The sequence below is a fragment of the Rhodococcus sp. KBW08 genome, from assembly GCF_003852455.1.
Classification (GTDB): Bacteria; Actinomycetota; Actinomycetes; order Mycobacteriales; family Mycobacteriaceae; genus Rhodococcus_F; species Rhodococcus_F baikonurensis.
The window spans coordinates 1-57671 of sequence record NZ_QAJJ01000005.1; the positions used below are offsets into that span (position 1 = coordinate 1).

General features: G+C 61.7%; 56 protein-coding genes, 1 tRNA gene and 1 pseudogene (1 of these 58 running past the window's edge). 32 read left to right on the forward strand and 26 right to left on the reverse strand.

Going from position 1 to position 57671, the window contains the following annotated elements; genetic code table 11:
* Positions 1-1247: 1247 nt before the first annotated feature.
* A complete protein-coding gene (locus DBV08_RS05590) occupies positions 1248-1679 on the reverse strand; it encodes a very short patch repair endonuclease (protein WP_124566786.1) in 432 nt (143 codons plus the stop codon).
* Between the two features lie 351 nt (positions 1680-2030).
* Between DBV08_RS05590 and DBV08_RS05595 the strand changes: the two genes are divergently transcribed.
* The 3 genes from DBV08_RS05595 to DBV08_RS05605 all read left to right on the forward strand — a co-directional run bounded on the left by DBV08_RS05595 (position 2031) and on the right by DBV08_RS05605 (position 4945).
* The gene (locus tag DBV08_RS05595) at positions 2031-3179 is read left to right on the forward strand and encodes a DNA cytosine methyltransferase (protein ID WP_124566787.1); all 1149 of its coding nucleotides are present in this window, start codon (positions 2031-2033) and stop codon (positions 3177-3179) included.
* Positions 3180-3240: 61 nt separating this feature from the next.
* The gene (locus DBV08_RS05600) at positions 3241-3966 is read left to right on the forward strand and encodes a GIY-YIG nuclease family protein (protein ID WP_124566788.1); all 726 of its coding nucleotides are present in this window, start codon (positions 3241-3243) and stop codon (positions 3964-3966) included.
* Complete coding sequence (locus DBV08_RS05605; protein WP_185564466.1) at positions 3956-4945, forward strand: DUF4928 family protein; 990 nt, start codon at positions 3956-3958, stop codon at positions 4943-4945. Before DBV08_RS05600 ends, DBV08_RS05605 begins: the two co-directional genes overlap by 11 nt.
* A gap of 341 nt (positions 4946-5286) precedes the next feature.
* Here the strand turns inward: DBV08_RS05605 and DBV08_RS05610 are convergent, their stop codons facing one another.
* The 3 genes from DBV08_RS05610 to DBV08_RS05620 form a co-directional block, all read right to left on the reverse strand.
* Positions 5287-5859, reverse strand: coding sequence for a hypothetical protein (locus tag DBV08_RS05610; RefSeq protein WP_124566790.1), 573 nt, complete (start codon positions 5857-5859; stop codon positions 5287-5289).
* A gap of 143 nt (positions 5860-6002) precedes the next feature.
* A complete protein-coding gene (locus DBV08_RS05615; protein ID WP_124566791.1) occupies positions 6003-6806 on the reverse strand; it encodes a hypothetical protein in 804 nt (267 codons plus the stop codon).
* Positions 6803-7570, reverse strand: a complete 768-nt coding sequence (locus DBV08_RS05620; RefSeq protein WP_124566792.1) for a TIGR04255 family protein — start codon at positions 7568-7570, stop codon at positions 6803-6805. The genes DBV08_RS05615 and DBV08_RS05620 overlap by 4 nt, the downstream gene beginning before the upstream one ends.
* Positions 7571-8187: 617 nt before the next feature.
* Between DBV08_RS05620 and DBV08_RS05625 the strand changes: the two genes are divergently transcribed.
* Together DBV08_RS05625 and DBV08_RS05630 are read left to right on the forward strand one after the other, a co-directional pair.
* Positions 8188-8877, forward strand: a complete 690-nt coding sequence (locus DBV08_RS05625; RefSeq protein WP_124566793.1) for a hypothetical protein — start codon at positions 8188-8190, stop codon at positions 8875-8877.
* 476 nt (positions 8878-9353) lie between these two features.
* A complete protein-coding gene (locus DBV08_RS05630) occupies positions 9354-10007 on the forward strand; it encodes a recombinase family protein (protein WP_124566794.1) in 654 nt (217 codons plus the stop codon).
* A 670-nt stretch (positions 10008-10677) separates the two neighbouring features.
* Here the strand turns inward: DBV08_RS05630 and DBV08_RS05635 are convergent.
* Positions 10678-11346, reverse strand: a complete 669-nt coding sequence (locus tag DBV08_RS05635) for a TetR/AcrR family transcriptional regulator (protein WP_124566795.1) — start codon at positions 11344-11346, stop codon at positions 10678-10680.
* Positions 11347-11642: 296 nt separating this feature from the next.
* On the opposite strand from DBV08_RS05635, the gene DBV08_RS05640 reads away from it, so the two are divergent.
* The 6 genes and pseudogenes from DBV08_RS05640 (at position 11643) to DBV08_RS05670 (ending at position 19645) form a co-directional block, all read left to right on the forward strand.
* The gene (locus DBV08_RS05640; RefSeq protein WP_185564468.1) at positions 11643-12821 is read left to right on the forward strand and encodes an NAD(P)/FAD-dependent oxidoreductase; all 1179 of its coding nucleotides are present in this window, start codon (positions 11643-11645) and stop codon (positions 12819-12821) included.
* Between the two features lie 29 nt (positions 12822-12850).
* Positions 12851-13312, forward strand: coding sequence for a PaaI family thioesterase (locus tag DBV08_RS05645; RefSeq protein WP_124566797.1), 462 nt, complete (start codon positions 12851-12853; stop codon positions 13310-13312).
* A gap of 52 nt (positions 13313-13364) precedes the next feature.
* Positions 13365-14603, forward strand: a complete 1239-nt coding sequence (locus DBV08_RS05650; RefSeq protein WP_185564470.1) for an MFS transporter — start codon at positions 13365-13367, stop codon at positions 14601-14603.
* 3 nt (positions 14604-14606) lie between these two features.
* Complete coding sequence (locus DBV08_RS05655) at positions 14607-16760, forward strand: malate synthase G (protein ID WP_124566799.1); 2154 nt, start codon at positions 14607-14609, stop codon at positions 16758-16760.
* Between the two features lie 56 nt (positions 16761-16816).
* Positions 16817-17974, forward strand: coding sequence for an acyl-CoA dehydrogenase family protein (locus tag DBV08_RS05660; protein WP_124567027.1), 1158 nt, complete (start codon positions 16817-16819; stop codon positions 17972-17974).
* 474 nt (positions 17975-18448) lie between these two features.
* A pseudogene (locus tag DBV08_RS05670) lies at positions 18449-19645 on the forward strand (IS30 family transposase).
* Positions 19646-20031: 386 nt separating this feature from the next.
* Here DBV08_RS05670 and DBV08_RS05675 read toward each other — a convergent pair.
* Entirely contained in the window at positions 20032-20241 is a 210-nt protein-coding gene (locus DBV08_RS05675) for a PLD nuclease N-terminal domain-containing protein (protein WP_124566800.1), read from the reverse strand.
* A 387-nt stretch (positions 20242-20628) separates the two neighbouring features.
* On the opposite strand from DBV08_RS05675, the gene DBV08_RS05680 reads away from it, so the two are divergent.
* From DBV08_RS05680 to DBV08_RS05705, 7 genes are all read left to right on the forward strand, one after another.
* Entirely contained in the window at positions 20629-21435 is an 807-nt protein-coding gene (locus DBV08_RS05680; protein ID WP_260395325.1) for a hypothetical protein, read from the forward strand.
* Entirely contained in the window at positions 21432-22049 is a 618-nt protein-coding gene (locus DBV08_RS05685) for an RES family NAD+ phosphorylase (protein ID WP_124566801.1), read from the forward strand. The genes DBV08_RS05680 and DBV08_RS05685 overlap by 4 nt, the downstream gene beginning before the upstream one ends.
* Positions 22050-22088: 39 nt before the next feature.
* Positions 22089-22736, forward strand: a complete 648-nt coding sequence (locus DBV08_RS05690) for a Fic family protein (RefSeq protein WP_124566802.1) — start codon at positions 22089-22091, stop codon at positions 22734-22736.
* A gap of 416 nt (positions 22737-23152) precedes the next feature.
* Positions 23153-23485, forward strand: a complete 333-nt coding sequence (locus tag DBV08_RS05695) for a DUF4288 domain-containing protein (RefSeq protein ID WP_124566803.1) — start codon at positions 23153-23155, stop codon at positions 23483-23485.
* Positions 23486-23588: 103 nt separating this feature from the next.
* A complete protein-coding gene (locus tag DBV08_RS05700) occupies positions 23589-24275 on the forward strand; it encodes a haloacid dehalogenase type II (RefSeq protein WP_124566804.1) in 687 nt (228 codons plus the stop codon).
* A 99-nt stretch (positions 24276-24374) separates the two neighbouring features.
* A complete protein-coding gene (locus DBV08_RS32230; protein ID WP_185564472.1) occupies positions 24375-24548 on the forward strand; it encodes a hypothetical protein in 174 nt (57 codons plus the stop codon).
* 115 nt (positions 24549-24663) lie between these two features.
* Positions 24664-24975 carry a hypothetical protein gene (locus DBV08_RS05705; RefSeq protein ID WP_124566805.1) on the forward strand — a complete coding sequence of 104 codons (312 nt, stop codon included), beginning with the start codon at positions 24664-24666 and terminating at the stop codon, positions 24973-24975.
* Between the two features lie 187 nt (positions 24976-25162).
* Here DBV08_RS05705 and DBV08_RS05710 read toward each other — a convergent pair whose 3' ends face one another.
* Both DBV08_RS05710 and DBV08_RS05715 read right to left on the reverse strand, forming a co-directional pair.
* The gene (locus DBV08_RS05710) at positions 25163-25954 is read right to left on the reverse strand and encodes a DUF6924 domain-containing protein (RefSeq protein ID WP_124566806.1); all 792 of its coding nucleotides are present in this window, start codon (positions 25952-25954) and stop codon (positions 25163-25165) included.
* Between the two features lie 95 nt (positions 25955-26049).
* Positions 26050-26415: a helix-turn-helix domain-containing protein gene (locus DBV08_RS05715; RefSeq protein ID WP_124566807.1), complete on the reverse strand. Its 366-nt coding sequence runs from the start codon at positions 26413-26415 to the stop codon at positions 26050-26052.
* 1289 nt (positions 26416-27704) lie between these two features.
* Between DBV08_RS05715 and DBV08_RS05720 the strand changes: the two genes are divergently transcribed.
* The 5 genes from DBV08_RS05720 to DBV08_RS05735 all read left to right on the forward strand — a co-directional run bounded on the left by DBV08_RS05720 (position 27705) and on the right by DBV08_RS05735 (position 31131).
* Entirely contained in the window at positions 27705-28241 is a 537-nt protein-coding gene (locus DBV08_RS05720) for a hypothetical protein (protein ID WP_124566808.1), read from the forward strand.
* A gap of 14 nt (positions 28242-28255) precedes the next feature.
* Positions 28256-29983, forward strand: coding sequence for a hypothetical protein (locus tag DBV08_RS05725; protein ID WP_124566809.1), 1728 nt, complete (start codon positions 28256-28258; stop codon positions 29981-29983).
* The gene (locus DBV08_RS05730) at positions 29967-30377 is read left to right on the forward strand and encodes a hypothetical protein (protein WP_124566810.1); all 411 of its coding nucleotides are present in this window, start codon (positions 29967-29969) and stop codon (positions 30375-30377) included. The genes DBV08_RS05725 and DBV08_RS05730 overlap by 17 nt, the downstream gene beginning before the upstream one ends.
* 70 nt (positions 30378-30447) lie before the next feature.
* Entirely contained in the window at positions 30448-30597 is a 150-nt protein-coding gene (locus DBV08_RS32235) for a hypothetical protein (protein WP_185564474.1), read from the forward strand.
* Between the two features lie 27 nt (positions 30598-30624).
* A complete protein-coding gene (locus tag DBV08_RS05735) occupies positions 30625-31131 on the forward strand; it encodes a hypothetical protein (protein ID WP_124566811.1) in 507 nt (168 codons plus the stop codon).
* Positions 31132-31195: 64 nt separating this feature from the next.
* Here DBV08_RS05735 and DBV08_RS05740 read toward each other — a convergent pair whose 3' ends face one another.
* The 12 genes from DBV08_RS05740 to DBV08_RS05795 all read right to left on the reverse strand — a co-directional run bounded on the left by DBV08_RS05740 (position 31196) and on the right by DBV08_RS05795 (position 42102).
* Positions 31196-32557, reverse strand: coding sequence for a TraM recognition domain-containing protein (locus tag DBV08_RS05740; protein ID WP_124566812.1), 1362 nt, complete (start codon positions 32555-32557; stop codon positions 31196-31198).
* Between the two features lie 28 nt (positions 32558-32585).
* Complete coding sequence (locus tag DBV08_RS05745; RefSeq protein ID WP_124566813.1) at positions 32586-32960, reverse strand: hypothetical protein; 375 nt, start codon at positions 32958-32960, stop codon at positions 32586-32588.
* A 59-nt stretch (positions 32961-33019) separates the two neighbouring features.
* Positions 33020-33850, reverse strand: a complete 831-nt coding sequence (locus DBV08_RS05750) for a hypothetical protein (RefSeq protein WP_124566814.1) — start codon at positions 33848-33850, stop codon at positions 33020-33022.
* Positions 33843-34514: a hypothetical protein gene (locus DBV08_RS05755; protein WP_260395326.1), complete on the reverse strand. Its 672-nt coding sequence runs from the start codon at positions 34512-34514 to the stop codon at positions 33843-33845. Before DBV08_RS05755 ends, DBV08_RS05750 begins: the two co-directional genes overlap by 8 nt.
* Complete coding sequence (locus DBV08_RS05760; protein ID WP_124566815.1) at positions 34511-35221, reverse strand: hypothetical protein; 711 nt, start codon at positions 35219-35221, stop codon at positions 34511-34513. The genes DBV08_RS05755 and DBV08_RS05760 overlap by 4 nt, the downstream gene beginning before the upstream one ends.
* Positions 35221-35400, reverse strand: a complete 180-nt coding sequence (locus tag DBV08_RS05765; RefSeq protein ID WP_124566816.1) for a hypothetical protein — start codon at positions 35398-35400, stop codon at positions 35221-35223. Before DBV08_RS05765 ends, DBV08_RS05760 begins: the two co-directional genes overlap by 1 nt.
* Positions 35397-35606 (reverse strand): hypothetical protein, encoded by a 210-nt coding sequence (locus DBV08_RS05770; protein ID WP_124566817.1) that lies wholly within the window; start codon positions 35604-35606, stop codon positions 35397-35399. Before DBV08_RS05770 ends, DBV08_RS05765 begins: the two co-directional genes overlap by 4 nt.
* Positions 35607-36387: 781 nt before the next feature.
* Positions 36388-38268, reverse strand: coding sequence for a hypothetical protein (locus tag DBV08_RS05775; RefSeq protein WP_124566818.1), 1881 nt, complete (start codon positions 38266-38268; stop codon positions 36388-36390).
* Positions 38269-38848: 580 nt separating this feature from the next.
* Complete coding sequence (locus DBV08_RS05780) at positions 38849-40069, reverse strand: site-specific integrase (RefSeq protein ID WP_124566819.1); 1221 nt, start codon at positions 40067-40069, stop codon at positions 38849-38851.
* Positions 40070-40169: 100 nt separating this feature from the next.
* Positions 40170-40259, reverse strand: a tRNA-Ser gene (locus DBV08_RS05785).
* A 50-nt stretch (positions 40260-40309) separates the two neighbouring features.
* Entirely contained in the window at positions 40310-40735 is a 426-nt protein-coding gene (locus DBV08_RS05790) for a MarR family winged helix-turn-helix transcriptional regulator (RefSeq protein ID WP_020968140.1), read from the reverse strand.
* A gap of 128 nt (positions 40736-40863) precedes the next feature.
* Entirely contained in the window at positions 40864-42102 is a 1239-nt protein-coding gene (locus tag DBV08_RS05795) for an alpha-hydroxy-acid oxidizing protein (protein WP_124566820.1), read from the reverse strand.
* On the opposite strand from DBV08_RS05795, the gene DBV08_RS05800 reads away from it, so the two are divergent.
* Positions 42101-43090 carry an NAD(P)H-quinone oxidoreductase gene (locus DBV08_RS05800; protein ID WP_124566821.1) on the forward strand — a complete coding sequence of 330 codons (990 nt, stop codon included), beginning with the start codon at positions 42101-42103 and terminating at the stop codon, positions 43088-43090. The two genes, DBV08_RS05795 and DBV08_RS05800, sit on opposite strands and share 2 nt — an antisense overlap.
* A gap of 15 nt (positions 43091-43105) precedes the next feature.
* Here DBV08_RS05800 and DBV08_RS05805 read toward each other — a convergent pair whose 3' ends face one another.
* A complete protein-coding gene (locus DBV08_RS05805; protein WP_124566822.1) occupies positions 43106-44308 on the reverse strand; it encodes a cysteine desulfurase-like protein in 1203 nt (400 codons plus the stop codon).
* 132 nt (positions 44309-44440) lie between these two features.
* Here DBV08_RS05805 and DBV08_RS05810 point away from each other — a divergent pair, with 132 nt between their 5' ends.
* The 4 genes from DBV08_RS05810 (at position 44441) to DBV08_RS05825 (ending at position 47775) form a co-directional block, all read left to right on the forward strand.
* On the forward strand, positions 44441-45010 hold the full coding sequence (locus tag DBV08_RS05810) for a bacterial proteasome activator family protein (protein ID WP_124566823.1): 570 nt from the start codon (positions 44441-44443) through the stop codon (positions 45008-45010).
* 157 nt (positions 45011-45167) lie between these two features.
* Positions 45168-46010 (forward strand): ABC transporter ATP-binding protein, encoded by an 843-nt coding sequence (locus tag DBV08_RS05815; RefSeq protein WP_095969513.1) that lies wholly within the window; start codon positions 45168-45170, stop codon positions 46008-46010.
* On the forward strand, positions 46003-46890 hold the full coding sequence (locus DBV08_RS05820) for a glycosyltransferase family 2 protein (RefSeq protein WP_095969512.1): 888 nt from the start codon (positions 46003-46005) through the stop codon (positions 46888-46890). Before DBV08_RS05815 ends, DBV08_RS05820 begins: the two co-directional genes overlap by 8 nt.
* Before the next feature lie 36 nt (positions 46891-46926).
* A complete protein-coding gene (locus DBV08_RS05825; protein WP_095969511.1) occupies positions 46927-47775 on the forward strand; it encodes an ABC transporter permease in 849 nt (282 codons plus the stop codon).
* Here the strand turns inward: DBV08_RS05825 and DBV08_RS05830 are convergent, their stop codons facing one another.
* The 3 genes from DBV08_RS05830 to rfbB all read right to left on the reverse strand — a co-directional run bounded on the left by DBV08_RS05830 (position 47776) and on the right by rfbB (position 52335).
* A complete protein-coding gene (locus DBV08_RS05830) occupies positions 47776-49305 on the reverse strand; it encodes a glycosyltransferase family 39 protein (RefSeq protein WP_240952572.1) in 1530 nt (509 codons plus the stop codon).
* Positions 49306-49347: 42 nt separating this feature from the next.
* A complete protein-coding gene (locus tag DBV08_RS05835) occupies positions 49348-51249 on the reverse strand; it encodes a glycosyltransferase (protein ID WP_095969510.1) in 1902 nt (633 codons plus the stop codon).
* A gap of 81 nt (positions 51250-51330) precedes the next feature.
* Entirely contained in the window at positions 51331-52335 is a 1005-nt protein-coding gene (gene rfbB, locus DBV08_RS05840; RefSeq protein WP_124566824.1) for a dTDP-glucose 4,6-dehydratase, read from the reverse strand.
* A 98-nt stretch (positions 52336-52433) separates the two neighbouring features.
* Between rfbB and rfbA the strand changes: the two genes are divergently transcribed.
* The 4 genes from rfbA to DBV08_RS05860 are packed head-to-tail and all read left to right on the forward strand — an operon-like array spanning position 52434 to position 55954.
* Positions 52434-53309 (forward strand): glucose-1-phosphate thymidylyltransferase RfbA, encoded by an 876-nt coding sequence (gene rfbA, locus DBV08_RS05845; protein WP_031331137.1) that lies wholly within the window; start codon positions 52434-52436, stop codon positions 53307-53309.
* A 1-nt stretch (position 53310) separates the two neighbouring features.
* On the forward strand, positions 53311-53916 hold the full coding sequence (locus DBV08_RS05850) for a dTDP-4-dehydrorhamnose 3,5-epimerase family protein (protein WP_124566825.1): 606 nt from the start codon (positions 53311-53313) through the stop codon (positions 53914-53916).
* A gap of 51 nt (positions 53917-53967) precedes the next feature.
* The gene (locus DBV08_RS05855) at positions 53968-55059 is read left to right on the forward strand and encodes a S1C family serine protease (RefSeq protein WP_124567030.1); all 1092 of its coding nucleotides are present in this window, start codon (positions 53968-53970) and stop codon (positions 55057-55059) included.
* 34 nt (positions 55060-55093) lie between these two features.
* A complete protein-coding gene (locus DBV08_RS05860) occupies positions 55094-55954 on the forward strand; it encodes a RimK family alpha-L-glutamate ligase (protein ID WP_124566826.1) in 861 nt (286 codons plus the stop codon).
* Here the strand turns inward: DBV08_RS05860 and DBV08_RS05865 are convergent.
* Complete coding sequence (locus DBV08_RS05865) at positions 55943-57490, reverse strand: AMP-binding protein (RefSeq protein WP_124566827.1); 1548 nt, start codon at positions 57488-57490, stop codon at positions 55943-55945. The genes DBV08_RS05860 and DBV08_RS05865 overlap by 12 nt on opposite strands.
* Positions 57487-57671 carry the final stretch of a thiolase family protein gene (locus DBV08_RS05870; protein WP_124566828.1) on the reverse strand. The gene runs 1054 nt beyond the window's last position, so 185 of the gene's 1239 nt are visible here — the last part of the coding sequence; the start codon falls outside the window, past its right edge; the stop codon is at positions 57487-57489. Before DBV08_RS05870 ends, DBV08_RS05865 begins: the two co-directional genes overlap by 4 nt.

Here is a 57671-nt window from a genome sequence, read left to right on the forward strand (position 1 = left end):
GGCAACCGCACACGCCGCGATCCCTACCGCGGCCCTCGATCGACGATGGGATACGCCGTTTTGCGATTCGATCGAAATGAACTGCTCCTCCACGTGACACAGCAACCAGAGCGGTAGCCGACAACTAACTGAATTAGTTACCGGACGGTACCAATCGTCCTGTTTGCCCGCCAGCGCGCCATCTCCCCCATCCTGGATTTAGGGTGAACTTCCGGTAACAGATACATATCGACATGGCTCAGAGCAGGGAATGGGACTTAGGTCCCAATGTGGCGAACGACACCAAACTTGGACCATCCGCCCATTGGTGACAGTCGAGCAAATGTGCAAACAAGGCACGATCCGGAGCATTTCAGCAGATTGAATGCACCGCGGTCTCTGGCGATATGGCCACGCAAACTTATTGAACGGTCAACAGTTAATTGGTGGCGCGCAGCTCATTCGGACACCAAGCGCAAGGAGGCCGCGTAAACCACGAGCCCATCTAGCCAAGGAGGGAATCGAATTGACCACCAGCCGCACGATGCGATCACCTGGAACTCTCGTCGCCGAGCGCCGCAATGGCTGATCGTTCACCACAGCACAACGAGAACCGGCAGATTGCCGCAACATCGGACGTAGCACCGAAGTGGCGAAGCCATTGCTTCACCCGGCGACCCCAGGGCGGCAAAGATTGCTACACATCCGACTCCTCGACGCTCCTGCGCTTCGTAGGGCACGAAAAAACCCAGCCCACGCTTTCGCGCGGGCTGGGTTTGAACAACGAACATTTGGCGGAAGCGGAGGGATTTGAACCCCCGGTGGGTTTAACGCCACGCTCGCTTTCAAGAAGTGAGCGGATATAAACACAAAATCCAGCCAGAATTTCTCCTGGTCAGCCAGTTTGCCTTCGATTGGTCGGCCCGCCCCTACTCACGACTCCCCCGCGATGTGTCATATCTGTGTCATATCGGGCCTTTCCTTTGACCCGTTGTAATACTCGGCAGCGGGTCGGTCAACCACCGCGAGGGCCTCGGCACCAACAAGCTCAACTGAAGACCCCAGCCTGATTTGACCTACCCCTAACTCACCGGTGGATCCCGGCGCCGAGACCTCTCTCGATACCGCCCCGAGAGCCACAGCCTGAGACCAAGCTCGCAGTCCAACAGCAAGTCGAGGCCGCACGGACCCCGGCGACGAATCGGGCAGTGATCAGTCACGTTCGCTTCGCAGCCACCAGCCGCTCGCCCCGTCCACAGCGCGCTGGATCACACAGCTCGGGAGATCACTACCCGTGCGATCTCGTCGACCACCTCGGTGGGGGGCTGGTGCTCCCAGAATCTCAGCACCGCCCAACCACCCTCGCGCAACATCTCGCTCACACGCCGATCGCGCTCGATGTTCCCCTCGATCTTGGATGACCAGTAGTCACTGTTCGCCGCGGGTGCCCGGTGATGCGCCGCGCACCCGTGCCAATAGCACCCATCTATAAACACTGCCACCCTGGCGCGCGTGAATACGATGTCCGCCCGATTACGCAGATGACTGCGCTCCGGCGCGTAGTCCACGCGGTACCGGAGGCCCCGCGCGTGCAGCAGCTTCCTGATGGCGATCTCGGGAGCCGTGTCGCGCCGCCGGTTCGATCGCATCGACTTGCGGACCGCCGGCGTCGACGCCCAGCTCTTGATTTCCCCGCTCATTCCGCCGCGCGCCGGCTTCGCTTGTAGTCCCGCGACCTCTTGTTATGCGATTCTCTACACAGGTCACAGCGACACCCGGTGTCGTAGGAGAGTCCTGATCCGTGTGTTCCAAGAACCCGGCCGGTTGAGCGGTTTCTCGCGATGTATTCCTGATGGTGCTCGCGATTGGCTACGCGGCACCGATCACACCTGCACCGATAGTTGCTGTACCCGTTGATCGTCCCGTGCCGGGGGTCCGCGGGGTCGGTGAGCGCCACGTCATGATGGTATCTGCTGGCCGCACCGTGATGAATGCAACGCGTCAGCCGGATGTGGGTGTGCTCATGCAACGCGGCCGTCTAGTGTAATCCCATGTCTGTGATTCAGCTCCGGTCGCGCCCGCAGGTCCTCGAGTTCTTCGCAGGCGTCGGACTCGCCCGGATGGGCCTTGACCTCGCCGGGTTTGAGACAGCCTGGGCCAACGATATCTCCCCGGATAAGGCGGCGATGTACCGCGAGCAGTTCGGCGACGATGTGATGGTCGTAGGCGATGTAAACGACGTCGACGCCGCAGATCTCCCGGCAGGCACCGACCTCGCGTGGGCGTCGTCCCCCTGCACAGACCTCTCGCTGGCGGGCAACCGAACCGGGCTCGCAGGCACGGAATCCTCGGCGTTCTATGCATTCACCGGCATCCTGCGTGCGCTAGCGGAGGACGACCGACCCAAGGCTCTGGTGCTGGAGAACGTCATCGGCCTGTCCACCTCGCACGGCGGAGACGACCTCACCGCGGCGATCAAGGAGTTCAACGAACTCGGCTACTCGGTGGACATCCTCGCCATCGACGCCCGCCGGTTCGTGCCCCAGTCACGCCCCCGGATGTTTCTGGTCGGCTCCCGCGAGGCCGTTGAGACGACTGAGATGGAGCACCCCCTGCGGCCAGCATGGACCGAGCCGTTCTTCGGCGACCCCACCCTCATTACGCACCGCGCGCCCCTGCCAACTCCACCCGCACACGTCACTGATGGACTCGGCGATACGCTCGAACGCTTGGACAACGATGACCCGCGCTGGTGGGACGAGGACCGGGTGGCTGCTTTCATCGATTCGATGTCGGAGGTGCAGAGGAGCCGGCTGGACCAATTGCGTAAGCAGCAGCGGCGCTATCAGTGGCGCACCGCGTATCGGCGCACCCGCGGCGGAGTCCCGGTCTGGGAGATGCGCCCCGACGCCGTCTCCGGCTGCCTGAGGACCCCACGCGGTGGATCGTCCAAGCAGGCCGTCGTCCGGATGGGTTACGGCAAGCTCAGCATTCGGTGGATGACCGGTGCTGAGTACGCCTCGCTCATGGGAGCCGCTGAATACAAGATCGACGGGTTCCGCGACAGTCAGGTGCAGTTTGCCTTCGGCGACGCAGTGGCCGTGCCCGCGGTCGGATGGCTCGCGGAGAACTACTTGCTCCCGTTGGTCAACGGCAAGCTCGCACCAATCGCCGCCGACACCATCCCAGAGGTGGGGTGACATGTCGAGTCAAAGCCGAGCCTCGACCAGTCGTGTTGACGCGCGACCCGCGAGAGGCGAGATGCCCGCGCCCATCGTTCAGGAGTTCCGACGCCTGCTCAAGCAGGCCTTAGACAAAACCGACGATCAGGGTCGAGCTTGGTCCAATGCAAAGTGGGGCGTCTATGCGTTCTACGACTATGACGGCGAGCCGATCTATGTCGGTCAGACGAACGAACGGTTGAGGACCCGCGTGCGGCGTCACCTCACCAATCAGCGCACCGATGCCGTGGCCATGCGCATCCTCGACGTCTTCGAGGTGGCAGAGATGGAGCTCTGGCCCTTGTGGGACATGGAGCAAGCCGGGGCCGGCGATATCTCCGCTAAGGCGCGCCTCAACGCGACTGAGTACAGCGCCTATCTCCAGGCGATTGAGCGCAGCAAGTTCAAGGCGATACTCAATGAGAAGATCCCGCCGCTGTCCCAGCCGATCGACCTGCCGCCGTCGAGACGATTCCAGCTCGTCTCCGACGAGACGCGCGCTGAGCGTGGTCACCCCGATGTGCGGATAGCCCGGCGCGCAGAGACCATCTCGCGGCTCGCCGCCGTCGCCCACGAACGAGGAGAGGTCTCAGACGGTCTGCGCCGCGTGCTCGTGATCCAAGCCGTGCGACTCGCCTTCATCTCTGCGATGCGGCTGGCATCTGTCGAAGGACGCCCTGAGCCCGACCCGGCGGCAATCTCCGTCGAGGGTCTTGTCGGCAGCGTCCTGTATGAGCACTCCGACAGTGATGACAATGACGACTAGCGCCGCCTCGGAACAGGTGTGGCAAAAAATTGAGCCCGCGGTCAACGACTGGTACGAGTCGAAGCGAAGCTCGATCGGCGTTGTGAACAAGAATGTGATGAACGCAGGGCTGATAATCGCGGACCACATGGTTCACGGGGTTCCGATGAACCCGGCGAACTACCTGGGCCTATCGCAGGTCAAAGGACTGAGCGGAACGCGAATCCGCAAAATCCTGGCCCTCCATGGCGAGATGCGGGAATTCACGAAAGAAGGCGGGCGGACCTCTCGCGCCACCAAGGAATTGGCTGGCGAGCTGGCCGACGTGATCTCCGAGTCAGCCCCGTCTGCGGGCTATGGCTCGTTGTCGTTCGACGAGCAGACTGAGGTTCGGATGGCGCTGCAGGTGTGGTTCGTTGGAAAAGTTCAGAGCGACCATTTCGCGAAAGAGCGGCTGAGTGCAGTGATTAACCCCGAGTTTCCTGTTCGGGCGGCAATTGCAGCTCTACTTAATGCGGCGCGTGCCCAAGGCGGTAACTCCGCCGGCGCGGTCGCCCAACATCTGGTGGGGGCCAAGCTGAAGCTCCGTTTTCCAAAAGAGAAGATCAGTAACCACAGCTACACCACTGCCGACGACCAGACTGCCCGGCCCGGCGACTTCTCAGTGGGGGACACAGCGATCCACGTGACCATGGCACCGTCGGAGGCGCTCTTTCAGAAGTGCCAGAAGAATCTTCACGACGGATTCAGGCCGCTTGTCCTAGTTCCAGAGAATCGCGTCGACGCTGGCCGCCAGATCGCTGAGACGACTGGCGTTGGGGAGCGTGTATCGGTCCAGGCCATCGAGGACTACGTCGGAAACAACATCGAAGAGGTCGGTGGACTCAGCGCCCAGGGCATCCGCGCCGGATTAAAAGCGTTGTTGGAGACCTACAACGACCGCGTCTGCGCTGTCGAGTCCGATCCCGCCCTACAGATCAGCATTCCCAGCAACCTCTGATCATTCCCAGCAACCTCTGATTCAGAGTGCAGTGGGCCGCCCCAGATGCCAGCGCGCTCCGTAACCAATGCAGTGCCCGCCGGTTGGAACGAGAATTTTCGGCCGAATATGCACTGCCATTGTTGTCTACACAAGATGGCATTCTTCAAGCATGACAGGCGCTTCACGATCAACGGATTCGAGCGCGAGCAGATCTGGACCGCCATACGCTACGGCCACGATTGGAACGGATGAACCTTCCTGTCGGCACTCGCGAGGTACTGGAATCGGTGATCGCCGCAGTCGAGGCGGAGACCCTTCACTTCATCGAGACCGATCAAGTGGTATTGGCCGCGTGCGAGTCACGTGTGCCTGCGCCGAATCTCCCCATGAGTCTCGGCCACGACTGCGTTCGTAGTGTCGTCGTCCGCCAAGCGTGACCGGCGATCCTCCGAGCTCAGGTACTCGTCGAATTCCAATTCAGCTTTCGCTACGACCTCGGCGGTCTCTCCCCCGGAATCGCACGCCGCCTCGCACCAATCGGTCAGTAGCTCGGACTCCCGCTCGACTACCCGCGTGCGCACCCTGAGATCGTGCAGCGGCGGTGCGTGCCGGGTGAAGTGATGAACCGCGCGCTGCTGCAGGAGTAATCGCCCGTCCTTAGCCAGTGACATAACACGTTCCGCCCGGTTCAACATCGTGCCCGGAACCGTCCCGATAATCTGGAACTCACCGACATGCACACCAGACCCCTCTCCGAACAACTCAGGGAGCGGAATCTCGGAAAAGGTGTCGGCGAACCGCTCGTATGGCCGCTGCTTTTTAGTCTTCAGCGATACCCGGAATACAGTTACCTGGTCCGCCAACACGGCTCCCTTGCGCATCACACATGGATGCATGAAGATCATCGCCAGGGCACCATCGGCCTCGGGCACCTCGACTCCCGGAACCGCCACGCCCCGGAATACGTCACCCTGCTGAACGGGCACGAAGATCGGAGGCGCGTCCTCTGAACCGGGCTCGCCACGGTACGCGTAGAACTTTTCCATCCCCGGGAACGGGTCGAGAGGGTCCACGCTCACCGCGTCATCTGGCGAGGGCGCATAGAGAGCTCGCCATCAGCAGCCTCGAAGACCTCGTACTCGCTCCTCCACCTGTCGCGCCACCCTTCAGCGACGATGTCGAGTACGTCCTCAGCGGTCGTCCCGACATTTCCGGCTGCGAGGTCGAGAAGACGCTCGGCGTTGTCAGGCGAGTACACATCGGCCGGCGTCACGTTGTAGCCGTCGACCAACGCCATCGACATCCACCGAGCCGGCGAACCGACCTGTTCTGCCAACAGCGCGTAGAACGCGGTCAGCTGGGCTAGCTTGCGATGGTTCTCCGGGGTGGTGCCGCTGGTACTCTTCCTCCACTTCCGCAGCGCTGGGACGCTGATGGCGAGAGCGGATGCGATGTCAGACCAGGTGACGCCGTGAACTTCTGACAGTTCGGTGAGCATATCGGCCACAGCTCTCGTCAAATTGCGATCTGCGAGCTCTGACAACCGCTGAGCGTAAAGCGCACGGTGATCCCTTGCGTGCTTGCGCGCGGCTCCTGTCGAATGCTGCCGCCGCTCGCGCCAACTCGCCTCGATCAGCTCGGGGCTCGTCTGCGTCTCACGCCACTGCTCCGGGCTTTCACTTGCCAGTTCGCTTAGCATCGCCCACCGGTGCCCGGCGACTGTCAGCGATGTTTCGATGCTCGACATCGACATCGATATCGAGGCGCGCAGAACGGCGATCGATTGCTCGTAGGAGGCGAGCGAAGCCCGGAACGACTCCACCGAAGTCTGGACGGCGGCCGCGAGCTCTTGGGTCGGAACTGCTTTCGTCTCAGTCACTTTGAATCACCTCTGAACATTGAACGTGCTTTGCTGGTGAGTGATGCCTGGAAGACCTCGCTGACCGGCGCGTGTAATTCCTTGAAGCGCCAGACCATCTCCGTCGGGGCTGTCGCAGACGGAGTCTCCGGCACCCAGAAAGCGTCTGCGTCCAGGACGAAGAACCTGCCGGGTTCGGGGGGCTTGCGAACCTTGGACGGTGCAACCACCGAGTGCCCGATTACCTCGCCCCATTGAAAAGTCATGATTGTACGTTCGGCGACCTCGTAGACAGTCACTCCGCGCAGCGTCTCCGGCGATCTGCCGGGCAGCAGTGCGGCTGCAGACACAAGCGGCGGTGCGATCCAGGCTTCCCAGTCTCGGGTGGAGGTTATGTCAGTCGGCCGGACCTCGTCTACATACCGGAGGCCAGCGCGCTCCACATAGACGCGACCGATGGCTTTCTCGACCGCCCCGAAACAAACTTTCAGTAACTCCGAGAACGCCCAGAAGTGCTCATACTCGGTGGCATCGACGGTAACCGCCTGTGAATTAACGACCACAGTGATTGACCGTCGCTCGTTGGTTGCTCGAAGTTGACGCGTAACCTCCCCGTTCTCCTGCGTGATCGATTCGACGTCTAGCACGGGGAAGGAGCTTCGGAGCTCTTCCGCGACGACGTCCCGAATCTCAGGGATGTTGAGCCTCGGTTCATGCGCGTAGCCGAGCTGGGCGGTGACGAGGACCAAAGGCGCCTTCGCGTAGACCTCGTTCTCAGGGGGCATCCGCAACTCCTCTCCTAAATCCAGACTACGTGGGGTGTAACCAAAACTGTAACCGTGGATACCGACAATCTAGCCATCGAAGAGAAACTGCGTGGCCGCATGCTGGTCGCGGCTGCGTCCCGAAGGTTTCCCTGTTCGAAGTGACTGGTTCGCAATGAGCCTGAACCGATGGCGTGTCCCGACGTCCGACTGCGTGATTCCATGCGTTCACTCGGCAGGACGACTGGAATCGAGCTAGCACTTGCCCGGCACCTTCGGACGAGCAAATCCCACCGTTCAAACCGCGAAAGGTTGAGGGTGCGGGCATTTGTCGAGCGCTATTCTCAAGTCCACGGCGGCGAGGAACTCACGCATCAGTGCACCACGATCGCGAAGCTCGAACTACGAGTCTCGGCCTTCGGGCCGACAACGTAAATACCGGGATTGATTTCTCCCCCTGACGCTGAGGTAATAGGCCAAACGGCCACCGCCAATGCACCCAATGGCGTCACACCAGGGTCACGCTACGGCCGATCAGACTGGCGAGGGCTGTGGGGGATACTCCAGGCATCGCAACCACCACACCATAATTCGATGTAAGGGGAGACTCGCCGGTGACACACAGGCATCTACGGCAAGTGATCGACGTGGCAGAGACAGCTGCGGCCCGGCTTGAGATCCCGACGACAATGGTCACGCTGCATCGCGACCTACAGCACGCAAAGATGCCCGACGGCAGGTCTCTCCGTGGGCCACGACAGCACTCGCTGAGGTGGGGCGCCTTCTTACTCGTTTACGGACAAATCGAGGGCTTCTTCGGCGAGGTTCTCGGATACCGTGACGAGAAAAACCGGACATTGCCCCTTAACCCAGACAAGATCCGCGACGTCGCAATGAAGGAGCACGCTGTGGATCTGTTCAGTCAAAACTGGGGGCTGCGCACACGGACACTTCGGGGGAAGAGAGGTAACAGGTCGGACTGGGAGACCTACATCGGCACGCGACGGATAGGTGACTACCTCAGCGACATGAAGTCACTCAGAAACCTGCTTACCCACGGGGGTGACCCCAGCATGGCGACGAACGGCTCCGGCGCATTCTGGCTGCTGCAGAAGAAGCGGAACGCACAGGAAGGCGACGACGACGAAAATAGGCGGGTCTCAATGAGACTGATGGGCGTGGAGGGGTTTATCCAGGCTTCCACCGATCTGATGGCTCAGACGATACTTGCCTACGGTGGTTCCCTCGAAGATGTGCCCGATTGGCCAGAGCCCGAGCGGTCGAAGCCGTCAACCGAGGAGAAACCAAACCTTCCACTGATCCCGTAGATGCAAGTCAGCCATCCAGTGAACGCCGCCGCGAGATCGACTCAAAAACTGTTGCCACACTTGCAGTCGAGCCGGTGGCGGCGATTTCGTTGGCGAACTGCAATGTGGAGTAAGTTTCAGATCCGCGTATCCCAAACTGGACCTGTCAGGCCTACTGGCTTAGGCACCGCACATCGACGTGGCGCACTCACTGTCATCCTGGGTACGCCGCGCAGTGACAGATCGAAGCTGCCATCCACCGCGTCATGTCAGGCATCTCACGCCAACTGGACGTTCCCACTGATGACTTGGACCTGAACCGTCGCCCGGATCCTGGCGAACGCCTCCGCCCCGCTGTTCAACAAACGGTCGTTGGCTGAACAGGTGAAACATTGCTCAAATCGAGCCCGAATTCCCTTAACTGATGTTCATAAACTCGTTCAAATATTCATATCATGGGCCCCAAAGATGAACACCTTTTCTGAACGGAGGCACCCGTGGCGCTCGTCGGACTGGTGCGTGTGAGCACCGACAAACAGGAGACGCAGCGCCAGCGCGACGCACTCGACCCAATATGCGTCAAAGTGTTTGAGGAGAAAGTCTCGGGCACACTCAGCCTCGATCAACGCCCAGGGTTGCAGGCCGCCCTCCACTACTTACGTCCCGACGATCTGCTCACCGTCCAGGAGGTCGACCGTCTCGGTCGCAATCTCTTTGAAGGGCTGCTGGTCTTGACCGACCTGTTCGGGCGGGGAGTCGGCGTCAAGGTGCTCGAGGGCATCGCAGTAGGCGAGCACACTGAGCGGTCACTGATCCTCGACCTCGCGCTCGCTTTGGCCGAGGACCGGCGCCGCGACATCGCGCGCAAGACCCGCAACGGTCTCGCTGCCGCCCGCAAGCGCGGCAGCGTCGGCGGTCGTCCCACTGTCATCGACGACGACAAACGCGCGGCGATTCTGGCTCGCCGCGATCGCGACGAGTCGATTCGCACCATCGCAGCCGGCGTGCGGGTCTCGGTCGGTACGGTCCATCGGGTTCTTTCCGTCAATCCCACTGATGTCAACGGAGCGCCCCCAGGGAGTGACACTGATTACGCAGAGGAGAATCGCTCTGACGAACTCGACACCACGCGGATCGTCACGCGCGACTGAGGTGCGAATCAACGCCGCTCGAACGAAGAAGTTGATCATCGACAAGAAGTCGAGGAGAACATCTAGCCCGAGATCGAGAAACCCGCAGCACTCTGGACCACCAGTGCACGACGGCCAACCGCCAGCTGACTCTTCCTGCAGCTCCAGGACCTTCAGCCTCAATCCGCCAACGCGCCGGTCTTCGAGGCACAGAACACTAAAGGCCCAACGGATTTAGGCATCATGCACAGAGAGAACCCTGCATCTGATCAGTGCATGGCTCTTTTCCGGTTCGATGCAGTGTCGGACGACAGAAGGTGAGAAGTCGCTGACGGATCAGTCGCTGCGTTGGTGTGCGGTCAGCCGTAGTCGTATCGCTGATCGAAGGCCGGCGATGTTGGCGGCGGATCCCCGGAGGATCATCGGCGCGAGCGTGACCCACGGAGACGGTCGTACAGGCTCCTCTCAAGCAAACTCACGAATTGCTTGCGGCCCCAACATAGGTCGCGCGACGAGATCGTCATGAACCGGCGGCCTCGATCGCCTGTTCTTGGTCCCCGATTTGTGGCCGAGAGCTGTTCCTCTGCTTGTTGGTCGAGCAGCGACACCAACGGGTCCAACCGGCCGGCACCTCGGCCGAGGAAGCAGGACTGATAGAACTCGATCCCGACCTCGCGCAAGAGGACACCCCTCACCTAATGTCGTTCTTTACGAGGCCTTCTCGTGAAACCTGCCAGTGGGGCGGATCGGCAATACCCTCCAAAAGAACATGAAGCACCTCACGAAGCTCCGCTGCTAGTTCGCCCGTGCTGCTGGGGCGGGTCACCCACCGGAACAGTGCACCCAAGTAGAGGTCACGAAGCATGGCGCCGACAAGTTTCGTATTCGTTGCCGGAATGAACTCGCCGCGATCGACTCCTCGCTGAAGGGTCTCGGTGAAGACTTCGGCTGTATAGGGAAGATCATTGAGCGGGCTTCCGGTTTTGACCCATGCGGGCAGCATGAATTCGGTTACCTTGCGCTGGGATTCGGTCTGTTCGGCGATGCTGGCCATATATAGCTGGAGCAAGGTGCGTGCGGAGGCGTCCTCAAGCCCCTGAGACTGTCGCATCCGTTCAAGGACACGGGTGCGCCAGTCATGCACCCAAGCTGCGATCAGGTCTTCTTTGCGCTGGAAATAGTTGAAGAACGTACCGCGCGACACATCAGCATGGTTGGCGATGTCGTCGACGCTCGTGGCTTCGTATCCTCCGGCGGCGAACAGCTCAATCGCAGAGTCGTAAATGCGTTCCCGGACACGTTGCTTGTTTCGCTCGCGTCGTCCATTTCCAGAGCTGGCTGGTGTCCTGGTGTTGTCCACCGCTGCTCCCTTCTAAATCACGTCGACGCGTTGCACGTGACTGACGGTCGTTCCCACCTTGCATTGGTTTCGCTGCGGCAGGGCGGCAACTCTACCGTAGCGAAGAAGTTGTACTTGCGATCATTTTTACACTGCCATACATTAATGAAGTACAGTACAAATTGGAGCTTTCGAACGACCTTTCACGCAAGTGGCAATCCGAAGCCTTGCGCTTCTCGGCAGAGGCATGCATGCCCTGCCGGTATCGAACGCGTGATCGGCGGCACAGTCGAACGCCAAATCAGGTGGGGGAAATCTTGCGCATCGTCATCGTTGGAGCCGGTATCGCCGGCCTTGTCACAGCTGCCGCATTACGGGGCAGAGGCCACTCGATCACCATCTGCGAGCGGGCCCGAAAACTTGCACCAGTGGGAGCTGGCTTCACGCTCCAGCCGAACGGCATTCGCCGACTTGCGCACTTGGGATTGTCCGATTCGATCCGCGAGGTCGGCAGTCCAGTCGATCGTTCATTCGTGTGCGACTGGCAGGGCAATGAGATTCCGGTCGACATCATGAACAAACTCAGCGGGTCAGAAGCGTCGTACTCGATCCATCGCGCCGACTTCCAGAAGATCTTGCTCGGCGCCATAGACGACAGTGTCACCATCCATACCGGCCGCGAATTCGAGTCCTTCACCGAGGACGTGGGCATCACGGTGAGGTTTACCGACGGCTCGATCGAAGAGGCAGATCTACTCGTCGGGGCGGACGGGGTACGGAGTGCTGTGCAAACGGCGCTGGGCAACGATGTCAAGCCCGTCAGTGAAAGTATCATGGCCGTGCGATCGCTCATCCCGATCGGCGAAATCAGCTGGGCTGCAACTGAACCCCGCATGGGAGTATGGTTCGGGGAAGGTAAGACCCTTCTGTGTTATCGGGTTGCCTCGGGAACCTTGATGAATATTGCCGCCTACATCCCCACCGACCGCGATTCAGCTGAATCCTGGTCCGCGCCGAGCTCGACTGAGGAGCTGCTCTCGGTATTCGCAGGTTGGGAACCGCGAGTTATCGAGACCGTCACCAAGGCAACGGATTCCTTCAAATGGGGAATCTACGACCGGCCCCCGTTGACCAGATGGTGCACGCGTTCGGCGGTTCTGGTCGGCGACGCCGCGCACGCAATGGTCCCGCACCTTGGACAAGGGGCAAACCAAGCGATTGAAGATGCCTTCGCTCTCGCCGAGGTACTCAAAGATGCACGCCCGGAAACACTGCCTTCAATGCTCGTTGCGTATGAGAGCGTGAGAAAGTCGCGGGCCGAGGCGATTCAACGATTGTCACGAGACGCCGGCCAGCTGTACAGAAACCATGCCAATGACGATGCAAACCAAAAGGCAATCGCGATCATCGACTTCCTGCGGACAAACGGACTCGGGGAGCAAGACTCCGCCGCCCTCGCGCGCGAGCACATAAATCGGTTGCAAACCACCCGCTGAGATATCCGGCTCATCCACCAGGAGACACCATGACAGGCTGTAAGACAGTTTTCGATCTGGACGACAACGAACAGACTCGTGCGTTACAAGCACTGATCGCTCGCACTCAAAGCGAGGGTCTCGATCACGCCCTCGGAATTCGCTATGAATATGTCTCACCCGACTCTGTGCGGCTTTCCGCAGATCTGGACGCCAGCCACCACCAGCCCGCCGGAATCGTCCACGGAGGTATGTACGCGGCGATCGTGGAGGCCGCAGGGTCAGCATCGGGCAGCGCCTGGCTTGCCCATATGGGGGCTGCCCAGACCATCGTCGGGACGGCGAACAGCACAGACTTCCTGAGGCCTGTGCGAAAAGGGCAGGTGGTTGCGACGAGTTCGCCCATTCACCGTGGCCGCACCCAACAACTGTGGGCGGTCGAAATCCGCGATGCTCACACTCAAAAGTTGGTCGCTCGTGGTCAGCTTCGGGGCCAGAACATTCAGATCTGAAGCCCGTCAGGGCCTTATCGCCCCCCAATATCTCAGCAAGTACGGGAGCCGCATGTCTAAGAGCAACCGCCGAACTGGTCAGATCATTTTCTTGCTCGTGTGCGTCGTCGTGGTGATGACGCAGTCGAACATGCCGACACCGCTGTACTCCGAGTTCGGCCGTAAGTTCAGTATCGATACCTTCGACATCACTGTGATTTACGCGATGTACGCGCTTGGTGTTGCCCTCGCCCTTGTCGCAGGCCCTTCACTTGCCGGCCGTATAGGCGAGCGCAATTTGATCATTGCTGCGCTCGTCGGCGTGGTCGGAGCGAACCTCCTGTTCGTTGCGGCTCACGCGATCGGGGAATTGGTCGCAGCTCGTGTTCTCACCGGAATCGCCGCAGGGGTCGTCATGAGCGTCGGGACGGCAACGATCGTCGAACTCGCCGATCCTCGAGCACGGTCGTTCTATGCCTTGCTCGCTACCGCCTGCAATATCCTGGGAATGGGCATCGGTCCAGTCCTGGGTGGACTCGCCGTGACCTTCCTCCCTCACCCCATCGAGTGGGTCTTTTTCACCCACATGGCGCTGACAACAGTGCTTGCATTGTGTGCTGCGGTGCTTCCCCGAGACGTTTCCGAAAAAGAAACGCCCACAGGGAAATTCGTTGCACCGTCTCCGCCCGCCGACCCGCACTTCCGCAGAGGCTTTGCAGGGCTGTGTCTGATCGGAGTTGCAGGTATGGGCGTCTTGGGGTTGCTCGCAGGGTTGACGCCGACCTTTCTTCACTCCATAGATCCATCGACCTCCTATGCCGTCAGTGGCCTGGTGATCGGTAGCGTCTTCGCAGGGTCGGCAGTAGCCCAATTGCTACTCAAACGCGTACCTGACGCTATGGGGCTCTCCCTCGGCACAGCTGGAATCGTCCTCGGTTTAGGACTATTCAGCGCCGCTGTCGCCGTTGGCAACCTCGCGCTGTTCACTGTCGCCGCTACGCTGTGCGGGCTCGGGCAGGGACTGACGATCGGCCGTTCAGTGCAGGTAACCTCCGCGCATACAACGAGTGCGCGCGACCGCATCGGCAGCATCGCGCTCTTCTACCTCGCGCTCTACGCGGGCGCCTCCGTACCTGTCATCGCTGTCGGTGTTCTGCAACGCCATATCGGGTTACTCTCCTCCGCAATAATTTTCACCACATTTGCTGCGCTCGTCAGCGCATTCGGACTTGTCACATTCCTCAAGTGCATCCGCGCGTACGAATCCGCGTCAAATCGACCGGCGCGCACGGCAACAGGACAGAAAGGCTGACCAATGACCCGCACCAACGTCAACGGATTCGCAGTTGATGCTCGACTGCACGAATTCATCGAAGAAGAACTCCTACCCGCCGTCGACGTGGACAGCGGCAGCTTCTGGGCAGGGTTGACCGAGTTGCTCGCCACCTTCACCCCCCGCAACAACGCACTTATGCGCACCCGCGCAGAATTCCAGCAACAACTCGACGACTACCACCGTGCACACCCAGGTCCCGTCGATGTGACGCGCTACGAAAAGTTTCTCGCCGACATCGGCTATCTCCTCCCCGAGCCTTCCTCACGCACGTCCTCGCGCCCGGTGGTCGACCCGGAAATAGGCACCATCGCCGGACCACAATTGGTCGTGCCGGTTACCAACGCCCGGTATGCCGTCAATGCCGTCAATGCCAGATGGGGCTCCCTCTACGATGCCCTGTACGGAAGCAACGTCGTCGACGGTGACGAGCCAAGAGACCGCCGAACGCAGGTTGTCTCTTGGACCAAACAGTTTCTCGACAGAAACCTACCCCTCAGAGCGGGGTCACACGCCGACGTCACCTCTTACCACCTCGACGGAAACCACCTCGTGGCAACGATTTCCGGCGGTATCGCGACCGAACTGGTCGACCCGAGTACTTTCATCGGTTTCACTGGCGACATCGCTGCACCGACTGCCTTTCTGTTACGCCACAACAACCTCCATATCGAATTGAAGATCGACCGCAACCACCCCGTCGGTGCCGCCGACCCCGCGGGGGTTCGCGATGTGATCCTCGAGTCCGCGATCACCGCCATCATCGATTTCGAAGACGCAGTCTCGATCGTCGATGCAGCCGACAAGGTCCACGGATACCGCAACTGGCTCGGCCTCAACACCGGAGACCTCGAGGCGTCGTTCGTCAAGAATGGAGAGAAGCGCACCCGACGCCTCCAGCCGGATCGCCGCTACGACACACCGAGCGGTCAGGTGTACACCGTTGCGGGCCGTGCACTCATGTTTACGAGAAACGTCGGGCTTCACCTACTCAGCGATATGATCCTCGACCGCGAGGGATTGCCCGTACCGGAATCGCTCGTCGACCTCGTCCTCACAGCCGCCGCCGCTCTGCCCGGACTTCGCCGCGACCAACCCAATTCCCGCCACGGAAATATCTACATCGTCCGCCCGAAGATGCACGGCCCCGAAGAAGTGCAGTTCGTTTGCGACGCAGCTAGCCACGTCGAGCAGGTTCTGGGTATCGCATCAGGGTCGATAAAGCTCGGCGTCATGGACGAAGAGAGGCGCGCCTCCCTCAATCTCGCCGCATGCCTCGCTGCGGCCGGATCACGCCTTGCCTTCGTCAACACCGGGTTCCTCGACCGCACCGGAAGCGAGATCCGTTCGAGCTTCCACGCAGGCCCATTCCCCTTCAAGTCCGACATGAAGGCGGCCCCCTGGTATCAAGCCTACGAGGACTTCAACGTCGACATCGCATTGGCACTCGACCTTCCCGGCAACGCACAAATCGGAAAAGGAATGTGGACGTTGACCGACGACCTGCGCACCATGGTCGATGTCAAGAGACAGCAACTTCAGGCGGGAGCCACTACCGGGTGGGTCCCCTCGCCCACAGCAGCGACACTCCATGCCACGCATTACCACGACATCGATGTCGTGGCCGTTCACGAGCAATTGAAGCTGCGCCCACCGAGGCAGCGCCGGGAGATGCTCACCCCTCCCGAATACCTCCACTCCGACACCGACCGCACTCCCATTCTCAAAGAACTCGACAACAACGTTCAATCGATATTGGCGTACGTCGTGCGTTGGATCGATCTCGGCGTCGGATCGTCGAAAGTTCTCGACATGGACGGGGTCGCCCTCATGGAAGACCGCGCGACGCTGAGAATATCGTCTCAGCTGCTGGCGAACTGGTTGGCGCACAACATCATCAGCGAAGGCGACATACGCGCTTCACTGAACAAGATGGCAGTGCTGGTCGATGAGCAGAATCGCGACGAAGCTGACATCCCGAAAATGAGCGACAATCTCGAATCCGATCGCGCCTGGTCAGCTGCCGCCGAATTGATATTCGCCGGTGAACGCCAACCTGGCGGCTACCCGGAATTTGTTCTCCACCGTGCGCGCAGCGAATACAAGCAATCCAGCCCGATCCGTCAAACGCCGTAGGCCCAAGCACACCACCAGGAGAAGCCATGCTCACCACCAACACGGACCGCTTCGCGATAAGTCTCACCCCCAGCGACGAAGAGATCCAGATCAGAGACGCCGTCCGTCGAATCACCGAGTCATTCGGACCCGAGTACATGCGCAAATGCCAAGCAGCAGAGCAGGCTCCCACTGAACTATGGGCCACGCTCGCCGACGCGGGTTTCATCGGCATCAACCTGCCGTCACAATACGGCGGCGGCGACATGGGCCTGACAGGCCTGCAGATCGTTGCCGAGGAAACTGCAGCCGCCGGTGCATTGATGGTCATGCTCGTGATGTCATCCGGTATTGCAGGGCCGATCCTGGCCAAGCACGGAACACCCGAGCAAAAAGAGCTGTGGCTCACGGCTATGGCAGCGGGCACAAAGAAAATGTCCTTCGCGATCACCGAACCCGACGCCGGCAGCAACTCGCACGACCTGCGCTCCGAACTCACCCCCGACGGCGAGGGAGGATACTTCCTACGCGGACAGAAGACCTTCATCTCCGGTGTCGACGACGCCGACGCCGTTCTCGTCGTTGCCCGCCCCCGCACCTCCGACGGCACGCTAGGACGCCCGTGCCTGTGCATCATCGATGTACACAGCGCGGGGTTCACCAAAACCCACATCCCGATGCCAGCATTCAGCCCTGACCGCCAGTGGACCCTGTACTTCGATGACGTACGTGTCCCAGCTGACTGCCTGATAGGGGGAACCGAAGGCGGCTTAGCAGCAGTATTCGACGGGCTCAACCCCGAACGCGTCCTCATCGCCGCCTTCGCCAACGGCATCGGCCGCCGCGCGCTCACTAAAGCGACAACCTACGCCACGGAGCGCCAAGTGTGGAATGCCCCGATTGGATCCCACCAAGCAGTCGCTCACCCCCTCGCCCGCGCAAAGATCGAACTCGAGCTCGCCCGCCTGATGACCCAAAAAGCAGCACGCCTCGTCGATGCCGGGCACACCGACTCCGGAGAAGCGTCGAACATGGCAAAATTCGCCGCCGCCGAGGCTGCGATCCACTGCGTCGACGCCACGATTCAGACACATGGCGGCAACGGTTTTGCACTCGAATATGGAATATCCGACATGTATTGGCCAGCAAGACTTTTCCGCACCGCACCAGTAAGCGCAGAAATGATCCTGAATTACATTGCTCAACACTCATTGGGCCTACCGCGAAGCTATTAGATGGACGAGGGATGACGAGAGGCCCAGGTGCGCGGAGTCCAGGTACTGCTACTCGCGGTACCGACCATCGGCGGTAGAGCCCATGGCATAAGTCGGCACCTGATCCGGGCTGCCGATGAACTCGACAACCTCGATGGCGTGGCGGTGTCGATGCCGCAGTGATCAAAGTCGATCGCCAACCGGCGCCGGCGTCGACAGCCCCGGCCCCTACCCTAACTCCTGCCGGCGCGGTCACCGCTCCGAACTCGTACTCACACTCGCGACGATCCAGCACACCGACGGCTACGCGCCCGAAAGTGTTTTGGTCTGAAGCAATCGAGATCATCCAGTGGGCAATGCTGTCAACGGTTCCTGAAAATTGACCCCCTGAGGGTTGGGCGGTTTCGATTGATCGTTGCAACACTCCTGAAATGCTGGAGGGTGTATTAGAGCGATTGTCACGTCGAAAAAAGTAGGAGCCTGGCACGCCGGCCCATGTCGGCCAAGCGGGCCCGGTTCGTCGAGCTGCGTTCGCGTGGATGGAGTATCGGCGCGGCAGCCGGTGAGGCCGGGGTGTCGCAGTCAATGGGAAAGAACTGGCATCGAGGGTGGAAGCTTTATCGCGATGGTGTCGTTGTCGGATTCACACCGCCGCTCGATCGGCTCGCCGTCCGACCGATCAGTTCCCGGTATCTGTCACAGGAGGACCGGATCTCGATCGGCGACCTGCATCGAACGGGTTGGAGCATACGGAAATAGCGGAGACTCTCGGCCGGGCGCCGTCGACGATCAGCCGTGAACTTCGGCGAAATCAGTTCCCGCAGGGCGGATATCGGCGATTCGATGCGCACCGGCAGGCCGTGCAACGCCGTGCCCGGTGCCACCGCCGACGGGTGCACCGCGACATCGAGCTGCGAGAGGTGATCGGCGATCTGCTTGCAACCCGACGGAGTCCGGGCCAGATCGCTCGACATCTACCTCAGCGTTTCCCCGACAGACCAGATCGGTGGTTGTGTCACGAGAGCATCTACCGGGCCGTCTACGATCCGGGCTCGGCGTTAGTACGCCCACTTGCCGTCCCACCGGTAGCCGCGCCACCGCTACGATCGGGGCGAACCCATCGGCGAGCGCATCGTCGTAGACCCCGCTTCCAACAACCCATGCTCGGTATCGGCGACCGCCCCTTCGAACCCGCCGATCGCAGTGCTGCGGGCGCATGGGAGGGTGATCTCATCATCGGCAAGAATCAGGGATCTGTGATCGGCACGCTGGTCGAACGCACTACACGAACAAGTTCGTCCACTGCACCTGACCAGCCGCGACAGCGACACCCTTCGTGCTGCGATCGCAGCACGAATGAGCGACCTGCCACCGGAGCTGTTTCGTTCGATCACCTGGGATCAGGGAATCGAGATGGCCAGACACCGCTCGATCGCCGCCGACCTCGGTCTCGACGTGTTCTTCTGCGACCCGCACTCACCCTGGCAGCGAGGCAGCAACGAGAACATGAATGGTCTTCTACGCCAGAATTTCCCGAAAGGCACGAATCTTCGGATCCACACACCAGAGCATCTGCGTGCCGTCGAGCACGAACTCAACAACCGACCCCGAATGGTTCTCTACGACCGCACGCCGGCCCGACTTTTCGATGCCTTGATACGGTCGACAAACCATCGGGTGTTGCAACGATGACTAGAACCCGCCGGGGCCTGTGGGGGTTCGTTTTCAGGAACCGTCAACAAATGCCCGCTGGCTTCGGTACGACAACGACGAACAAGCCCCACTGGTCGATGACGTTGTCACGAGGGTTGGCCGCGATCGGCGATCTGGTGGAATCGGAAAGGACCGAAACCTTCCGCTTCGTTGGCACCCCGTACCTGGGGCTGCTCAGAACAGAATCCACGAGCAGCGACATCTATGGGCCGCTATCAACTATCCGACAGCGAGATAACTGGCTCTTTCGGAAGCATAAGGTCGATCCGGCGAGACACAAGATGTAGAGGCACACAGCCATGAGCGCTCGATCGTTCGCGCGATTTGCTGCAGAGGTACGAGGGGATTGCGATCCCGCCCGGGAATCAGGTCAACGGACGCTCGATGTGCCGCCCGTACAGCAGCCACGCCATGGGGCCTACTACTGGAAGTGCGAGGATCCCGATCAGCCACCCGGCGCGATACGTCGAAGTGAGCTGGGTAGCTCCAATGCATGTCACGAGGGCTGTGAGAAATGCGGCCGCATAGAAAGCAAGCAGTGCCGCGAGCCCCCACGCTGCAACTCCGTTCAACATCTTGTCTCCTTAGCTGGTACGTAGATTCGGCAACTTCATGCAGGTAATGGCCCGATATCGGCGCGATCGCGGAAGATCCGCCGCCAATTGAATCAGAGCTTGCGGTCGTTGCTGCCCGCCCAAATCGGGCTATCGGCGACCTTCCGAAACCTCGGCGACCCGCCGATTGAAGAAATTTTGAGCATCAACCAGTTCCAGATTTTCACGGCTGCCTCCTTGTAGTGGTTCACCGTCCACGGTAACCGACCGGAAGGACTCTTCCGGAGGTGCCGCCAGGGTGGTCTCGATACAGCGCTGTTCCGCCAGCAACCGCGTTCGGATAGTTGGCGAAGCCAACCTCGGACGAGATTGACGAAACCGGGCACCCTCGAACATCAGGAGACACCTTTGAGTAGCGCAACTCATTCGACCGCGCAGTTCCAACTCCCGCTCAGAACGACAGGTCGAGCCCTCAGCCAGCTGGCGTCAGAGCTCGTCGCCCTGTTCGAGGGTGCGGTCCCTCTGCACCCGCAACCGGGCCCAGAGGGATCAATCCTCACCCTCTGCCTCGCCATCAAACAATCGCTAGGCCTCGGTGACGACGGTTGCATCGAAGCCGACCGCGCGTTGACGCGGTTGACGCAAAAGCGGACACTGGGGTTGACGCAGTTGACCGCATTGGAGGATCTGATGAACACCCTCGCCGAGCAGGAACGCAAGCTACTCGACCTGCTGACCAACTCCGTCCACCGGACGTTCGCCGACGCACGCGCAGCCGGCGTCCCCGCCGAGGTCTTCGACGACGTCGAATCAATCGCACGTTCGATGGCCGCTGCACTACCCACCACTCACGTCTACGACCTCCTGGTCGGCCCGTTCTACGACACCACAGGCCTGACACAGTGGCGGAATATGAGCCGCCAGGGCATCAACAAGGCAGTCGCCGCCGGCAGCCTGATCGCCTGCCGCCTCGACGGCGGGCCGTGGGTCTATCCCACCTGGCAGTTCACCGACTCGGGCAGCGTCCACCAGCACCTGATCACCCTGTGGACGACCTTGCGCGCTGCCGCCGACCCGTGGACCTGCGCGATCTGGCTTCGCAGCCCACAATCTGAACTCGGCGATCGAAGTGCAGTCGACTGGATCACCGGCGGTCATCCCGTCGATACAGCCCTCGAGCTGGCCCGCGCCGACGCCCAGCGGTGGGCAGCGTGAGCCGTGACGACGTCGCGCTCGGCCCTCCGTCCCGCCCGCTGCACGGGTTCCCCAGCTGCGAACTCACCTCGGCGCAGTCACTGCACCGCGGGCATCGCACCGGAAACGGTCCGTGGTGGTTCTCCTCGAGTGGGGGAGGGCGGTTCGATCTGAACCCGCCGCGTGGAACCTGCTACCTCGGGTTCGACGAGCTCACCGCCATCCGCGAAACCGTCGGCGAAACACTGGCGAAAACCAGTGTGATCAGCGAGGACTTCGCCACCGAACGCCAACTCTCCACCCTGACCGTCCCCGACGATCATCAACTGGCCGACACCTGCACGGACGAGGCCGCGGATTTCGGTCTGACCCGAGAACTCGCGTCCATGACCCCCTACGCGGTGCCTCAGGAGTGGGCAGCAGCGTTCGACGCCCACTTCGCCGGCATTCGCTATCAGACACGGTTCACCACCGGGCCGAACCCCAACGCGGTTGGCTTGTTCGGGGACGCCGGGGAGGCCTCCTGGCCGATCGATCCAAGCCCTGAACCCTTCGTCGCCGCTGCTCGACAATGCGGCTTCATCGTCGCCAGCCCGCCACGGGCAGTGCGCATCGTTCCACCACCCGTGGCCTGAAACGCCCGCGACCATCCACTACAGAAAAGGAGAACTCTGTTGTCCGCGATCAACATCACCGACCTGGCCGGCGCCGTCTACTCCTCGGGAAGGGTGTTCGACGGCCTCGCCACAGGTCGACTCGACACCGAGAACTTCCTGCGATCGGGAAGCCTGGCCGGAGTCTCCTCGCGCTCCGACCTCGCGCTGCTCGAAGACCTCCGGGACGTGGCACAGTTCATCATCGATCACCATGATCGGGCGATCGACGCCACCTACGTCCGCGCCGTCAACGCCCAGATCACGCGCAGCGGTGCACTGCACCCCGGTCAGCTTCGCACCGAGGATCAGCAGATCGGCGTCCACACCCGGCACGGGCGGCACACGCCTCCCGCGTTGACCGAGGACGGGCTACAACAGCTCATAGCCTCGTTGACCTGCGAGGATGTGACCGAACACGCGCTGGATCTGTTCGTCGAGCTCGCGAAAGCTCAACCCTTCGAGGACGGGAACAAGCGCACAGCGTTGTTCGTGGCGAACAGCCTGCTCATCGGTGGCGGCCGGATGCTCGTCGTTCCCGTCGACGAGAACGATCCGCAGCTCTCGGACACCTTCAACGACCTGCTCGCCAAGGCGTACCTCCGCGGCGAGCACGACGCGGTCAAGGATCTGCTGCGCGAGCACGGCCTCATCGACCTGCCGCGCTGAGATCCGCTACGTAGTTCAGGGGAGAAACCCCAGCCTCGCACGAAATCCGGACTCCGAGAGGAACCACCATGCCGAATGATGAGTCGAATACAACCCCGTCGCACGAAAATGACTCCAAGACGCCAAGAAAGGCACCAATCGATCAATGGATTGACGGCGACATTACTTCGACCTCGATTCTTGACCGACTTCTAACATCGATCGGTATTTCTCCGAAGAAATGAAAACGGGACCAGCACCAACTTGTTGCTGCCTACCAGGAGTTGAGGGCAGCAGATGACGCAGTCGGAGGACGGCTCGGATGCACCCGTGGAGCCGATATGACCGACCTGCAGCAGGTCTGCGCTCTCACTCAACTCTTGCGCGGTCTTCCGAGCAAGGATCGCGGGCAGTAGTCGGCGGGGTACCGTCGCCGCATGGAGAGCAGGGCGTACTTCGGAATTGCTGTTTTCGAACTTGGGACGGTGGACGGAACCGGTTCGTTCTACCGAGAGGATTCGTACCTCATTCGCGCCGCCGACGATGTCGTTGCGCGAATCAAATTTGAGGGCATCGCTCGGGAGCAGGAGTACGAGGCGGGGACCGCGGAGGATAAATCGTACGTCCGGCTGGCGCATCTGGTAGACCTTGCGCCTGTCTTGTCTGATTTGAACGACGACGCCAGTGATCTCTATTCACGTCATTTTGCGTCCCTGACGACGTATACCGAGTTCGAGATGAAGCTCGGCGGACGTCCACCATTGTGTTGAACGGATCCGCCAGCAGGGCACCATCACGGCGCCGGTCGGCCGCTGATAGGGATACGTTTATCTCGTTGTAGGAATTGAACGCAACGCTAGTGAGGAGGCAGATGTGGTCAAGGTCTTGGCGTTCGACACGTTCGGTACGGTCACCGATTGGCATTCGGGTGTGAGCTCGGTGCTAGCGGCACAATTCCCCAGTGTTGACGGATCCCAGCTGGCCCGTGACTGGCGCCGAACTTATAGTCCCGCACTCGCTGAGGTCGAATCCGGTGCACGTCCGTGGACGCTGCTGGACGATCTACATCGTGAAGCCCTTGACGGTCTGTTGAAGGATTCGTACGGCATCGTGGCGACACCGACTCAGCTCCACACAGCGGTGCGCGCCTGGCACACGATTCCAGGTTGGCCAGACTCGGCCGAAGGTATTCGCCGCCTCAAAGCTGAGTACGTCGTGTGCGCGTTGAGTAACGGAAACGTGGCGATGCTGACCGAAATGGCCAAGCTCAACGAGTTCGCATGGGACTTCATCGGCGGCACCGATGTGTGGAATCACTACAAGCCTGCTGCTGAGGTGTACCTCGGGATCGCGGAGCTCATGCAGGTTCCACCCCACGAGGTAATGATGGTCGCCACCCACGCGACCGACCTCGCAGCAGCGAGGTCATTCGGCTTGCGCACTGCGTACATCGAGCGACCTCGCGAGTGGGGCTCAGAAACCAAAGACGAGACCCCGAATCCGCTTGACGCGTTTCACGCGACGGGGATCGATGACCTGGCCGACCAGCTCGGCTGCTGAATCAATGATCTGCTGAGCGGGTACGGACTCACCGTCTTACCGCGTTAAACCCGACCAAACCGAGGACACTGACAACCAGAACGAGCAGGAGGACCCACGATGACCACCGCAGAAGCCCGCAAGACCTGGACCCCGAGCGAACGGCGCAATGTCGCTGCCGCAGCAGCCCGCGCCTCGATCGCACTCCGTGAACGCAGCGGCCGCGAGGTACCCCAGTGGATCCGTGACGCCGCTGAAGGTCGCCCCACCACCCCTCCACCCGAAAAGCCCTGACAAGGCCACATCCGCAGACCCCCAAGAACCCGCACCCGACACTCAGGGGGCGGGTTGTTCTTTTTGAACGGTGACGACGCCGTATCAGCGGAGTCGAAATCGATAAGGTTGCAACATGAGCGGTCAAATCGTGGTCACGGTGCGTGGGCACTGGGTCAATGCTTGTTATCTGTGGGTCGCGGCGCGTCCCGTCCTAGTCCTGGACGGCGTCGAGCACCCGACCCGCTGGGGCAAGGCGACGACTCTGTCAGTCGACGCTGGAATGCACACCCTCGCAGCTGGCATCCGCTACCGGGGCACACCTTGGCTTCTCGCCCTTCTCCCGCGCGAGTTCGACGTTGCCGACGATCAAACAATTCACGTCATCGCGCGCAACGGCCCCATGAACTCGGACCCGTTCTCCCTGACAGTGACAGACTCGCCTTAGCTGTTGCGCTGGTGCTGCTGCTGGATTCTCGACCGTCAACGACCGGAGTCGCGCTTACAGAACCGGCATGACCGTCGGCTCAGCCGGGAATCAGTGCCGCCGCTGCACCGCCGGAGTTAGCCTTAATGTTGTCCAGGCGATGGCGCCGTTCCGAAGCGACGCAGCACTTTCCGGCTGGTCATGCGACCTAGCTTGAGTGCTTGATCCACCGCTCGGCGCCGAGCACACGGAGGCTGGACGGGTCGAGAATCGCACTCCAGTGATTATCGCGGTGTCCGGTCATCAGATCGAACCTGAATGCCAGCAGCTGACCGCCTTCGCGAAGCGCGTCGAGGTACTCATCGTGTCCGTACACGTCCCAGTACTTCGAGTACGCCGAAATGGGGCGCTCGGAGCTGATCTCGTACACCCGGCGGGCATCGACGAGGGAAGTGAACACACGAAATCCTGCCCGGGCACGGTAATCCAGCAGGCCGACTCGGAACTCCTCGAGCGCCCCGGGCCACGGGCCGTCGCCCATCGCCTCGATGATGTCGTCGACCTCCGTCATCTGCTCCTCAGGCTCGGTGAGCTGTGGCTGGGTTGCCCTGTACACCCCGTCCGAGTCAGCCGCCGCAGAGTAGTCCTCGAAGTCGAGATTGCTGATCCACAGGTTTGCTACGACGTCCGACAAAGTGTGGGCCGAGACGGGCAATCTCCCGGGAGGGTTGGCGGCGGCGATGACGGTGAACGGGTGGTCCGCATCCACGAGTGTTGAAGCATCGGCGACCACGAAGAACTGATACCCCGGGTCGTCCTCGTTGAGGCGCGCCAGCAGTTCGTCGATATCTATCCCGTTGAATTCGGGGCTTTCTACAATGGTCAGCGGGTCCGTGCGATCGGATGCCGGACCGAGAGCTTCCCGCACGACCTTGTGCCATGTCTGGTCATCGCTGTAATCGAGCCGGAACAGGGGTACCTCGACGTCGGGGAAGGTCACGAGCGTCTCCAATCGCAGTCAATCGAATCGTATGTCGACGGAGAGCTCCCAGCTTGACAGCACCGTCGATATCCAGCGAACCCGGCGCGTACTGGTCATGCCGACGGCGCGAAGCTGTCGAGGTCGAGGGTGATCTCGACACCTTCTTTCTCAGCGACGATCTTCGCGTGGAGCGCGCCCGTCGCAGCCAGATACTGGCGCAGGGTCGAAAGCAGCAGGTCGTCCCGATTCTCGATCCTCGACACCGTGCCCTGATCGGTGTCGAGGATCTTCGCCACTTCGGTCTGGGTCAGCTTGCCAGCCTTAGGGATGTCCGCGAGGCCTTGCGCATAGATCCGGTTCACTTCCGCCCGCTCGGCCGCGTAGCGGGCGACATCGTCGGCGATCAACGGGTCCGCAACCAGTCGGTCGATGCGATCATTTCCGCGAATGAATCGGGTCTTGCCCGGTTGTTCGATCATCAGTGATCTCCTTCTGTCTGGAACTTCCATGCTCGGACCGCTCGGTGTCCGTTGAACTCAATCGCAGACGCGCGTGAAATCAAGTGGTATCACTACGGCGCAGACGCTAATCCAAAGCATTTGAGAAACAACACCATTGACCAGATAGTTCGCCTTGGTTGCCTCAGTGCATCCTCACAACTGGCTCTTCAATGGCCGTAGTGCTGCCAGCGGCGCGCGATAGTACGTCTTACCGTCACCAACGTGGCTCTTAGGTGACAGCAGTGCTGTCAACGGACGTACTGCGACATCTACATGACCACGTAGGTGGCTCTTAGGTGGCTGCAGTGCTACCAACGGGCCAGCCGGTGCATTTATACCGTCATGTAAGAGCCGGTTGAGTGACCGTAGTGCGGTCGGCTAGCGAGTGCGTGCATTTATACCGTCACTTAAGGGCCGAAGCAGCGGCCGCGACCCCAGTAATTCGGGGCGGCAATACCGCAAGCGTCCGCGCCATTCATCTACTAACTACAGAATAACTCATGGCGAGTTCTGACGCCTGTTCGTAGATATTCGATCAGGTGTCCCTCGACCTGACTCTCGCGGCTACGTCCGAGAACCCTCGCTTCGGCCGATCCCACAGATGAGCCATGGCCCACTTCCTCATCGCCCTCGGTTCTGGTTTCACGGCCGGGTTCAGGCCGGTGCAGGCTCCCCTCCGGCCCTTAGCTCCGGACACGAGTCACCCGCAGAAACTCGCGGCCTGCCGACTCTGAGCGCGCGACACGCATCGTCCGACCATCACCGATCACTTTTCATCCGACGTTGACACCGCCCCGGACATCGTTGACACCGCCCCGGACATCCGGGGACGGCCACTCCCTCAACGGCCGGGGCCACGCACCAACCCCGACCGCAGATAGAGGGGCAAGCCTCCCCCGGCCCCAGGGGAGGGCTCCGCCCGGCCACGCGGAAACGCTCGCGCCAGCGAACCGTTTCCGGGCGACCAGGCCGCAACGCGGCCTGGTGCAACGCGCCTCCTCGCCGCAACGCGGGGCGAGGCGACAACCGCCGCCAGGCGGTGCCCTCGGGAGGGTCCAGGGACGGGCGAAGCCCTCCTTGGCGAGCACGGATGAAAACAAGGACGCGAAGCGTTCATGTTTACATCCGGGACACTCGCCGCCTTAGAACCCAGCCATGTACGATCGTCACATGACCATGGACGACGGGAGTGGGAGGCAACGCCGGATCGGAGCCGAAGGCTCTCGATCACGGCGGAGCGGACCGCGCCCGTCGGGAGTGGGGACACGATGACGGGGATGGGCGGTGGTGTCGGATCGGAGCCGAAGGCTCTCGATTCCGGCACCCCGACCGTTCCTGTCATCGTGTCGGATGCGGACCCACAGGGTCCGCATCCGACCCAGCGTGCGGGGCGCAAGCCCCGCATAGGTCGGCCGACAACGAAGGAGGGGCCGATCGCTTTCCGGCCGCGCCCCGGCACTCGCGCGCAGCTCGAAAAGCGCGCCGGAGAACAATCGCTATCAGTGGTGGTCGCCGCCGCCGTCGACGCCTACCTCGGCCGCAAGGCCCGAGAAGTGGACCCGAAACTGCGCGCCGCTCTCGCGGCTGAACTTGCCCCTATCGGCGATCAACTCGCAGCAATCGCCACACAAGAATCGGCCATCGGCAACAACCTCAATCAACAGGCGCGATTCCTGAACACCTACCGCGAACTTCCATACTCCTACGGCGACGAGCTGGCCGCGCTCAACAACCGCCACGAGGAAGTCTTGGCGGAGCTGCGCGCTATTCGCGCCGCTCTCGAATCGCTAGTCACTGACAGATAGCTATGGCTACTACGATGATCAGTCCAGCCGGAAATGCAACCGCGCTGGATCTATATCTCAGTAGCTCCCCCGCCCATGACCTCCACGCCCCGGAGGGCTTCAAACGACGGGTCGAGTTCGAATCAACGCTGGGCGACTGCTCCACGGAAACGTTCATCGCCGACATGCGGCGCACTCGCGAGACCTTCGGCAAACAGTCCCTCAAGGTCGAGACCTATCACGTGATCGTGAGCCAAACACACGAGGAAGCCGACCCCCTCGACATCCAAGCCGGGTTCCGTCAGCACGAAATGGTGCGGGCCTTCATCGCCGAAGCGTTCCCCGGTCACCAAGCGAAACTGACCACGCAACGCGACAACGGCCGGTACGAGGACAACGCAGACGGCGCCGTCTGGGTGCCGGGCAAATGGCACTCTCATTGCCAGATTGCGTCGGTGTCCGAGCGAGAAGCGACCTTGCTCCGGATCGGCGTCGACGGCGCTGAGACCCGACTCCACTACGCGGCCGGTCGCGCAATCGATGGCCACATGAAAGACATCTACCACCTCCGCCGAACGAACAACCGCGTAATCCGCCGCGAACTCGGCTACGACAATGCCGCCTATGTCGAGGCCTGCCGTCGCCACTCGGCAGCGGCCCGCGACGGCCGACCTGTGTCACACCTCGGTGAGAACGTGACACGCAAGGACTACGCCGGGCGCGCCGATCCGGACGGTCCCGGCTATTCCGCTCACGACGCGGTGCGCGCCAAATTGCGTGAAGCCCGCGCCCTCGCGAACGACTGGGATGACTACACCGACCGGCTCCAGGCGAGCGGCGTGCAAACCCGGGTGACCGGCACATCCGGGGTGTCCTACGCCTGGATCGCAGCAGACGGCGCCGAGATGAAATCTCGCGCACGCGGAAAGACGGGCCTCGGCTCCGACTACACGAAAGCGAGCGTCGAGAAGCAATGCGAAATCAATGCAGCCGAACGTGCGAAGGGCATCGAACCTGCGGCTCCCGAGCTGATCATGGCGCCACCGTCGCCGCCCACCACCGATCGACCGGTGCCGATCTACCTGACATCGGACGGCCGGCCACCGTGGGACCTGGAGTTCGAGGCGTACGCCGAGAAAGTTCGGCAGGCGGGCGAAACGTACGAGGAACGAGCACGCCAAGGCCTTCGCAAGACAATTGCGGACCCCTGGGTCACCGACCGGGACCGACTCATCGCCGCATCACTCGACTACGGCATCACTGTCGAGGGCCGGACCGGTGAACCGACCGTGAGCATCGCCGCACTCGACGGGCGCGGGCAGTTCACGATGGACACGGAGCGGTTGGGAGCAGCCTGGACCGGGCGGGCATTGGACGAACAAATTCGTATCGAGAGAAACAGGACCACCGATGACCGCAACCGAGGACCGGAACGCGAGACTGGCGGCGCTGCAGAGCAACGACCCACCGAACCCGGACGAATTAGTAGCGCTGCAATTGAAGATCGCCGAGCTCAAAACGTCCGTCGAGCAGCTGACCAGCGCGCAGAAGAATATCTCGGAAAGCGTGGGCGTCCTGGTGGCGACCCCGCTGCCAACGGACAACAGCAGCCAGATCGAGACGCTGGCCGCAGCAGTCGAGACGCTGACAAACAACCACGAGACACTGACCGCCGCAACCAAGACACTGGCAAACCGTCCACCCCACCACGCCGACCCCGACCTCTCGGTAACCCTGACCGAGGCCGTGACTACGGCCGTTGACACGGCGATGAGCCGAGCGGCAGCCCGGATGCAACCGATCACTACCGCTACCGCAGCCAAAGAAATCGGAATCACAGAAGAGCTGCGTGAGGCGATGGTCACCGCGGACAAGCTCACCAGCTCGCTCAACCGCACCGCGTGGAGTCGGCTGGCCCTGGTGGCTGTCCCGTACACCGTCGTCGCGGTACTGCTCTGGCTGCTGGTGATCCCGATCGCAGAGGTCTTCGGCGTCGGGCCACTGAGCCGCTGGGCCTGGACCAGCTTCGAAACCGCCGACACGGCATGGGGTCGTCTCGGAATCCTCGCCGCGACCCTCGCCGTAGTCGCCGCACTGGGCTACGGGATCTACCGGGGCGGCAAGAAACTCGCAGGAATCTACCTCGACTGGCGCTGACGTGGGAGTTCTCGACGATTTCAGGGCACAAGTGGAGGCCGCGAAACCGAAGTGCAAACGGTGCGGCGCAGTGAGCGCCGCGAAAATCACCTACACCCACAAGGCCGGCCACCGAAGCATCTGGGCAGAGCAGCACACCTGCCTCGACCACGCAGTAACCGCCATCGACCATCTGCACTCGATCGGCAACGTGATCGACGTCAAATGGTTGGACGACTAACCGATCCCCACGACAAGGAGCAACACGATGGACCACGATCGAGAAAAAACAGGAACCTCACCAGCGAAAGCTGACGAACTCGCCACGGCCGCCGACAACGCCAGACGCCAAAAGGAAGCCAAAGACTGGGCACAGGACAACGCGGAGCGAGCGGAAAAGGAATTCGCCGAGGCCACACGGGCGCTGACCGAGACGGAAAACGCCGACCCCAGCAAGGGCCATGCCCTCGACCACGAACGCGTCGCCGAAATCAAAAGCCTCCTTGCCGAGGGCGGCGACAAGGCCGTCACGAAGAAGTTCGGCGAGGCCGCACTCGGCACCCCCGAAGCCGCGAAAGCAAAAACCCAACGAGCCTCGATCCGCCGACACGAACGCGAACTGGCAGAACGCGCCCTCACGGACACAGCGACCGAGAACACCAAGCAGACCGCGCAAGCAGCGCAACAGTCCCGAACCCCGCTGTACGATCAGGCAATCGAACGTCAGCGCCAGCGTCAACAGCGCGACCGAGAGACGCCCTCTCTCGGACGGTAACCACAGCAAAAAGCTGACCCCGAGACCAGAAGGTGCCGGGGTTCTGCTTTTTGCTCGCGTGCGGTCAGACAAAGACAAATTCGATGGGCAGTTTGCTGATGTCCATCAAATCCACTTCCAATCCGGCTTCCCGAACCGCGGGATTGCCCGCGTCCGCAGCCCGTGCACCTCGCAGCAACCGCCCGTGATTGATGTCTTTGGGAAGAAGATCGCTGCCGTGGAAGGTATCCACGATCTCGGAAGACTGCGACTGGTGACCGTTGTGGTCGGTAGTGACCTTGTGGCGCTCACTGCGGCCGTGCGCCCACGCCGCCTTCTCCAAAATCTCTCGCTCCGGAGCGCCCGTCAGAACCAGGATCGACGGAAAAACATCCCGCAACTCATCCATTCCGTCGCGGCCGTAGCGGCGTGCGAACTGCGACGTGGCCTGTACCGCGATCAAGAGCGAAATGCCCATCGCACGCGCCTCCGTGACCACGATAGGAGCCTTCGCCCACGGCAAAGTATTGCAAAACTCGTCACAGACAATCAGCAAGTGCGCCAACGGTTTCGGCCTCGTCTGCCCCGCCCGCCAATGCGCACTGATCGCATCGACGCACGCGACCGCCGCACCAGCGGCGACGCCGGTCGCCGGAGCGACGATGTACAAGGTGCTACGACTCTTTTCCAACATCGCGGGGACGAACGGACGCTCCCCGCGCCCTATGACAGTGCTTCGCCACCAGGGCGCAAGGGCGCTTTTCATCGTCACGCACACACTGTCACGCATCTTGTCGTCCAGCTGCGACGCACTGTCCAAGTCCTCCGCGAGCATCACAGCACCCATCAATTCGAGGCGCCTGATCGCATTTGCCCAACACGGCTGTTCCACGTCGTCGGGATCGCGGGACTCCGCCCTGCCCACAGCCGCCCGCGCCCAAGCAATACCGTCCGCACCTGCGGCACGCAGAATCCCCGCCAAAGGTGCAGTCGCAAGCGTTTCCCAGAAGGCAGAACCTTCATCACCCTTCGCTGCACTGGACGCGCCCGCCGACCCCGCTTTCATCAACACCGACGATAGGTCCAGAGCCTCGTCGTCATTCGTCACGAGCGCGACCGGATCGATGACGATCTTCTCCACACCGTCCGGAAGGACGGAGTCGGGTACCTCGCCCGACAGATCCAGAACGTAAGTGCAACCATGGCCGCCACCCTCGAGGCGCTTCTCGAGGGTCAAGTCGATCAGGTCCGGCTTCGACGAAATCGCCACCACGGGCCCTTGCCACATCACGATTCCAGGAGCCAAAACTCTCCGAGACTTACCGACGCCTGAGGGACCACTGACCAGCAAATGTGGACCCGAGGCGGCGGGGTGACCGTCGATAAATCCACCGAACGGCGTCGGCTTCGGCTTGTATAGTCCGGTTTCCTTGCGATACAAGCTCATTTGGTTTCCTTACGTCGTCGTTTTTGTGTCAGCGCGCGTTGAGCTGACCCAATATCGACTGGCCTTCGGTGCTGATCCAATAGCTGTCTTCGCCGGCTACCTGCGTCAGTACGATCCGCTGTCCTGCGATGGTGGCGATTCCACCATCGGCGGTAGCGGTGATCTGTCCGGTCAGGCCTGCGATGGTGAGGGTGTCACCGTGGACACCGACCTCTGCAGTGAGCTGCGGGCCGACCTCTGCGGTGAGTCCCGGCAGGAACATCAGGGGCGCCAGCGGAAACACCTTCGCGGTGTACGGACCTTCGGAAACCGCGGCTGATGCGATGCCGGCCGATGCGGCGACAATCGCGGATGCTGCGAATGCGGTGAGAGTGATCTTTGTGACGATGTGCTTTGCGTTCATTGTGTGCGCCTTAGGGTTTCGGTGTATCTGGGCGATGCTCGAGTGATGTGTACGATCGTTCATTCATCAGGGTCAGGGGTGTACTCCAAGGTTGTTTCGAGGAGTCGATCGCCTGCGACCGCCCACACCGTGGTCGGTTCGGCGCCATCGCCCTTGAGGGCGCTCACATTGACCAGATCGGCTTGCATTTCCTGCGCTCTGGACGGAATGCCTTCTCCTACAACGCGATATACGCCACCGATCACGGTTTTGCAGGCTGTGGCGGCGTCGATGTCGCCGCCCGGACCTTCAGCCTCGCCGGTCACTGCAAGTTCCGGAACTGTGGCGACCGTGACCTTCCACCAGCGTCCGGCGCCCAATTCCGCGTCTGCATTCTCCTCGTAGACGCCCAGACTGCGGTCGCCGAACTGCAGAATTGTCGTGTCTGCGAGCGGATTGTTCGAGACCCTCGTCCGATCGGCGAACCCGGCCGGAAGCTGGACGGATTTCACCACTGCCAACTGCAGCGACGGTGTGCCCTCTCCTCGCTCCCAACCTGCCTTCTTGAGGGCCGATCCGTCGCATGCGTCCAGTGGAGGGCGCACGCCCTTGGCAACTTCTTGCCGTTTGGTCTCGGCCGACGATTTGACGTCATCGACGGTGTTTTGATTGCCGACCTGCGAGAAGGCAAACGCTGCGCCGCCGCCGACGAGCAGCACCGCGGCCAGGGCGACGACGATGATGCCTTTCGAGCTCTTCGAGACAGTCGCATCGGAAGCGTCGGGGCTAGTCGGCGACGTGTACGGGACTGGCTCGTCGATTACTTCGTAATCGAAACCTTCGAGACCGTCGAGTTCGCTGGGGTCGATGGGGTCGCCGTATTCATCGAAATATTCGAATTGCTCAGGCATGAGCTCCACCTTCGGTGTTCTTCTTACGCACGACGACGCGTTTGACGGTAGGTGTCGGCGCAGGTATGGGAGCTGTGGGCGGCCGCGGTGCAGGCGCGGGTTCGGGGATGGGAGCTGTGGGTGGCTGCGGTGCAGCTAAGGGGGCTGCTCGAACGACGCCCTTGGCCTTGAGAGTGCCGATCACGTTCGGGAGCAGCTTCGGCATGACGACGATCGAGCCGAGGATCGCTGCCGCACCACCAGCAATGATCATATTTTGAAAGATGCTCAGTGCATTGATCATTCCGGCGCGAAGAATCAAGAACGCCACGGCGTACGTGAAGGCGATAGCGACCATGCGGGGCGCGGGTGAATCGCTTTGGTACTTCATGAGAACGCGGTAATTCGCGGCGACGAAGCTTCGGATCGATTTGATGTCGGAGTCTTCGGATTCACTGCTGGAACTTTTGGCCGGCAGGCCGATCAAACCGGATATCCACATCATTTTTATAAGCTGGACAGTCATCACCGTCAGGCCGGTTCCGGCTAACTCTGCGTATCCGTTTTGGGCCACGGCCCACGCCAGTGCGCCTGCGCCGCCGAACATCAAAAGCGTTGCAGCAATGCGAATCACTTCGCCCGCGCCGCTCTGGACATTCACGTGAATCGGGGGCTGGTTCGTCAATGGTCGTCTCCTTCGTTCCGGACGATGATCGGGATCGGTGCGGGGGTTGGTGTTGTGGGCAGGACTTTGCGGCGGATCACGACTCGTTTCGTGGGTTGTGCTGACGGCGTCATGGGCAGTGGCGGTTCGGTGCCGGTCATGATTCGGATCGGAGCGACGCGGGGACCCGATGCAGCGCGTTCGATCGGACTCACGGCCTCCCATCCGTAGGCTCGGCTGAGCCACGAGAGCCGAGTCACCGCGATCATGACCTGTGCCATTGCGTACCAGGCCAGCAGTGGCACACCGCCGTCCATCCAGGCCACCGCGACGACGGCCGCGAGCAGGACGGGGACGGCCACGGCAGCGGCGAACGCGACCGGTTTCCACCGCAGCGGCCCCCAAGCGGCGACCTGGCGCCACCACAGTAAATATGCGCCCCACGCTGCGGCGATGCCCGGACCGGCGGCAAGCGCCCGGCCGACCTCGCGGGCACAGGCCCAGAGCACCCGAGCGATCCGGTGATCGTCAGCGGCGTAGATGCGTCGGTGCAGACGATTCGGTGTCACCACCTCGCCGACAGCGGAATCACCGACGCCGGCCTCATACCGCGTTGCCCGGCGCGCCCTCGAGGCGAGTTGCTCGCCGCGTCTGCGGGCGGCCGGATTTCGGCCGGCATGGGCGAGCACCCACGCCGCCCGTTCCGGCGTCCGGTGCGGATCCGACATCAAGCCACCCGCGCAATCACGACAATCGCGCTCGCTGCTGCGCCGCACTTGTCCTCGGCGTCGTGAGTCAACTTGGCACCCGCGCCCACTGCTACGCCGCTGAGGAAAATCGCCATAACCGCGACGACCAGCCATATCCAGCGCCGGGCGAGGAGCGGCGGCCTGCTCGACTTGCTCATTTCGTCCGTCCTTTCATCTCTCCCGACTCCGTCAGCTCGACCGCCAGATCCGGCCGGCCGACGTAGAGCGCGAGCACATCCGACACGAACTGGCTGAGCGATGTCGCCGCGACCGAGTGGCGTCGACGATCCTCGAGAATCGCGTAAATCTCGGTGGGGATCCGGCTTGTAACCCTGGTTCGCGGGCCTTTACTGGTCATGCCCATCTTCGACCCCCTTTCACATGTTGACGCACCTTCAGGATGGCACACGAAACATGTTTAGGCACAACTGATTACGAACATATCGGATGGTGACGTCACCAAAATCATGATCGGAGCTGCGACTATAGCGAGGTTTGCGTCACGAAAGTAGATAGACGAATAACGCTGTCGCACAGGACATGAAGCTGCAACAGCATGAATTGGAATGAAACATCGAAAAGCATTGCCTCGCAGGCCTATTTGGCGAGACTCTACTTTCGAGCCAGCTGAAAAGCCGCCCAGCTAACTGCAATACAGTCACTCAAGAGACAGCCCAATTGTCGAGCCAGCTGAAAAGCCGCCCAGCCGACTGCAATGCAGTCACTCAAGGGACGGGTCAACTGTCGAACGTGCAGCCTGGGGCCGGCAATACGCGAATCCAGTCCGTAGTACGGCCACCACACTGCCGCATATATCGCCTTTGTATCGCCGTATTGCTGTCACGGCGCGCGCCTCGCCACTCAGGTACGACGTGCCGAATCCATATGGGATGTCACCAAGCTCCCCACACCATGAACTACCTCCGCCCAGACCTCCCCGGACCACAGCCAGTCACGCCGTACGGGGCTGAACCCTCACGCCCGAGTCACGGAGGTAAGCCGGGGACCGGACACGAGCCACGCCAGATTTATTCGTTCTTCTGGCATGCGAGGCGGGGCGTGACGGGACAGCTGCGATTACCTCGACCGATGGCCAGGTCGGCCTCTGTCAGGGCAGTGAACCAGGCTCAGCTGCAAAAAGTGGGTCAGTCATCAGGTGGTCCTGCGGCCATCGTCGCTGCCCACATGAGCTCGGCATCGCGTACGTCGATGTCCGGAGCGCCCCATCCCGTCACCTCGAACCCCCTGGGGCCTGCAAGGTCGGCCTCGGAGGGCGTCGAGAATCGGATCTCGAGCCAGGTCTGCCAGAGCACCCGTTCGGCGCGGTGCCGGGTGATTCTTTCGCTGACGATGGTGTCGATGCCCGCTGAGGCAGCGACGTCGTCGAGCGTGCGTTCACCGACCGCAAGGACACCACGCTCGAGCGTGATCAGACCTGCGGACCGCAGGTCCGCCAGGGCCGCGTATCCGGCTGAGGAACCCAGCTGCGCTGCAGCAAGCGCATCGTGGACGGTGCTGACTTGGCCGTTGAGAACCAGCTCGTAGATTCCGCGTCCTCGCAGGCCGAGCACGCTCCAGCTCGCATGAACTGGTGCGACATGTGCGCGGTCCAGCGCCACTCGATCGGGGCGGCGACCCGCTGCGGGAGTGGTTAGGGCATACCGGTCGGCAAGCTGACCTGCTCCACGAGCCACTCGAAGCACTGGCGAGCCCGGTGTATCGCGAAGCAGCCGCAATGCACTCCACACTGTGGATTCGGACATCAGCCCAGCGGCGTGGGACAGGCTGCGGCCTCCAACAGCCACCACAGGTACACCCTCGACCAATTCTCCGGCCAGAGCAGAGCTGTAAGCGAGGGCTTGCACGGTTGCAAGCAGAACGGGGCGTTGGCGGGATCCCGGAAATTCCTGGTTTATCCAAACCTGTGCGGCGGCAAGCCAGTTCCTACGGATCGGATCGTTCCGAAAGCAACCGTAAGAACCCTCCCCCCCTGTGTGCTTGTTCTTGTGCGTGACATCGCGGAATTGTGGTCCAACACTTGCTGCCCAGGCCAAGGCCTTGTCGACATCTCGTCGGAGGGCTGTCGCGATCGCTGTCGATGATCCGTACCGGGAGTAGGCGTGGCGGAGTCCGGCGAACGACTCGGTGGACAGCGCGGCCTGCAGGTCAGAGGCGCTGGCGCCACGGAGGACGGCGTGCGCGATCGCAGATTGGCGAGCCTCGGACGGCGTAGGCCAGCGGTCTGTGTCGATCTCGCCGGCGCGGGTGAACAACTCGACAGCGGCGGGAACGGGGGAGTTGCGGCGGTAGCTCGGATCGAGTCGCCGGCTGTCTCCGGTGCCGATGATCCTGTCCGCGAAAGACAGAGAAGCAGCAACCGTGGCGACGGCACTACGGCGTCCGCGACGGTGTTCGCTGCTGACGCCGCCGAGGAGAGCGACCATGCGGGCAACGACGCCGCGCTCTGATCGCAACGTGAATGCGTCGACGGCTTCCGAGAGGGTGCCGTCGAGCTGGCGGTAACCACCTTCGCGGCAGCGCGAGCCCGGGACGCTGATGCAGCCGTGCGCGGTCCCGAGCATCGGGGTCTTGTCGAAGGTCGGTAGCCGGGCTTCGAGCAAGGACAGGAGCAGTCGCACGTCGTCGACGCGGAGCGGTGTGTCGGTGGCAAGCGGAACCAGGATGTGGCGGCCGCCGCTGGTGGATGTGTCGGTGACAGCGCGGCCGCCACATTCATTCAGCCAGGCCAGAACTCGCGCGACGTCGGCGTCGACCTGGGCTGAGCCGTGGCGTTTGGCATCGAAGTCGAGGGCAAGCACCACGGTGCGGCCGCGGGCGTTGTACAAGGGAACCGCGGCGGGAAAGGCAGGTAGACGCGTCGTCAGAGCGCGTGAGGTGTCGAATTTTCCGTCGGTGCCGCACAGACGCATCGAGCGACGCGCAGCAAGAAGTGGAGACAGCTGTTTCCACACAGTCTCCGGTGCCGGCTGTCCGACACGCGAGAAAACTGGTTGTTGAATCTTCATCAGGGCACGACGTACCCTGGGCTTGTCCGTCAAGACAATCCCTTCGGGGATAAGATCGAGCTGGTAACTCGATAGACCCCCGGCCTAAACGTGCCGGGGGTTCTTCAATTTGTCGGCTAAATGGCGGCCATGGGGGATACAGCAGTCAGGCGCGGATAGTTCCGAACGCATTGGCATGTACGGGGATTCGCCATTTTGTCCCCGGGCCAACGCGCACCGCGCCCGGAATCAGGCCCCGAACCAGGTGTCGCTGCAGCGTGCGCAGCGGTATGCCAGTCGATCCCGCAAAATCCCGTGCGCTCACGAACCGTGGCAAATCGGATGAATTTCCATGTGCGCCAGCGGTGCCGCTTGTGTCATCCACGCCCATACCGTAACGGCCAGAGCGCCGCGGAGCAAGCTGAATTCCCTTTTGCGAGAACAGGTTTCGTGCGACTAACTCGTTGGACAAACTCGGGATCGCCCATTTTCGCAGGTCATTGCCGTCGTTGAATAACTCGCTCGAATAACACTACTTCTACAGTTGAGTACTTCGCCGGCGATCAGAGAATGATCCAAATTCGGCTGCGGCAGGGAAACCTCAACCGAGCATTTCTGCCAGAGCGTCCACTTCAGACACGTCTGTGTGGGCATATGTCCGCAACACCAATGTCCCGCCGTCTGCGTGGCCAAGCCACGCTGCGACCGCGGATGGCGTTGCCCCCGCAGCAATTAACCGCGACGCAGCGGTATGACGCGCAGCGTGGAGCTTGCGGTGATCCACCCCTGCGTACCGCAGCGCCTCTTTCCACCAGTCATTGAGAGTCCGGGGTGCTACTGCACTGCCGTCCCAGTGTGTGAGCACGTGGAGATCTCGTTCTCCGACCCACGCTTCACCAGCTCGCTTCTCGGCTATTTTCTGCCGTTCCAGCGTGCGCTGCAGAATGGTCAGTACCGATGCGGGCAGCTTCAATGATCGCCGCGCGCGGGCGGTCTTGCCATTCTTCTGATCGATCGTGCGGCCTGTGACACGAACCCGAGTCCGCATGGCCACCGTGATGCGGCCGGCTTCCAAATCGATTGCACTCCATCGCAGTCCGGCGAGTTCGCCGCGTCGCAGTCCGATCAGCGCCAAGTGGACCATGGGCGAATGGGCAACGGCCATATATTGAGGCGACCGCGGGCCGCCGACCAAAGGCAAATGCTCCCTGGAATGCATCGCTACTAGCCGGGCAACCTCGGCCTCACTGAGTCGGCTGGACAAGTCCAGCGCGCCCTCGTAGGTGTCGGTGTCATCCTTCTTTCGTAGCGGCTTGATGAACTGGATGGAATTTTCACTCAGCACGTTGCGCCGCTCGAGGTCCTTCCAGACGGCTTTGGTACGCGCGAGCATCGGATTGATCGAGGTTCTCTTCCACTTCCGCCCGCCCGGCCCGACACCACTAGCCAGGTCTTGTACGAGCTTCTCAACCTCGTTGTCACTGATCGTCCGCACATCGCGATTGCCGAACCGTTCAACCAGCGGGGCGAGCGCTGCTGTGTAGGCCGCGAGCGTTGTCGGGTTGATCCGCTGCGCGGCTAGCCAGCGCTCGACAGCGTCAGTCACCGTGACGACCCCGGCCTCGTCCGCCGCAGCCTGCGCGGCCGATTCTTTGAGTTTGTCTTGCAAGTCGTCGAGGAACTCTCCGGCAGCCTTCGAGGTCTCGAACCTCCTGCGCTGCTGAACTCGCGCGCCGTCTGGAGCAGGCACCCATACCCGGACCTGGTACCGAATGTCCCCGCTGGGCAGTTCGACTTTTTTGACGCCATTTCTCAAGGCCACGGTCGCGATACTAACGACTGCGTGTCATACCTGTGTCACATCAGTGCGGCGTCGGATCTTCCGACGTCAGGGGCGGTTATTTGAAAACCGCCCCTGACCTTGGCGGAAGCGGAGGGATTTGAACCCCCGGTGGGTTTAACGCCACGCTCGCTTTCAAGGCGAGTGCATTCGGCCGCTCTGCCACGCTTCCGTGGGCGATCCTATCGGGTGTTCCCGCGGACCGCGAAAACGGCTCCAGAGTCAGCGCTCGCCGATGGCTTTGTCGACCTTCTCGAAGACGTCTGCCAGCACGTCCAGTTCCTGGGGAGTCAGCAGATCGACCAGATTGTTCCGAACCCCGGCCACGTGAGTAGGTGCCGCCTCGGCGAGGCGACGCCTACCCTCTTCCGTGATCCGCGCGAGCACGCCGCGACCATCTTCGACGCAAGTGTCGCGCACGACGATGCCCTGAGATTCCATCCGCCTGATCTGGTGCGTCAGGCGGCTCCGCGAAGACAGCACGCCGTCTGCCAGGTCACTCATCCGCAACGACCCGTCAGCTGACTCCGAGAGCATGACCAAAATGCGGTAATCGGCCAACGACAGGTCGTGTGAATCCTGCAGTTCGCGGTTGAGAACCTCCATGAGGCGCTGATTACCGTCCATGTAACCGCGCCATGCACGCATCTCGCATGGCGTCAGCCACGGTGTCTCACCGTGCGCCGCCTGCGATGTCTCCTCGGTTGTCGCTTCAGCTGTCACAGGTTCCAAGTTTAGACCTGTGTCCGCCCGTCACAGTAAGACTCACCCTAAAGTCACGAATTGGACATGAGGATCGAGGAATCGATTTCGGCGACCGATGCCAGCCCCGCCAGCCCCATGGTGAGATCCAGGTCGGCCAGGAGACTGCGCAATGCATGACGCACTCCGTCCGCTCCGGCCAATCCCAACCCGTACACCCACGGCCGCCCGTACAGCACTGCGTCGGCACCCAAGGCCAGAGCCTTGATTACGTCTGCGCCACAACGAATTCCGGAGTCCATCAGGATGTCCACCTCATGCCCCACCGCATCAGCGACGGGACCGAGAGCGTCGAGCGCCGAAATCGACCCGTCGACCTGACGCCCACCATGGTTGCTCACGACAATGCCGTTGGCGCCGGCCGCAACGGCCTCACGTGCGTCGTCGGGATGGACAATTCCCTTCACCGCGATCGGAAGTGTCGTCCACTGGCGAAGTTTCGCGATATCCGCGATCCGCACCGCGTGATTGCCGAACAACGACACCCACGTCAGAACCGCGATCTGCAGGGCTTCTGCACTCTCCTCGGGAGGTGTGGCCAGTTTTGCGCGGAACACCGGATCCGACAGATAGTTGGCAATTCCCTTCGCCTGCAGGAACGGAAGGTGACCGAGCTCGAGATCCCTTGGACGCCAACCCATACCGGGAGTGTCGGCAGTCAGGACGATAGCCTTCGCGCCCGCCGTCTCCGCTCGGCGGACAAACGACTCCGCAAGTTCGTCGTCGGCCGGCCAGTACAGCTGGTACCACCAGTTCTCGCCGGAGGCCGCCGCTACGTCTTCGATGGTCGAGGATGCCGCCGTCGAGAGAATCGATCCGATCCCCAACTCGGCAGTGACCGAACCGACCGCAACCTCGGCGTCGTCGTGGACCAAGCCGAGCACGCCCACCGGAGCCGTCAGGATCGGTGCAGCCAACCGCGTCCCCAACACCTCGACGCTCAGATCGCGTGCGTCCGGCGCCGCAGTCCCCCGCAACATCCGCGGCACGATCGCATGCTTGTCGAACGCACGCAGATTCGACACCGCGGTCCGTTCGGTCGACGCGCTACCGGCGATGTACCCGAAAGCCTCTGGTGAGAGTTGCTCGCGCGCGGCATCTTCCAAGCCCGCCGCAGTCATCGGCAAAGCCGGCTTCACGCCGCTCAGTCCCGTCAGATAGATCTCGTTCTGCATGTTCCCGAAGTAAGTCACGTCCGCGACGGTAGCGGCAAAACACGCGTCAGCGGGGAGATTCGCTAGCGTCGTATCCATGTACGCCATAACGATCGATCAGCCCGGCGGTCCCGAGGTCATGAAATGGGCGCAGCAACCCGATCCCGAACTGCTTCGCGGGCACGTACTCGTCGAGGTCGCCGCGACCGCCGTCAACCGCGCCGACCTGCTCCAACGCCAAGGCTTCTACCCGCCGCCGCCCGGCGCGAGTGACATCCTCGGCCTCGAATGCTCGGGCGTGATCGTCGAACTCGGCGAAGACGTCACCGGTTGGTCCGTCGGCGACGAAGTCTGCGCACTGCTGGCCGGCGGCGGTTACGCCGAGAAGGTTGCGGTCCCGGCAACACAACTTTTCCCGGTTCCCGCGGGCGTCGATCTCCGAGTCGCAGCGTCACTGCCGGAAGTTGCGTGCACGGTGTGGTCCAACGTCGTGATGCGCGGCGGCCTACGACGCGGACAGGTCCTCCTCGTCCATGGCGGTGGCGGCGGAATCGGCACCCACGCCATCCAGGTCGGCAAAGCCCTCGGCGCCCGCGTCGCAGTTACCGCGGGTTCGGAGGACAAATTGAACCGCTGCCGCGAATTGGGCGCGGATATTCTCATCAACTATCGCGACAGCGACTTCGTAGCATCACTCGCCGAAGCCACCGACAACCACGGCGCCGACGTGGTTCTGGACAACATGGGAGCGTCGTACCTCGGGCGCAACGTCGACGCACTCGCCATGGACGGCCACGTCGTGATCATCGGAATGCAGGGTGGCCGCAAGGGCGAAGTCGACATCGCCAAGCTGATGGGAAAGCGCGGAAACATCACGTCGACGGGCCTGCGCGGGCGTCCGCTCACCGGACCCGGCGGTAAAGCGGACATCGTCGCCGACGTCCGTGCGAAGTTGTGGCCGTTGATCGCCGACGGATCGGTTCAACCGATCGTGTCGACCGAACTTCCGATCGCCGAGGCACCATTAGCCCATAAATTGCTGGATTCGCCGGAAACCGTAGGCAAGGTCATCCTCACCGTCACGTGAGCCGAGCGGGGTCGATCAGCCCAGGGCGCCGAGTTCGGCGACCAGCTGATTGATCTCGTACCGAGTCGTGTACGGCGCGAGGCCGACGGTGACCGCGCCGCCTTCGTCGTTGACACCGAGTGCGTCGAGCAGCCTGGAACCACCGTGCGTACCGCTGACCGTCGCGATGCGCTTGTCGGCCAGGTGCGCCGCGACCTTGTCTGCCGCCATCCCCTCGAGCGTGAAGCTGAGCGTCGGCACCCGCGTGGGTGCGCCGCCGATCACCATCACGTTGGGCAGGGCTGCGAGAGAACGCATGAGGTGATCGAACAGACCGTCCTGGTAGTCCTGCAGCGAGCTGATCGAGGTTTCGAGGCGCTCACGCCTGGTTCCCGTTGCCGATTCGTCCAAGCCCGCGAGGAAATCGATCGACGACGTGAGACCGGACAGCAGCGCGAACTGATGACCGCCCACCTCGAGTCGCTCGGCGCCACGTGCATACGGATTGAGCGACACGGCCGGAATTCGGTCGAGCAGTCCGGGATCACGGAAGACGAGCGCGCCCACCTGCGGACCGCCCCACGACGGCGCACTGACGGCAACGATGTCCGCTCCGAGATCAGCCATGTTCACATGCGCATATGGCGCTGCGCCGACGGCGTCGACCACCATCAGCCCACCGAATTCGTGCAGACGATCAGCTGCGGCACGGACGTTCGGAGCCGAACCGACGATCGGCGACGCGGCCGTCAGGGCCACCAAGCGAGTAGTCGAGGTGATGAGATCGTTGAACTGCCAACTCGGGAGCTCGCACGTTTCGATTTCGACTTCGGCCCATCGCACCTGAGCGCCGTAACGACTGGCCACACGGAGCCAGGGCGCGACGTTCGCCTCTTCGTCGAGGCGCGAGAGCACCAGACCGGTTCCGAGGCCCAACCGCGAACTCAGCGACTCGGCGAGCCAAGCCAACAACACCGCTCGGTCTGATCCGAGAACGACTCCCGCAGGATCTCCGCCGACCAGATCGGCGACAGCGGTGCGCGCACTCTCGAGAATGGCAGCACTACGACGGTTCGAGACGTGGCGACCGGAAGAAGAAGATGCAGAGGCACGGAACGCGGTGGAGACCGTCCGCGAGACGGCGTCCGGGATCTGCATTCCGGCCTGCGGATCGAGGTGGATCCAGCCGTCACCGAGTGAGGGAATCAACCCCCGTACGCGGGCAACGTCGTAAGCCATGCTCGACACTCTAGGTGCAGACGCCCGCTTAGTCGAAGGCAGTCACCCAATTACCCGCCAGTACAGTTATTCGATAGCTAACTTTTCGGGGGTTAAGCGGCGTTTGTCGCCCACACACGACAAGATGGAAGCATGACGAACCCCGACAAAGAGCAGGTACTCGTTATCGGACCCGACGGTCGACCCGTCGCGATGCCGACTGCCGAGCCAGAAGCCGCCACCTCCGGCACCACCGAAGGCGCGGAAACAGAAGCCGAGTCCGTCGCCGAGATGGTCGAGCAGCCGGCCAAGGTCATGCGAATCGGCACGATGATCAAACAACTCTTGGAAGAAGTGCGCGCCGCGCCGCTCGACGACGCCAGCCGTAAGCGCCTCAAGGACATCCACACGTCGTCCATCCGAGAACTCGAACAGGGCCTGGCACCCGAACTCCGTGAAGAACTCGAGCGACTGAGCCTCCCGTTCACCGACGACTCCATTCCCTCCGACGCCGAACTGCGCATCGCGCAGGCCCAACTCGTCGGCTGGCTCGAAGGACTGTTCCACGGAATTCAGACCGCACTGTTCGCCCAGCAGATGGCAGCGCGCGCTCAGCTCGAACAAATGCGTCAAGGCGCACTGCCTCCCGGCATGAGCATCGGGGCTCCGCATTCGCCTGCGCATCCAGACCAACAGAGCCCGGGAACCGGCCAGTATCTGTAACGGGCAGCGCTGCGTCCCCAGCTGAAGTCTTCACGGTGTTGCGCCCCGGTAGGCTCGGTGCTCGTGCCCGACTCCGCGAACTGAGCGGATTCAATCCCGGCGACGCCGAACCGGGGAGCCCGCCCAACCAGGCGCTCCACCGGATGCAAGGAGCAGAATGACCGAGAACGTCAGCATCGAAACACGCGGAGCGTGCGTCGACTTCCCGATCTTCGACGCGAAATCGCGTTCGCTGAAAAAGGCGTTCCTCGGTCGTGCAGGCGGCGCAATCGGACGAAACGACTCCGACGTCGTTGTCGTCGAAGCTTTGAGGGATGTGACGTTGTCCCTGAAGGAAGGCGACCGCATCGGACTCGTCGGCCACAACGGTGCAGGCAAATCCACATTGCTCCGACTGTTGTCCGGGATCTACGAGCCGACTCGCGGATCAGCCACAATTCGTGGCCGCGTGGCCCCTGTCTTCGATCTTGGGGTGGGTATGGATCCCGAGATCTCGGGATACGAAAACATCATCATCCGCGGAATGTTCCTCGGAATGACCCGTAAACAGATGCTCGCGAAAATGGATGAGATCGCAGACTTCACCGAGTTGGGCGACTACCTCTCGATGCCGCTTCGTACCTACTCGACCGGAATGCGGGTCCGAGTGGCGCTCGGTGTGGTGACCAGCATCGATCCGGAGATCCTGCTCCTCGACGAAGGCATCGGTGCCGTCGACGCAGAATTCATGAAGAAGGCGCGAACCCGTCTCCAAGACCTCGTCAAACGATCTGGAATCTTGGTTTTCGCGAGCCACTCGAACGAATTTCTGGCGCAACTGTGCGACCGCGCGATGTGGATCGATCACGGAACGGTCAGACAGTCCGGTGGAATCGAAGAAATCGTCCGCGCGTACGAGGGCAACGATGCCGGCGACCACGTCGCTCATGTGATTCGCGAAATGGAACGCGAAGATGCCGCGGCATCGGCGATTGCCGAAGCGAGCTCGGACGATGCCTGAGCGGATAATCGGCGTCGTCGTCACTCATCGGCGTCGTGAACTTCTCGCTTCGTCCTTGAAAGTACTCACAACCCAGACGCGCCCACTCGACCATCTCGTCGTCGTCGACAACGCCGACGAATCCGATGTCCGGACGCTCGTGGACAACTGCTCGATCCCCACCACGTATATCGGGTCGGCACACAATCTCGGCGGCGCCGGTGGTTTCGCCCTCGGAATGCTGCTGGCATTGTCGCTCGGTGCAGACCGAGTCTGGCTTGCCGACGACGACGGCCGCCCCGAGGGACCCGAGGTACTCTCGACGCTTCTCGATTGCGCAATTCGTCACAACCTGGCGGAGGTATCTCCCGTCGTCTGCGACATCTCCGAACCCGACAAGCTGGCCTTCCCGCTGCGTCGTGGGGTCGAATGGCGTCGACGACGTAGCGAGCTGGGTGAAGGTGATCTACTCCCGGGAATCGCGTCCCTCTTCAACGGTGCGCTGTTCACCGCGGAAGCGATCGAGACCGTTGGCGTTCCCGATTTGCGGCTCTTCGTCCGTGGCGACGAGGTGGAGGTCCATCGCCGACTGATCCGTTCAGGACTTCGGTTCGGCACATGCTTGCAGACTGCGTACCTGCACCCCGACGGCGCCGACGAATTCAAACCCATTCTCGGCGGCCGCATGCATACGCAGTACCCGGACAACGAGACCAAGCGTTTCTACACCTATCGCAACCGTGGCTATTTACTCTCGCAACCCGGGATGCGACGGCTCCTTCCACAGGAATGGGTGCGATTCGGTTGGTACTTCCTCGTCACCAGGCGTGACGTCTCCGGACTGCGTGAGTGGAAGAGGTTACGCAAGCTGGGTAGATCCGAACGCTTCTCTCGCATCTGATCGGGCCCGCTCGGCGACCGAGTAGGCTTGGCGGCTGTGTCTGCCCCAACCCTTGCCGACAAGGCCCCCATAGCGCCGGCGTCCCGCACGTTCGCGCGAGCAATCCAGGATCTGCGCGAGGGTCTCGGCCATCGTGAACTGTGGTTCCATCTCGGGTGGCAGGACATCAAGCAGCGCTACCGACGATCCATCCTCGGACCGTTTTGGATCACTATCGCCACTGGCACCACTGCAGTCGCGATGGGCATCCTCTACTCGTCATTGTTCAATCTGGACATCGCGGAGTTCCTCCCGTACGTCACTCTTGGCTTCATCGTGTGGAACATGATCTCCGGTGCCATCCTCGAGGGCGCCGAAGTCTTTATTTCCAACGAGGGACTGATCAAACAACTACCCACGCCGTTGAGCGTTCACGTGTATCGGCTGGTCTGGCGCCAGTTGATTCTCTTCGCCCACAACTTCGTGATCTACATCGTCATTTTGATCGTGTTCCCGAAACAGCTGTCCTGGACGGATCTTTCGTTCATTCCCGCTTTGGCGTTGATCGCGATCAACGCCGTGTGGGTTTCCCTGGTTTTCGGCATCCTCTCCACTCGGTACCGTGACATCGGCCCGTTGCTCGCGAGCGTCGTTCAACTCTTGTTCTTCATGACTCCCATCATTTGGACCGAGAAGTCACTGCAAGGCACAGCCAACGCTGAACGAGCACGAATCGCGGAGCTCAATCCCCTGTATCACTTCCTCGACATCGTGCGAACGCCGCTCCTGGGCGGGGACCAGCAGCTATACCACTGGGTCATCGTGCTCGCCGTCACCGTCGTCGGGTGGGGCCTGGCACTTCTGGCCATGCGCAACTACCGTTCACGCGTCGCGTACTGGGTGTAGTCACCTGTGTGTGGAAGGAACCATCTGCACGATCTGTAGGTGGTTCAGCGGTGTCGCTGTTTCGACAACGAACCCTCGCTCTGAAAGTTGCGTGAACAGTTCCGTGTCGATGAAATGGAATGGCTCGAAATTCCACACGACATTGGCCGTATGAAGTAGTGCCTCATAGCTCTGACGCTCACCGTCGGTGACGACCCACACGGTCTGGCAGCCCTGTGCCCGCTCGGCCGTCTCGTCCACTGAATATTCGGAATCCCATAGCTCGTCGATCGAGTTCGCATCATGCTCGAGGCCGACATCTCGCAAACCTTCGATCGAGTCGGGCCGCACCTCGGCGATAGCATGCAACGAACTCGGCGCCCAGGACACCACCGGTTGGAACGCGACGCAATCGCCCGCATTCGCATTGGCTTTCAGAAAATCCGCAGCCGTGCTGTAGTCCATCCCACCCGATTTTCCCCACGGCTCTCGCTGGCTGACGTACGAAGGTAGCGACGCCGCAGCAAGAAGTATCATCGCCGCCGAGGCCAGGACCCAGCTCGACGTCAGGCGGCTGATCATGACACCCAGCAGCAACGCCACACCTGGCGCAGTGAATATGACGTACCGATCGATGTAGATGTTTCCCAGGACGAACGAATACACGAGAAACAGCGCCATCGGGACCAAAATCCACACCAGTGCGACAGTCGACGCACCGCGATCCCCGACAGTCCACCGACTGCGTGCGAAGAAATAGCCCGCCGTCCCTGAAAGCACGATGATCCCCGCTACGACAGCAAACAAGGGACTCGAAAGGAACCATTGGTCAAGGGCAATCGTCGTGAAAATATGCCGGTCCAGCGGTGGTATCCAACTGACTTGCCTCGATTGTCCGAGCGACAGGGCGATCAACGGGGACACAAGCAGGACCGCGGACGCGGAAGCACCGACAAAACACAACCCGTTGAAGCGACTCCGCTTCGAATCCGCCTCCGGAATCACCTGGGCGCCGAACACCACGATGACAGCGTGTACCAGTAGCAGCGCGGCACTGTAGAGGAACAGCGCTACAGAGACAGCAGCCAACAAGCCGTACAGGATCCACCACGCGCGCTTCGACGTTCGTAGCGAACACACCAGCACCAGCATTGTGACCGTGGACAATGCCAGCACCATTGCATACGAGCGTGCCTCGGTGGCTGCCCAGGTAACTCGGGGAAGCACCATGAAGGTCACGCCGACAATAACGCCGAGCCTGGTACCCCCGAACATCCGCGCCAGCACAACCAACGCTGCCGTCGCGATTCCGACTGCCAGCCCACTCGGTGCTCGCGCAGAGAATTCCGATACCCCGAAAACCTGAAACCACCAGTGGATCAGCACGTAATAGAGCCCATGGACCGCATCCACGTGTCCGAGGGTGGCCAACGTCGAACGGATCGATCGGTCCGCCATCGAGACCGTCGCCGCTTCGTCCCACCAGAACGACGGACGACCGGACCACGCGACACCCACGACGGTAGCCGTGAGCCCCAGTAGAGCCGGCAAGCGCCACTGGGCTAACCTCTGCCCCAGCGGGAGGGCCACAAGCTATCCGATCTTGTTTCCGTACAGACGTGTCCAGTTCTCGGCGCTCGTGAGGCGCGGCATGGCGTCCGAATACGCCTTCTTCATCTCAGGCGCGCGCTTGCGCAGCTCCCAACAGACTTTGGCCGCACGCTTGGCCAACTCGGTAGCCTGCTTCTTGTTGCGCCGACGGACGCGAACGCCGTTCTGCGACGCGTCCGTGACAGCCGCATTTTCGAACAACGACACATGCCACCAGTCGCCGAAGATCGCAGGAACCGTTACCGGTCGACGGTCGACACGCCCAGTCCACTGTTGAACTACACGTTTGAGAAGCACCAGACCCTCGCGGTTCTCGTCGGGCTCGAACTCCCACACCGTCATCTGCGTATGTGGATCGGACTCCGCACCGACCGCCGAGGCCGGCTGCATTTTCGTCTCAGGGTATTCATCACGTAGAGCGCGAACGTCGACAAGAGCAGATTGCCCGCCGTCGTTAAGGAAGTCAGGCCCCTGCAGGAAATCCTCAGCCGCCTTGACGAATGTTGCCGCCAACCCGTACTGCATTCCTACGATGAGCTGAGTAATCTTGCGCAACAAGAACTTCGAGATCACCTTACCGTCGAACGGGCCGTAGATCGAAGAAACGATCAACCCATTTCGAATGCTGAAGTACCGGGACCAGTCGTCGTAATCCTTCAGGTGGAAATCCGCATGCCAGACACCGGCATTGGGCAGAGTAATCGTCGGGTGGCCCGCGAAGCGCGCTCGGATTCCGTACTCGATGTCATCCCACTGGAAGAAAAGCGGTATCGGCAAGCCCAGCTCGGAGATGATCTCTGCCGGCAACAGGCAAGTCCACCAACCATTCCAGCCGGCGTCGAAGCGCATCTCCTGCTTCTTCTTCAACAGGTCGACGCCCATCATCGCGCCAGGAGTCAGGACCCCGGCCTTGAGCTCGTCGAGGACCTCTCGCTCCGCACTGACATGCAACATGGTCGGATTGTTCAGTGACAACATCTGAGCCCCGACGATTGCCGGCTCGACCGTCATGTTTGCGAATGCATTCATCCTGAGCACCGATTCGGGCTCACAGAGAATGTCGTCGTCCATGAGGATGACGTTGGCGTGCTCAGAACCTGACGAGGAGGTGATTTCGAGCATTCCACGCGAGAATCCGCCCGCGCCGCCAAGATTCGGCTGCGTCAGGTAAATCAACTTCTTGCCGAGATCATGCGCGACAGTCTTGAAACGATCCCTGGATTGAACCTGATCCGTGCCCTGATCGACCACACAGACGGCGTCGATTCCGGTCATCGCACCCGTATCGGACGCCATGGTTGCGACGGTTTCGACACAGTCGTCGGCGCGATTGAAAGTGCAGATGACAACAGCCGCCGGGCGTATGAACTCGGGGGCCGAGACAGTCCATGACACGCCGGAAACCACAACTGAACCTTTGGTCGCGACGAATTCCAACCACATTGCCCCGCCGTCGACGAAATGAGCGAGCGGCGCGTCGATCGAGAGTTCACCCGATCCGGCGACCGAGTGAAGCGAAATCGTCCGCTTGCGTCCGCGCACATCCGATGCACGCAGGCTGACGTCGAGCCCGCCGTCGCCGACGTAGCTCAGCTGAATCCGCACCGAGCTCACACGCGTCCACCGCTGCCAGAAACTGGCAGCAAATCGTCCGAAATACGTGTTGGTGCTCGCGGTCGCCGCTTCGCCCAATGTCAGAGAATGCCGACCGACGAGCGCGTCTCCCTTGGTAACCACATACATTGCCTCTGGCACCTTGGGGGACATCGATCGGAAGATGCCACGCTGGACCAGAAATCGATCCCCGTGTGGATGCTCGACCATTACCTCGTCAAGCACTGCCGTGTCATTTGCGACCGGCGTATCCGCGGAGGCCTCGTTCATCTACTGATCCCTACCGTTGTTGATGTAGCTACATCTGAGCACGTATCGGGCTCGAGGGTATCAACCGCGGCGATCGGAGATTCAGCGGACGACGGATTCTCCGGCTGAATACGTTGCCTCGACACCGGCCTTCTGCGGACGCCACCACTGTTCGTTGTCGCGGTACCACTCGACGGTGGCTTCCAGACCGCTTCGGAAATCGCGGTACTGCGGCTTCCACCCAAGTTCCTGCTGCAGTCGCGTCGAATCGATCGCATACCGCAGATCGTGACCGGGGCGGTCGGTGACGAAGTCGAAATCGTCCGGCTTGCGTCCGAAGATTTCGAGCAGGGCCGCGATCACCGTTCGGTTGTCGGTTTCACCGTCGGCGCCGATCAGATACGTCTCGCCGGACTTGCCTCGGTCCAGGACGTCCCAGACTGCACGGTTGTGATCCTCGACGTGAATCCAGTCGCGGACGTTGCGGCCCTCGCCGTACAACCGAGGACGTACCCCGTCGATCAGGTTCGTGATCTGGCGCGGGATGAACTTTTCCACATGCTGATAGGGGCCGTAATTGTTGGAGCAGTTGGAGATGGTCGCCGCGATCCCGAACGACCGCACCCAGGCGCGCACGAACAGATCACTCGATGCCTTCGACGCCGAGTACGGACTCGACGGGTTGTACGGTGTCGTCTCCGTGAACCTCGTCGGATCATCCAGTTCGAGGTCGCCGTACACCTCGTCGGTGGAAATGTGGTGATAGCGGACCCCGTGCGAACGCACTGCCTGCAAGAGCGAGAACGTCCCCATGACGTTGGTCCGCAGGAACGGTTCCGGATCGGCGAGGGAATTGTCGTTGTGGCTTTCGGCAGCAAAGTGCACGACTGCGTCGGAACGCGAGACAAGGTCGTCGACCAGAGGCTCGTCGGCGACGTTGCCGTGAACAAACGTGATCCGGTCCTCGACGGACGCAAGGGACTGGCGATTTCCGGCGTAGGTCAGAGCGTCGAGAACCGTGACTTCCACGTCGGGACGAGTCGACACCGTCTGATGAACGAAATTGGCACCGATGAAGCCGGCACCCCCGGTGACCAGTAGTCGCACTTCATCTCCTCAGACTCATCGAACGAACTCCCACTTTAGCGGCCGAATTCGCAGTGTCCCGTTTGCGTCGGCAGGCAGGAGTGCAGGACACTGCACGCATGCGCGGAATCATTCTGGCCGGTGGCACCGGGTCGCGGTTGCACCCGATCACCCTCGGAGTGAGCAAGCAACTCTTGCCTGTTTACGACAAGCCGATGATCTACTACCCGCTCTCCACTCTCATGCTCGCCGATATTCGCGACATCTTGATCATCACGACTCCGCACGATGCGGAGCAATTCCGTCGAGTGCTCGGCGACGGCTCACAATTCGGCGTGAACCTCACGTACGCGATCCAGCACGAACCCAATGGCCTTGCAACGGCATTCACTCTCGGCGCGGATCACATCGGATCCGAGTCCGTGGCGCTCGTCCTCGGCGACAACATCTTCTACGGCCCCGGCCTCGGAACCCAACTCAGACGTTTCTCCGATATCGACGGTGGCGCCGTGTTCGCTTACTGGGTATCGAATCCGACCGCCTACGGTGTTGTCGAATTCGACGACTCGGGTCGGGCGGTGTCCATCGAAGAAAAACCGACGTCACCGAAATCCAATTACGCCGTCCCCGGTCTCTACTTCTACGACAGTGACGTCGTGGACATCGCACGCACTCTGAAGCCCTCTGCGCGTGGTGAATACGAAATCAGCGACATCAATCAGCACTATCTCGAAGCTGGCAAACTTTCTGTCGACGTCCTCCCCCGCGGAACCGCGTGGCTCGACACCGGCACACCCGATTCCCTGCTCGAGGCAGCGAACTACGTGCGGACCATCGAACACCGCCAAGGCCTCAAGATCGGTTCACCTGAAGAGGTCGCGTGGCGTCAGGGATTCATCAACTCCGACCAATTACGCACTCAGGCAGAAGCATTGGGCAAATCCGGCTACGGCAACTATCTACTCGAACTGCTCGAGCACGGCAAGGAATGGTGACGTGGAAATTCGTCCACTGAAAATCGCCGGAGCCTGGGAGATCACGCCGAAGCAGTTCGGCGACCATCGCGGCGTCTTTCTCGAATGGTTCAAAAGCTCCACCTTCACCGCCGCGACCGGCCGCACTCTCGACCTCGCTCAGGCCAACTGCTCGGTTTCCGAAGCCGGCAGCCTCCGCGGGATCCACTTCACCGACAATCCGCCCGGACAGGCGAAGTACATCACCTGCGTCAAAGGTGCCTTCCTCGACGTCGTCGTCGACCTGCGCGTCGGATCACCGACCTTCGGCGAGTGGGATGCGGTGGTGATCGACGACGTCGATCGACGAGCAGTATTCCTGGCGGAAGGCCTCGGCCACGCGATCCTTTCACTCGAAGACGGATCGACAGTGATGTACCTCTGCAGCATCGAATACTCCCCCCATCTGGACCGCGACCTCGATCCCTTCGATCCGGAACTCGCGATCGACTGGCCGAAGACGGATCGTCAGGGCAACCCCCTGACCTACGAACTCTCCGCAAAGGACGCTGCTGCACCGCCCCTGACGACGCTCCGCGCAGACGGTCTGTTGCCCGGTTTTGTGGCCGAAGAATCGCCGAATCGGTAATCTTCACCTTTCACACTCGATGGGGTGACGACCGGCGGGACGGACGGCTGGATGACCAAACGCGCGAGCAGACGCGGCCTGTGGACGGCCGTCGTTCTCGCAGCCGGCCTCGGCGGTCTCGCGCTGGTCGCCCCGCCCCTGACTCCAGGCACGATCGAGTCCGCCCCCGTCACGGTCATCACGACCACCCCACCCGCGCCCGTTGTTCCACTCACTCCGGAGGAGCTCTCGGCCCGGGTGGTCCCCACCATCGTCACCATCACGGCGCCGGCCGGATTCACCACCACTGCCGGGACCGGGATCGTGCTCTCCCCTGACGGGGTGGTGCTCACGAATCACCACGTCATCAGCGGAGCCTCGGACGTCACCGCCGTCAGCATGTCCAACGGACTGATCTACGACGCCGAGATCCTCGGGTACGACAGCGTCAGCGACCTTGCCGTCCTGCGCCTCGCAGGCGCCACCGATCTGCCGGTGGCAGTGGTCGGGAAGTCCGCGGAAGCCGCTCGCGGGGACGCCGTCACCGCAATCGGAAATGCCGAAGGTGGCGGCGTACCCGTCCCAGCTCCCGGCGTCATCACCAACCTCGGTGTCACCGTCAACACCCGCAACGCGTCCGACGGATCGCGAAACCAGTTGAAAGGCCTCATCGAGGTGGACGCGGACATCCGGCCAGGCGATTCCGGTGGCCCGCTGGTCAACGCCGTGGGCGAACTGATCGGCGTCAGCAGCGCGGGCAACGCCGTCACCGACCGCACCGAAACCTCGCCGGCGCCTCAGTCCTACGCGATACCGATCGACACGGCACTACCGATCGTCGATCAGGTACTCGGTGGCCGCTCCTCCGAAACCGTGCGCGTGGGACCGACTCCCGTGCTCGGTGTCGCGGTGAAGGACCACGCAGACATGCCGGCCGGCGCCGAAGTTGTTGCCGTGAGCTTCGATTCGCCGGCCGAGCGGGTGGGGCTCACCAAAGGTGCGGTCATCACGGAGTTCGGTGGCAGCCGGATCGCGTCGTCGGCCGATCTCAATGCGGCGATGAGCTCGCACCGCCCCGGCGATACCGTCGCAGTGACGTGGGTGGATGTAACGGGGCAACCCGGGACCGGTTCCCTGGTCCTCGACGAGGGGCCACCTCGCTAGTCGGACAATGCGCCAGCCGTGAAAGCATCGTGGCATGACCACGGTTCTCCTGCTCACCTGTGACGGCGCCGCCCGCGAGGCGGATGTCGAAAGCAAACTCGTCATGGAAGCTCTCACCACCTACGGCATTGCGTCGACAATGGCGCCGTGGTCGAGTCCGTCCCTCCACGACATCGACGCCGACCTGGTTCTGATCCGTTCGACCTGGGACTACACCCAGCGCCTCGACGAATTTCTTGCCGTTCTCGCTCAGCTGACCGCCCCGATCGCCAATCCGCTCTCGATCGTGAAGTGGAACGCCCACAAGGGATACCTGACTGAACTTGCCGCGGCCGGCGTCCCCATCGTCCCCACTGCGGTGATCACCCCCGGAAAGAGCGAAACACTCACCCTCCCTTCGTTCGAGAGTGCCGACGTCATCGTCAAGCCTGCGGTGTCAGCCGGCGCTGTCGGAGTGGGGAAGTTTGCCGCGAGGTCCGCGCAGGCCCGCGCTCACCTCACCTCGATCCTCGACGGCGGTAACGACGCATTGGTTCAGCCCTTCATCTCGGACGTCGTCGACGGTGAGCGCTCGATCATCCACCTCGGTGGGCGTTACTCCCATGCCGTCCGGAAGATCCCGGCCACCAACGATTTCCGTGTGCAGGAGTTCCACGGCGGAACCAACCACGTCCACGAACCGTCCACCGCCGAACTCGCGGTGGCCGACGCGGCGCTGGCCGCAGCCCCCTGCGGTCCCGGCGAATTGCTTTATGCGCGTGTGGACGTCGTGGGGCCGGTGGATCAACCACTACTCATGGAAGTGGAATTGATCGAGCCCGAACTCTTCCTGCCCTTCGCCCCCGGATCTGCCGACGCCCTCGCACGTGCAGTTGTCTCGTCACTAGGTCTGTGAAGCTCCTCGGAGTGCCTTCTTGTCGACCTTCCCCAAGGCAGTGAGCGGCAACGCTTCCAGAATTGAAATCTCCTTGGGTGCCCAGATCGGGCCCTTGTGTGATCTGACGTGCGCGATGAGCTGCTCGGGCGTGACCGACCATCCCGTCTTCAGTACGACTGCCGCGGTAACCGCTTCTCCCCATTGAGGATCGGGGACACCGAATACTGCACAGGCGGCCACTGCGGGATGACGTCCGAGCGAGTCCTCGACTTCGCGCGGGTAGACGTTGAATCCACCGCTGATGATCGTGTCCTTGATGCGGTCGACGATCGAGATGAGCCCAGTTTCGCCGATCCGAGCAACGTCGCCGGTGTGCAACCACCCATTCGCAAGCGCTGCAGCGGTTTGTTCAGGTTTGTTCCAATAGCCGTCCATCACGAGCGGACCTCGCACACAAAGCTCGCCGGGTACACCCGTCGCGGTCTCGTTTCCCTGCTCGTCGAACAACACCACTTCGACACCTGGCATCGCACGCCCACAACTCCCCAGAACTGCGGGATCGTCCGTGTGCTCACGTGTATCGAGCACCGTCAACGCATTCGGGGCTTCGGCCTGACCGTAGTGCTGGCTCAGGATCGGCCCGAACACCGCCCCTGCCTGCGCGAGCCTGGTGGGGTCGATGGGTGCAGCACCGTAAAGCATCCAGTTCAGCCCGGACAGATTCGCATCCGACAGACGTGGATGGTCGAGCAAGGCGTAGAGCATCGTAGGAACGACGAATGTAGCTGTGACTCCGCCATTTTCGATTGCGTCGACAACCCTGTCCGGGTCGAACGACCTGTGCAACTCGAAGCTTGCACCTCGCAGCAGACCGGGTGCGACGAGCAGACCGGCAGCGTGAGACATCGGCGTAGTGAGCAGCATGGTGGTATCAGCCGGCCACTCCCACGTGGTGCAGGCCCAGGCATTGGCGACCAAGGATCGGTCCCTGAGCATGACGCCTTTCGGCTCACCGGTAGTTCCACCGGTGTAGAAGAGATACAAAGCTCGACCCTGACCGCCGAAGCCTGAACCTTTTCCCGCCGTGGACAATTCACACGCTGATTCGAGGGCTGACAGTGACATCACTCGAGTCTGCGCCGCTTCGGCGCGCGCCTGGAACTGTCCGTCGGCAACCAACAGGAGATCGGTACCACTGTCTTTCAGCACCATCCTGTCGTTCTCTTCGGTCGCGAGCGGATGGAGTGCCGTGTAGCGCACGCCCGCCAGACACGCCGCGGCCATGACCGTGAATGCTTCAGGACACGGACCCGCAAGCAGGGCTACCCCGCCTCCGTCCGGCAGAGCGAGGCTACCGAGGACACCTGCAATCCGCTCGATCTGTTCCGCGGTCTGCCGATATGTCAGCTCGGCCCGATCACCGTTCCGATCCGTGAATCGAAACGCGATGTGGTCTGGTCGGCGTCGCAGCGCCGACAGAATCAGATCCGCATATCCCGCTTGCTCCTGCAAGCCTGACGCCATCGGTTCATCGTTCATCATGTCCGCGTTCATCGTGGCCCTCCCAAGATCGTGACCGCGGCGACGGCTTCCTCGATGCCGTAAAGACCTCCGCCGTTCTCTGCGACCGCGATTCGAGCCCCGGGAACCTGTCGCCGCGCTGCTTGTCCACGCAACTGCGTGACAAGTTCGAAGACCTGCGCCAGTCCCGTTGCCGAGACCGGATGACCACGGG

Excerpts from the sequence above, each read along its gene's own strand:
- DBV08_RS05590 (WP_124566786.1), bottom strand. The coding sequence starts at position 1,679 with ATGAGCGGGGAAATCAAGAGCTGGGCGTCGACGCCGGCGGTCCGCAAG.
- DBV08_RS05595 (WP_124566787.1), top strand. The coding sequence starts at position 2,031 with ATGTCTGTGATTCAGCTCCGGTCGCGCCCGCAGGTCCTCGAGTTCTTC.
- DBV08_RS05600 (WP_124566788.1), top strand. The coding sequence starts at position 3,241 with ATGCCCGCGCCCATCGTTCAGGAGTTCCGACGCCTGCTCAAGCAGGCC.
- DBV08_RS05605 (WP_185564466.1), top strand. The coding sequence starts at position 3,956 with ATGACGACTAGCGCCGCCTCGGAACAGGTGTGGCAAAAAATTGAGCCC.
- DBV08_RS05620 (WP_124566792.1), bottom strand. The coding sequence starts at position 7,570 with ATGCCCCCTGAGAACGAGGTCTACGCGAAGGCGCCTTTGGTCCTCGTC.
- DBV08_RS05645 (WP_124566797.1), top strand. The coding sequence starts at position 12,851 with ATGACAGGCTGTAAGACAGTTTTCGATCTGGACGACAACGAACAGACT.
- DBV08_RS05650 (WP_185564470.1), top strand. The coding sequence starts at position 13,365 with ATGTCTAAGAGCAACCGCCGAACTGGTCAGATCATTTTCTTGCTCGTG.
- DBV08_RS05655 (WP_124566799.1), top strand. The coding sequence starts at position 14,607 with ATGACCCGCACCAACGTCAACGGATTCGCAGTTGATGCTCGACTGCAC.
- DBV08_RS05675 (WP_124566800.1), bottom strand. The coding sequence starts at position 20,241 with ATGTTGAACGGAGTTGCAGCGTGGGGGCTCGCGGCACTGCTTGCTTTC.
- DBV08_RS05695 (WP_124566803.1), top strand. The coding sequence starts at position 23,153 with ATGGAGAGCAGGGCGTACTTCGGAATTGCTGTTTTCGAACTTGGGACG.
- DBV08_RS32230 (WP_185564472.1), top strand. The coding sequence starts at position 24,375 with ATGACCACCGCAGAAGCCCGCAAGACCTGGACCCCGAGCGAACGGCGC.
- DBV08_RS05705 (WP_124566805.1), top strand. The coding sequence starts at position 24,664 with ATGAGCGGTCAAATCGTGGTCACGGTGCGTGGGCACTGGGTCAATGCT.
- DBV08_RS05715 (WP_124566807.1), bottom strand. The coding sequence starts at position 26,415 with ATGATCGAACAACCGGGCAAGACCCGATTCATTCGCGGAAATGATCGC.
- DBV08_RS05720 (WP_124566808.1), top strand. The coding sequence starts at position 27,705 with ATGACGGGGATGGGCGGTGGTGTCGGATCGGAGCCGAAGGCTCTCGAT.
- DBV08_RS05725 (WP_124566809.1), top strand. The coding sequence starts at position 28,256 with ATGATCAGTCCAGCCGGAAATGCAACCGCGCTGGATCTATATCTCAGT.
- DBV08_RS05735 (WP_124566811.1), top strand. The coding sequence starts at position 30,625 with ATGGACCACGATCGAGAAAAAACAGGAACCTCACCAGCGAAAGCTGAC.
- DBV08_RS05740 (WP_124566812.1), bottom strand. The coding sequence starts at position 32,557 with ATGAGCTTGTATCGCAAGGAAACCGGACTATACAAGCCGAAGCCGACG.
- DBV08_RS05745 (WP_124566813.1), bottom strand. The coding sequence starts at position 32,960 with ATGAACGCAAAGCACATCGTCACAAAGATCACTCTCACCGCATTCGCA.
- DBV08_RS05750 (WP_124566814.1), bottom strand. The coding sequence starts at position 33,850 with ATGCCTGAGCAATTCGAATATTTCGATGAATACGGCGACCCCATCGAC.
- DBV08_RS05760 (WP_124566815.1), bottom strand. The coding sequence starts at position 35,221 with ATGTCGGATCCGCACCGGACGCCGGAACGGGCGGCGTGGGTGCTCGCC.
- DBV08_RS05765 (WP_124566816.1), bottom strand. The coding sequence starts at position 35,400 with ATGAGCAAGTCGAGCAGGCCGCCGCTCCTCGCCCGGCGCTGGATATGG.
- DBV08_RS05770 (WP_124566817.1), bottom strand. The coding sequence starts at position 35,606 with ATGGGCATGACCAGTAAAGGCCCGCGAACCAGGGTTACAAGCCGGATC.
- DBV08_RS05775 (WP_124566818.1), bottom strand. The coding sequence starts at position 38,268 with ATGAAGATTCAACAACCAGTTTTCTCGCGTGTCGGACAGCCGGCACCG.
- DBV08_RS05790 (WP_020968140.1), bottom strand. The coding sequence starts at position 40,735 with ATGCGTGCATGGCGCGGTTACATGGACGGTAATCAGCGCCTCATGGAG.
- DBV08_RS05800 (WP_124566821.1), top strand. The coding sequence starts at position 42,101 with ATGTACGCCATAACGATCGATCAGCCCGGCGGTCCCGAGGTCATGAAA.
- DBV08_RS05795 (WP_124566820.1), bottom strand. The coding sequence starts at position 42,102 with ATGGATACGACGCTAGCGAATCTCCCCGCTGACGCGTGTTTTGCCGCT.
- DBV08_RS05805 (WP_124566822.1), bottom strand. The coding sequence starts at position 44,308 with ATGGCTTACGACGTTGCCCGCGTACGGGGGTTGATTCCCTCACTCGGT.
- DBV08_RS05810 (WP_124566823.1), top strand. The coding sequence starts at position 44,441 with ATGACGAACCCCGACAAAGAGCAGGTACTCGTTATCGGACCCGACGGT.
- DBV08_RS05815 (WP_095969513.1), top strand. The coding sequence starts at position 45,168 with ATGACCGAGAACGTCAGCATCGAAACACGCGGAGCGTGCGTCGACTTC.
- DBV08_RS05820 (WP_095969512.1), top strand. The coding sequence starts at position 46,003 with ATGCCTGAGCGGATAATCGGCGTCGTCGTCACTCATCGGCGTCGTGAA.
- DBV08_RS05835 (WP_095969510.1), bottom strand. The coding sequence starts at position 51,249 with ATGAACGAGGCCTCCGCGGATACGCCGGTCGCAAATGACACGGCAGTG.
- rfbA (WP_031331137.1), top strand. The coding sequence starts at position 52,434 with ATGCGCGGAATCATTCTGGCCGGTGGCACCGGGTCGCGGTTGCACCCG.
- DBV08_RS05855 (WP_124567030.1), top strand. The coding sequence starts at position 53,968 with ATGACCAAACGCGCGAGCAGACGCGGCCTGTGGACGGCCGTCGTTCTC.
- DBV08_RS05860 (WP_124566826.1), top strand. The coding sequence starts at position 55,094 with ATGACCACGGTTCTCCTGCTCACCTGTGACGGCGCCGCCCGCGAGGCG.
- DBV08_RS05865 (WP_124566827.1), bottom strand. The coding sequence starts at position 57,490 with ATGAACGCGGACATGATGAACGATGAACCGATGGCGTCAGGCTTGCAG.